General features: G+C 53.9%; 40 protein-coding genes (1 of these 40 running past the window's edge). 18 read left to right on the top strand and 22 right to left on the bottom strand.

Translation table 11 applies throughout. From position 1 onward, the window contains the following. Positions 1 to 723, top strand: a 723-nt coding sequence (locus F1529_RS17080; protein WP_196220427.1) for a type II toxin-antitoxin system HipA family toxin, incomplete at its 5' end; no start/stop codon positions are given. Between the two features lie 7 nt (positions 724 to 730). On the opposite strand, the gene F1529_RS17075 is transcribed toward F1529_RS17080, so the two are convergent. Next, positions 731 to 1429 (bottom strand): hypothetical protein, encoded by a 699-nt coding sequence (locus F1529_RS17075; RefSeq protein ID WP_155136765.1) that lies wholly within the window; start codon positions 1427 to 1429, stop codon positions 731 to 733. Positions 1430 to 1579: 150 nt separating this feature from the next. Between F1529_RS17075 and F1529_RS17070 the strand changes: the two genes are divergently transcribed. The 5 genes from F1529_RS17070 (at position 1580) to F1529_RS17050 (ending at position 5159) form a co-directional block, all read left to right on the top strand. Next, entirely contained in the window at positions 1580 to 2965 is a 1386-nt protein-coding gene (locus tag F1529_RS17070; protein WP_155136762.1) for a hypothetical protein, read from the top strand. A 320-nt stretch (positions 2966 to 3285) separates the two neighbouring features. Next, on the top strand, positions 3286 to 3972 hold the full coding sequence (locus F1529_RS17065) for an inovirus Gp2 family protein (RefSeq protein WP_063509009.1): 687 nt from the start codon (positions 3286 to 3288) through the stop codon (positions 3970 to 3972). Between the two features lie 60 nt (positions 3973 to 4032). Beyond that, a complete protein-coding gene (locus tag F1529_RS17060) occupies positions 4033 to 4221 on the top strand; it encodes an AlpA family transcriptional regulator (protein ID WP_035249891.1) in 189 nt (62 codons plus the stop codon). An 84-nt stretch (positions 4222 to 4305) separates the two neighbouring features. After that, entirely contained in the window at positions 4306 to 4632 is a 327-nt protein-coding gene (locus F1529_RS17055; protein WP_155136759.1) for a type II toxin-antitoxin system PrlF family antitoxin, read from the top strand. Then, a complete protein-coding gene (locus F1529_RS17050; protein WP_155136756.1) occupies positions 4629 to 5159 on the top strand; it encodes a type II toxin-antitoxin system YhaV family toxin in 531 nt (176 codons plus the stop codon). The genes F1529_RS17055 and F1529_RS17050 overlap by 4 nt, the downstream gene beginning before the upstream one ends. A gap of 65 nt (positions 5160 to 5224) precedes the next feature. On the opposite strand, the gene F1529_RS17045 is transcribed toward F1529_RS17050, so the two are convergent. Beyond that, entirely contained in the window at positions 5225 to 5560 is a 336-nt protein-coding gene (locus tag F1529_RS17045) for a helix-turn-helix domain-containing protein (protein WP_155136753.1), read from the bottom strand. Positions 5561 to 5876: 316 nt separating this feature from the next. Between F1529_RS17045 and F1529_RS17040 the strand changes: the two genes are divergently transcribed. The 5 genes from F1529_RS17040 to F1529_RS17020 all read left to right on the top strand — a co-directional run bounded on the left by F1529_RS17040 (position 5877) and on the right by F1529_RS17020 (position 15519). Further along, positions 5877 to 10517: a hypothetical protein gene (locus tag F1529_RS17040; RefSeq protein WP_230457829.1), complete on the top strand. Its 4641-nt coding sequence runs from the start codon at positions 5877 to 5879 to the stop codon at positions 10515 to 10517. 196 nt (positions 10518 to 10713) lie between these two features. Further along, positions 10714 to 11376, top strand: a complete 663-nt coding sequence (locus F1529_RS17035; protein ID WP_155136747.1) for a HEPN domain-containing protein — start codon at positions 10714 to 10716, stop codon at positions 11374 to 11376. 239 nt (positions 11377 to 11615) lie between these two features. Beyond that, positions 11616 to 12473, top strand: coding sequence for a YafY family protein (locus tag F1529_RS17030; RefSeq protein WP_155136744.1), 858 nt, complete (start codon positions 11616 to 11618; stop codon positions 12471 to 12473). Between the two features lie 242 nt (positions 12474 to 12715). Beyond that, positions 12716 to 13816 carry a chemotaxis protein gene (locus F1529_RS17025; RefSeq protein ID WP_155136741.1) on the top strand — a complete coding sequence of 367 codons (1101 nt, stop codon included), beginning with the start codon at positions 12716 to 12718 and terminating at the stop codon, positions 13814 to 13816. A 59-nt stretch (positions 13817 to 13875) separates the two neighbouring features. Continuing rightward, on the top strand, positions 13876 to 15519 hold the full coding sequence (locus F1529_RS17020; protein ID WP_155136739.1) for a hypothetical protein: 1644 nt from the start codon (positions 13876 to 13878) through the stop codon (positions 15517 to 15519). 439 nt (positions 15520 to 15958) lie between these two features. On the opposite strand, the gene F1529_RS17015 is transcribed toward F1529_RS17020, so the two are convergent. The 6 genes from F1529_RS17015 to F1529_RS16990 all read right to left on the bottom strand — a co-directional run bounded on the left by F1529_RS17015 (position 15959) and on the right by F1529_RS16990 (position 20511). After that, on the bottom strand, positions 15959 to 16846 hold the full coding sequence (locus F1529_RS17015) for a hydrolase or metal-binding protein (protein WP_155136736.1): 888 nt from the start codon (positions 16844 to 16846) through the stop codon (positions 15959 to 15961). 96 nt (positions 16847 to 16942) lie between these two features. Continuing rightward, on the bottom strand, positions 16943 to 17950 hold the full coding sequence (locus F1529_RS17010) for a YqaJ viral recombinase family protein (protein ID WP_155136733.1): 1008 nt from the start codon (positions 17948 to 17950) through the stop codon (positions 16943 to 16945). Then, the gene (locus tag F1529_RS17005) at positions 17947 to 18447 is read right to left on the bottom strand and encodes a hypothetical protein (protein ID WP_230457828.1); all 501 of its coding nucleotides are present in this window, start codon (positions 18445 to 18447) and stop codon (positions 17947 to 17949) included. The genes F1529_RS17010 and F1529_RS17005 overlap by 4 nt, the downstream gene beginning before the upstream one ends. Before the next feature lie 84 nt (positions 18448 to 18531). After that, complete coding sequence (locus F1529_RS17000; RefSeq protein ID WP_155136730.1) at positions 18532 to 19500, bottom strand: DUF932 domain-containing protein; 969 nt, start codon at positions 19498 to 19500, stop codon at positions 18532 to 18534. 102 nt (positions 19501 to 19602) lie between these two features. Further along, complete coding sequence (radC, locus tag F1529_RS16995; protein WP_155136727.1) at positions 19603 to 20097, bottom strand: DNA repair protein RadC; 495 nt, start codon at positions 20095 to 20097, stop codon at positions 19603 to 19605. An 81-nt stretch (positions 20098 to 20178) separates the two neighbouring features. Beyond that, complete coding sequence (locus tag F1529_RS16990) at positions 20179 to 20511, bottom strand: hypothetical protein (RefSeq protein WP_039926259.1); 333 nt, start codon at positions 20509 to 20511, stop codon at positions 20179 to 20181. A 277-nt stretch (positions 20512 to 20788) separates the two neighbouring features. Here F1529_RS16990 and F1529_RS16985 point away from each other — a divergent pair, with 277 nt between their 5' ends. Beyond that, on the top strand, positions 20789 to 22108 hold the full coding sequence (locus F1529_RS16985; protein WP_155136724.1) for an ATP-binding protein: 1320 nt from the start codon (positions 20789 to 20791) through the stop codon (positions 22106 to 22108). Between the two features lie 47 nt (positions 22109 to 22155). Here F1529_RS16985 and F1529_RS16980 read toward each other — a convergent pair whose 3' ends face one another. Together F1529_RS16980 and F1529_RS16975 are read right to left on the bottom strand one after the other, a co-directional pair. Further along, positions 22156 to 23091, bottom strand: coding sequence for a hypothetical protein (locus F1529_RS16980; protein ID WP_155136721.1), 936 nt, complete (start codon positions 23089 to 23091; stop codon positions 22156 to 22158). Positions 23092 to 23196: 105 nt separating this feature from the next. After that, positions 23197 to 27207 carry a helix-turn-helix domain-containing protein gene (locus F1529_RS16975; RefSeq protein WP_196220426.1) on the bottom strand — a complete coding sequence of 1337 codons (4011 nt, stop codon included), beginning with the start codon at positions 27205 to 27207 and terminating at the stop codon, positions 23197 to 23199. A gap of 355 nt (positions 27208 to 27562) precedes the next feature. Between F1529_RS16975 and F1529_RS16970 the strand changes: the two genes are divergently transcribed. Next, positions 27563 to 28709, top strand: a protein-coding gene (locus F1529_RS16970) for an IS3 family transposase (protein WP_155136715.1) whose coding sequence is annotated in 2 segments (ribosomal slippage) — positions 27563 to 27810 and positions 27809 to 28709 — 1149 coding nt in all. Because the reading frame shifts where the segments join, the coding sequence is not laid out codon by codon here. On the opposite strand, the gene F1529_RS16965 is transcribed toward F1529_RS16970, so the two are convergent. The 5 genes from F1529_RS16965 to F1529_RS16945 all read right to left on the bottom strand — a co-directional run bounded on the left by F1529_RS16965 (position 28706) and on the right by F1529_RS16945 (position 32740). After that, positions 28706 to 29074, bottom strand: coding sequence for a hypothetical protein (locus tag F1529_RS16965; protein ID WP_155136712.1), 369 nt, complete (start codon positions 29072 to 29074; stop codon positions 28706 to 28708). The two genes, F1529_RS16970 and F1529_RS16965, sit on opposite strands and share 4 nt — an antisense overlap. 83 nt (positions 29075 to 29157) lie before the next feature. Beyond that, positions 29158 to 29706, bottom strand: coding sequence for a hypothetical protein (locus F1529_RS16960; RefSeq protein ID WP_155136709.1), 549 nt, complete (start codon positions 29704 to 29706; stop codon positions 29158 to 29160). Between the two features lie 672 nt (positions 29707 to 30378). Beyond that, complete coding sequence (locus F1529_RS16955; RefSeq protein ID WP_155136706.1) at positions 30379 to 31596, bottom strand: site-specific integrase; 1218 nt, start codon at positions 31594 to 31596, stop codon at positions 30379 to 30381. Between the two features lie 83 nt (positions 31597 to 31679). After that, positions 31680 to 31835, bottom strand: a complete 156-nt coding sequence (locus F1529_RS16950) for a hypothetical protein (protein ID WP_155136703.1) — start codon at positions 31833 to 31835, stop codon at positions 31680 to 31682. Between the two features lie 53 nt (positions 31836 to 31888). After that, complete coding sequence (locus F1529_RS16945; protein ID WP_063521296.1) at positions 31889 to 32740, bottom strand: YicC/YloC family endoribonuclease; 852 nt, start codon at positions 32738 to 32740, stop codon at positions 31889 to 31891. 345 nt (positions 32741 to 33085) lie between these two features. On the opposite strand from F1529_RS16945, the gene rph reads away from it, so the two are divergent. From rph to F1529_RS16930, 3 genes are all read left to right on the top strand, one after another. Beyond that, positions 33086 to 33802 (top strand): ribonuclease PH, encoded by a 717-nt coding sequence (gene rph, locus F1529_RS16940; RefSeq protein WP_155136699.1) that lies wholly within the window; start codon positions 33086 to 33088, stop codon positions 33800 to 33802. An 89-nt stretch (positions 33803 to 33891) separates the two neighbouring features. Next, positions 33892 to 34554, top strand: coding sequence for an orotate phosphoribosyltransferase (pyrE, locus tag F1529_RS16935; RefSeq protein WP_007149443.1), 663 nt, complete (start codon positions 33892 to 33894; stop codon positions 34552 to 34554). Between the two features lie 2 nt (positions 34555 to 34556). After that, positions 34557 to 35183, top strand: a complete 627-nt coding sequence (locus F1529_RS16930; RefSeq protein ID WP_155136696.1) for a hypothetical protein — start codon at positions 34557 to 34559, stop codon at positions 35181 to 35183. A gap of 23 nt (positions 35184 to 35206) precedes the next feature. Here the strand turns inward: F1529_RS16930 and slmA are convergent, their stop codons facing one another. From slmA to coaBC, 6 genes are all read right to left on the bottom strand, one after another. Further along, the gene (slmA, locus tag F1529_RS16925) at positions 35207 to 35791 is read right to left on the bottom strand and encodes a nucleoid occlusion factor SlmA (protein ID WP_007149303.1); all 585 of its coding nucleotides are present in this window, start codon (positions 35789 to 35791) and stop codon (positions 35207 to 35209) included. A 66-nt stretch (positions 35792 to 35857) separates the two neighbouring features. Next, the gene (locus F1529_RS16920) at positions 35858 to 36109 is read right to left on the bottom strand and encodes a hypothetical protein (protein ID WP_155136693.1); all 252 of its coding nucleotides are present in this window, start codon (positions 36107 to 36109) and stop codon (positions 35858 to 35860) included. Next, a complete protein-coding gene (gene argB / locus F1529_RS16915; protein ID WP_007149034.1) occupies positions 36110 to 37009 on the bottom strand; it encodes an acetylglutamate kinase in 900 nt (299 codons plus the stop codon). Between the two features lie 204 nt (positions 37010 to 37213). Further along, positions 37214 to 39613 (bottom strand): phosphomannomutase/phosphoglucomutase, encoded by a 2400-nt coding sequence (locus F1529_RS17740; protein ID WP_155136690.1) that lies wholly within the window; start codon positions 39611 to 39613, stop codon positions 37214 to 37216. Positions 39614 to 39734: 121 nt separating this feature from the next. Beyond that, complete coding sequence (gene dut, locus F1529_RS16905; RefSeq protein WP_063519827.1) at positions 39735 to 40187, bottom strand: dUTP diphosphatase; 453 nt, start codon at positions 40185 to 40187, stop codon at positions 39735 to 39737. A 91-nt stretch (positions 40188 to 40278) separates the two neighbouring features. Beyond that, positions 40279 to 41478 carry a bifunctional phosphopantothenoylcysteine decarboxylase/phosphopantothenate--cysteine ligase CoaBC gene (coaBC, locus tag F1529_RS16900; protein ID WP_007149642.1) on the bottom strand — a complete coding sequence of 400 codons (1200 nt, stop codon included), beginning with the start codon at positions 41476 to 41478 and terminating at the stop codon, positions 40279 to 40281. Between the two features lie 224 nt (positions 41479 to 41702). On the opposite strand from coaBC, the gene F1529_RS16895 reads away from it, so the two are divergent. Both F1529_RS16895 and radC (F1529_RS16890) read left to right on the top strand, forming a co-directional pair. Next, positions 41703 to 41999 (top strand): four helix bundle protein, encoded by a 297-nt coding sequence (locus F1529_RS16895; RefSeq protein ID WP_370457065.1) that lies wholly within the window; start codon positions 41703 to 41705, stop codon positions 41997 to 41999. Positions 42000 to 42048: 49 nt separating this feature from the next. Beyond that, on the top strand, positions 42049 to 42723 hold the full coding sequence (gene radC, locus F1529_RS16890) for a DNA repair protein RadC (RefSeq protein WP_290500457.1): 675 nt from the start codon (positions 42049 to 42051) through the stop codon (positions 42721 to 42723). A gap of 22 nt (positions 42724 to 42745) precedes the next feature. On the opposite strand, the gene F1529_RS16885 is transcribed toward radC (F1529_RS16890), so the two are convergent. Beyond that, positions 42746 to 43238 carry the end of a metallophosphoesterase family protein gene (locus F1529_RS16885; protein ID WP_083787473.1) on the bottom strand. It continues 1076 nt past the right edge of the window, so only the last 493 of its 1569 coding nucleotides appear in the window; its start codon lies off the right edge, out of view; its stop codon occupies positions 42746 to 42748.

Raw genomic sequence — 43238 nt, 5'->3', positions numbered from 1 at the left:
GGGCTAGGCGATGAGGCTTGGCTGGTCAAGTTTACCTCCCGGAATCTGCCCCTCGGCCATGAAGAAGGGCTCTGTGAAGCGGTCTATCTGCACCTGGCCGGAAAGCTGGGGCTGGAGCCGCCTGAGTGGCGGCTGTTCGAGGCGCCAGAACAAAGTGGTGCCCGAGCCTGGCTCGGGGTAAAGCGGTTCGATTGGATAAGCCATCCCCAAAAGGCAGGTCGACTCCACATGCACAGTGCCTGTGGCTTGCTGGATGCGGATTTCCGGACGCCTAGCCTGGATTACGAGGATCTGATCAAGGCCAGCCGCCACCTATGTCGTTCGCCAGCAGTAGGCAAACTGCAGTTTCGCAGGGCCATGTTCAACCTGTTTGCCTGCAACCAGGACGACCACAGCAAGAACTGGGCTTTCCTGCAGGATGATGCGGGTGAATGGACGCCTGCCCCTTTCTACGATGTGACCTTTAGCCCTCACCCCTACCAGGAGCATGCCACCGCTTATGCCGGTTTCGGCAAGAATCCGCCGCTAAAAGCCATCCAAGGACTGGCGGCGCGGGCTGGGTACGCCAAGTGGGAGCTGGCCCGGAAAGATATTGATGGGATCGTGGATGCTCTCGCTGATTTCGCTGCCGTTGCCAGAGATTTCGGAGTAGATCGTGGTACTGCTGAGCTGATTGGTCGGCAGCTTGATGAGTTAAGGAAGGTGTATGGGGTAAGTCGCTAGTTTGAGGTCATGCCTGTGTATCTTGGTCTTGTCTGTCGTGGTCAGTCTCGGTCTGTTGCTGGGGGCGTTTTTCGAGCTCTAGACGGATTGACTGATCAGTTTTCTTGAAGTGTTGAGCTTTTAGAGTCTCATAATCTGGGCCAGGGGTTTCGTTGGAGAGCCCCCAGCTTTCTAGCTTTGCTTGTAGTTCGGATAGCATGTTTATCTGTTGGTTGATAATTCGATCCCTGGATTGAACAGCATTCACAAGACCTTCGATCTGACTTCCTAGGATTGCTTGTGAGTTGTCTGGCTGAAATAGAGTGGCTTTTCTGGTGTGGGCAGTTGCCATGGCTATTCGCTTTCCCTCCCTCTTCCCCCACTCAAAATCTTTGGCTGATTGATCGATCAGAAACTCGAGCAACTCAGGCACGGATTTTCGGTATTCGTTACGCAATTTTTCGAGTTGAGCGCTTGTTTTTTTGCTAAGAAAAAAGTTGTAGTTTTTCTCCCCTCTTTGCTTTGATTCTTGCCGCTTTCTGTGGCGTGCCAGTGCTGCCTCGAATAACCGCATTGCCTCTTTATCTAGGTGGTTAACCTGTTGTAGTTGCTGAAAGGTGCTGTCGTGTGGCGGGGCTGCTCGAGAGTAGCCTTTCTTCAGTAGGTAGCTCAGAGCCCATTCGTATTCAGCAGTATCGCCTTGATTCAAGAGTTCGACTATTGACATGGCTGTGGTGTCCAGAACGTTTAAAGCTAGTGGAGACTAGTTTTAAACTAGTTGTAGATTGATGCAATAGAAAATGTTGAGTTGTGGCACCATTGGCGCTGCAACTACTTTGATCGCTATAATTTCGGGGTGAAAATATGGGGATTAATTATGACTGGTGAAGATGTTATCTGCTGGATACTCAAGCTAAGGGATCGCCGGATATCCGCAATAGACAAGCACTTCCTCATTGCGGTTTGGGGGTGCTACGGGGCCAGTACCGTCACGGACAAAGTAAAGGACCTGGCACAAAAAATCCAGCTCAATGATCGATATGTGAGCAGTTCTCGGGAGGCTTGGATTGCGCTAGGTGTGGTTGAGCTCTGCCCTATGCCGGGAGCTGAGAGCAAAAGGGGTAGGAGACAGAAAAGCTTCAGAATCAATATTGAGAGGCTGGCTGCGTTAGTAGAGGGGGATAAGGCTTTTTCACTAAATCAAAATCTGATCAGGGGGCTCTTTTGCCAGACTGAAAGGTTGGGCCGTATCCGGGTGAAAAGGGAGGAGGGGAGCGATGCGCTGACGGTGAACAGTTTGCTTTTGCTCGGGGTGCTTGTGATGTCTGCTGATAAGACAGGGTACGTCAGTAGCTATGGGGAGAAAGCTTTGAGGGAGATGGCGGGGCTTAAAGAGTCACAGTTTGGCTATGCGCTCAATCAACTTGTTGAGATTGGGTTGCTCAGAAATTGGCTGCCAGGTATCAGTGGAACAGATCTATTTGGAAGGAGATCAGGGGTCTATTGGCTCGATTTGGGGCACTCCCTTTTTGGGGAGAACAGGGTCCATTGCATCTATGTATTCGATAGATTGGCGTGGAGACCATTTGATTGGATATGCAATTTCTATGGCCTTTTTGGGGCAAGAAGTCTGAGGAGGCTTGGTGAGGAAGAGCTGGCTAAGATTGAGCGGAGAGAGGGATTGCCGGCTGGTTGGAGCGAATATTTCCGGGATAGACCGTGGTTTAAGACTGCAGGGCATCTCGCCTGTCTATTGGCCCAGCATGCATGCCTTGTTCTTGAAAGGAGAGTTGTGGATGAGGATGGCCTTGGTGATGGGGAGGGTGAATCATTAAGTGAGGATTTGGGGCGAGAGCTGGGTACGGAGCATTGGTTTGAGCATATGGCCGAAGACAAGAGGGCGCTGTTGCCTACTGTGTTGGAGTATTTGGTCGATCATGGGGTGAAGAAATGGGCTGATGCGGCCATGAGCCTCTATAAGGAGGCTCTGAAGGGGGCTGATTTGGAGTGTTTTTTGTGTGAGAGCACCAAATTTAGGATTTATAGCTCGTATCAGCTGATCAATGCTGAGACCGGAAGGTTATGGACCCTGGCTATTTTCCCAGGGAGTGAGAAGCAGCTGGAAGAGAGCATATTCCTGTTTCGGGATTTTCAGGGAGGGAAAAAGCGCTGGGAGCGGTTGAATAAAGAGACGGAGATTAAAGATGCCTCTTTGGTTCATATGGGGCTACGAAAAGGTTTCGGCGGTGGATTGTCAGATTAGAGGTTGTCTAAATCCAGAGAGGGTCTTAGGTCTGGCGACTGTGAGTGTCGGGACTTTCAAATGGGGTAGGAAGAGAGGAAAACTGGTTTCAGTGCATCATATATTTCCAGAGTGAAATTTGGTTGCCCTTCAGGGTGAGCCCCTTGATGGCTGCGCTGCAGTGTGCCTTTCTCAAGCATCTCAGCTGTCTGTTATAGATATATAGGTTTTATCATTGAAGTACGCTTGGTAGCCAATGGCTATAGCGTGGTGGAGGCTAATCCGAGTAAGAAATTACGTGTGTGCCTGTTCTTGTGTTCAACAACGAATAGGACACAGACATGGCAACACGACATCCCCACAACCCCAACCTGACCTTAGTGGAAGGCACTGAATGGAACGGTCTTCCGCTGCTGCCCAAGCACTCTCCCTACATTGAGCAGTATCTTGAGAGAATCCTGGAAACCATGAAGAAGGCGGTGGACAGGTATCGACGAACCACGGCTATCCGCTTCGATCTCAGAATCCCTGTCGACTTCCCTGAGCCAGACTCCAGTGTGATATCGAGCTTCTTTGAATCTCTGCAGGCGAAAATCAACGCCCACCAATTGAGAAAGGCCAGGCAGGGACAGAGAGTGCACTCCTGCGAACTCCGATATGTTTGGGCGAGAGAGCAAAACATATCGCGCCATCGCCATTACCATTGTTGCATATTGTTGAACGGAGACGCTTACCGCTATCTCGGGGCATTCGGCTGTAATGGCCACCCGGAAGAAGAGGAAAGGATCGCAGCGGAAAATATGTCGGGAAGAATCCGTAGCGCCTGGTGCAGTGCGCTGAGGCTTCCTTGGGGTGCTGGCCAGTGGCTAGTGCATTTCCCTACCAATGGGACCTACTACATTGATGCGAACTCAGTGACGATATTCGACCGGTATGTGGATCTATTCAGGAGACTTAGCTACTTCGCCAAGGCCGAGACCAAGCGATATGGGGATGGCTCCAATAGCTTTGGATGCAGTCGTCGGTAGTGGTCAGGCTGGTTAGTTTTTACCGCCATGCCGCATCTCATGAGATGAAGGAGATTGCTCATGAGAATCATGCGATTGAAAGAAGTGATGGATACCACCGGCCTGGGACGGTCCTACATTTACAAGCTGATTGCGGACGGGGTCTTTCCAAAGCCGGTTCCGCTGGGTGCCCGTGCAACGGGGTGGGTCTCTGATGAGGTGGAATCCTGGATTCTGGAGAGAATTGGGGAAAGGGATCAGGCGGGCTGATGTTTTGGTAATGCGATTGCATTGACGTATGTAATGCGATTGCATTACCATCTGTCTGTCATCCCCATAGTGTAGGAGGCGGCCATGGCCACCCTCGAAGTCGAATCCAAGCTGACAGACCGGTATCAGACCACCGTGCCGGAAACGGTTCGCCGTGCTCTCAAACTCAACAAGCGAGACAAGATTCACTATGTTATCCGTCAGAATGGCGAAGTGGTTTTGACCCGTGCGACCTCCAGCGAAGGCGATGACCCGGCTCTGGGGTCGTTCCTGGATTTCCTGGCGCGTGATATTGCCGAGCATCCGGAGCACATCCAGGCGGTTGAAGGTGCGTTAATGCAACGCATCCAGTCGCTGACGGAGGGGGTCGAGGTAGATCTGGATGCACCTTTACAGGAAGACGATGAATGAGCGGAAGGCAATCGACCGCTCTGACAATCAATGGGTGGGCGGTTTACGCCCACCCATTATTTTTGGCGCAGCTTGAAGCCCTGGTAGGACAAGTCGAAAGCCTCAAAGAGAAAAACCCTGAGGGGTTCACCAAGAAAAATGCCACCAAGCGGTTAGCTGCGATTGCCAAGCTTGCTTTCGAGGTCATCCCGCAGGACCCGACAAAACCGGAGTTCCGACAGGGGAATACACTCGGTGCGGATTACAAGCACTGGTTCCGTGCGAAGTTCTTTCAGCAATACCGGTTGTTCTTTCGTTACCACGCCTCAAGCAAGGTTATTGTCTATGCTTGGGTCAATGATGAAGGCACCAAGCGGGCGTATGAGAGCTCCGATGATGCCTACCGGGTTTTCCGCAAGATGTTGAGAAATGGCCGCCCTCCCGATGATTGGGATCAGCTTTTGAGCGAAGTGAGGCGTGATAAGCAGAGCCAGGAAGCCATGCGCGCCCTGGCCGAGCAAGCCCAAAATCAGGATATGGGTTACTGATTTGCCTTGTCGTTGCTCATGGCGTGGGTGCTATTTCTGGTGCTATCGCGTTTTCTTGATGAGGGTCACTGCCTTTCTCGCACAGCTGCCTGGCTCCGTGCAAAAGACAGTAATCCCCGTAGTTCTGGCTCCGATGCCTGCCGCGCGATTTCAATAAGTGCATCCCGCATCTGGCTTTCTGTTTCCATCGTGGGGAACAGGAAGAATTCCTGTATTTCCACCTCCAGCACCGCCGCCATGCTGGCCAGTGTATCCAGCGAGGGGTAATGCTTGCCGGTCTCCAGTCGGGAGATGTGGCGGCCGTCCAGCTCGACTTTCTCTGCCAGCTCGTTCTGCGTCAGGCCGCGTGCCCGGCGTAGGGCATTGATGCGCTCGCCGACTTGTTTTCTAAGGTCTTCCATTCATTGCTCCCTGTCTGCCCGAAGTTCAGCAGATAGGGGGCGCTTCAAGAACGACGTGGAGTGATGATTGATTTAGATAATGTGAATGTGGCATTTGACATCATAAAACGGCGATGTCTGGCGGATGGCAATGTCATGGGATTGAACCCGTAGGCGAGGGGGCATGCTGTAGCTGGGCGACACAAGACGTCGCCCGGTGTGCCTGAGAGGGTTTAACCCGCTTCCTGAATCGGGAGAATTTCACTGCAAAGGCGTGTGCAGGCTGAAAGGCCAATTTTCATGTCCGGTCATGGCATCTGGCACGCAGATAAAAGCAATGAAAATGGAGATTCTTATGGCTGCTGCGAGCCTGCGTTTGGCGCTTGCCTTGGTGTTGACCGCGTTCCTGTCTGGCTGTGGAGGGGAAGACGGAAACAATGGTGTTGATGGTGTTAACGGTAGCAATGGACGGGATGCCACTCCGGTTCTTATCAATTCTTCTACCGAGCCGGCGGGGTCGAACTGCCCGGCGGGCGGATCGCGTATCGACTCAGGGCAAGATGTAAACCTTAACGGGACGCTGGACTCTGCTGAAATACAGGTCGCTTCTTACGTCTGCCATGGCTCAGATGGGGTAGATGGATTGCTTGCTCTGGCCTCGACGGAACCCGTTGAGCCGGGAGAAGAATGTTCCGCTGGGGGCTATCGAATAGATACCGGGATTGACCTGAACGGCAACGGTGTTCTCGAAACCGCTGAGATTCAGCATACGTCCTACGCGTGTAACGGCCTTGATGGGGCCGATGGAGAAGACGGCCAGGACGGCCAGGACGGCGAAGATGGTCAGGATGGTTTGTCCGCCTTGATCAAAACAGAGGTCGAGCTACCCGGAGCGGTCTGCCCGGCGGGCGGTGTTCGGGTGTTATCTGGCGTGGATACGAATCGCAATGGTTTGCTGGATGCCGGTGAGGAAGCGCAAGCCAGTTACCTGTGTCACGGTGAAGCCGGCTCCGATGGGCAAGATGGCGCCCAGGCCCTGTTGGCCTCCACGCAGATCCCTGCCGGTGAGCAATGTGTCGTGGGCGGCTATCGCATTGATACAGGGCTGGATAGCAATGCCAATGGCCTGCTTGAGGGCTCGGAGGTCACCGCCAACTTTTATGTGTGTAACGGAGCGGATGGCGAAAACGGTACGAATGGCCTGCAATCGCTGATCAACATTTCCTCGGAACCGGCGGGTGATAACTGTGCGGCGGGAGGAAAACAGATACAGGTCGGTGTGGATCTGGATGGAAACGCCACTCTTGAATCTGCAGAGGTCCAGAAATCCGCTTTCCTGTGTCATGGCGAGGATGGTCTGGATGGTGTTGATGGACAGGATGGCGCGGAAGGTCAACCTGGCAATGATGGGCTTGATGGAGCCGATGGTGAAGACGGCGCTCCCGGCAGAGATGGCGAAAATGCACTGCTCTCAACACAGGAAGAGCCGGCGGGGACAAACTGTGCGGCAGGCGGTGTAGCGCTCCTGGTGGGCCTGGATCAGAACGGCAACAATGTACTTGATAGCGCCGAAGTGCAGTCCACAACCTATCTGTGTCACGGTGCGGGTGGCCCGCAAGCTCAATCATTCATCTTGCAATACCGCGCCCAGGCTGGTGGTGAGATCGTTGGCTCCACGGTTCAGGAAGTCATGTTGGGCGACGTCGGTGAAACCGTCACCGCCGTGCCTGATAGTGGCTATTACTTCACCACCTGGAGTGATGGCAATACCTCGGCCAGCCGTACCGATAGCAGTGTGCAATCGGATATCAATGTACTGGCAGGCTTCGATATTTACGAATACACCTTGACCTATACAGCGGGCAGCCATGGCTCGCTGTCCGGGATCGTCGGGCAGACCGTGTTTCATGGCTCGGACGGCAGTGTGGTGCAAGCCGTGCCGGAAACCGGCTATAACTTTGTTTCCTGGAGCGATGGCAGCACGCAAAACCCACGTGTTGACCTTGCCGCCCAGCAAAATGTTTCGGTCAGTGCCAGCTTTGAAATAAACGAATACAGCTTGACGTATCTGGCGGGTGCTGGCGGATCTGTGACTGGAAATAGTACTCAGGTAGTAGCGCACGGCGGTGATGGTGCTGTGGTCGCTGCAGTGCCAGATTCCGGATATCGCTTTATTCAGTGGAGCGATGGTGTCACGACAACCAATCGTACTGATACCGATGTTCAGAGTGACCTGCAGGTAACGGCAGAGTTTCGAGAACAGCTTTCCCCGCCAGAAGAAGTGAACACGGGCGTAAACAACGGCTCTCTGGTATTGAGCTGGGATAGCAATCCGTACGCAGACAGCTACAACGTCTACTACGCTCTGGAGCCCGGTGTTACACCTGAAAATTACGATAGTCTACCTGGTGGCGGCATGCTGACAGGGGTATCTAGTCCGGTAACACTGGAAGAGTTTGATGGTGGTCAGCGTTACTACTTCGTAGTCACAACGGTCATCGATGGCACCGAAAGTGCCAGTGGTGATGAACTTTCCTTGCTGCTACCCAACACTCCCTGGTTGGTCAGTGCGCACCAAGGGCGCTTGCGAGTTGATCTGACCAGTGCCACCACGGCCAAGGTGGACTGGGATATAGGTCTCGATGAAACCGGTAGCAGCTTCAACCTCTATATCAGTAAAGACCCGAACGCGGATCTGAGCCAGTACGCCAGCTACGGTGTAGACCTTCGGCTTAACGTGACGCCCCCGATGTCCATTGAAAACCTGGAAATCAATGAACCAGTCTACATCGCGCTGGAAGTCGATGGCCGGATAGCGGACTGGACAAATACGGTGTCAACGACCTGGGGCGTGAATGGCACGGTAAACACCCAGGCCCTTAGTGATGATGGCACGCGTTATGTTGGTGGCAACTTCACCTTGGCCGGACAGAACGTCGGTGGCGTGGCAGCGTTTCCTGCTGGAAACAATGCGGTCAATCCCCACATCCTGGCCCTGCCGCAAGTTAACGGTGCAGTCCACGCGGTGATTTCTGATGGCCGAGGCGGTTGGTACATCGGTGGCGATTTCACCCGCGCGGGAGACTACGCGCGGATGGGGCTTGCACATATTGCTCCCAGTGGGCGTGTAACAGACTGGAACCCAGGCGCTAACGATACTGTTCGCGCGCTGGCGCGGTATGGCGACACGATCTATGCCGGTGGCGATTTTACCAGTGCGGGTAACGGCACAGCAGGTATTGCCAGAAACAAGCTTGCGGCATTTGATACCAATGGTGAGTTGCTGGCCTGGAATCCCTATGCCAATGGCCCGGTCAAGGCGCTCGCCGTGAGTGATGATGCTGTCTTTGTTGGTGGTGATTTCACACAAATAGGCGGTGGCAGTGCGGCGGTTAATCGAGCCTATGCGGCAAAGATTGATTTTGGTGGGGCCTTGTTGTCGTGGGCGTCTGTGCCAGGACGGGTCAATGTCTTGGTGATCAGTAACGATCAAGTGTTTGTTGGCGGTCGCTTTGTCATTGGATCGGAGCCCGTAAGGTTCATTGATGCGACTACAAGTCGAAGAATTGATTACCGAAAGAACTTCGCAGTGTTTTCGACATCATCGGGAAATTTGGTCGAAGAGTGGCCGGTAATCTCGGAAGATGAAGTGAACGCCATTACGATTTCTCCTGAAGCGGGTTCCGGAAAGGTTTATATCGGTAGTGACGGACGCGTTGGGCTTCAACGCTATGACCTGGAGATTGGCGACTATTACGAATATAAGAAATCACTCTGTAATTATGCCGCTGCACTGTCCGTTGATGTCGAGCTGAATTGCTTTAATAGAAGCAGCCCCGTTCAGGCCATTGTTGCCATGGATGAGGGGGCTGCCGTAGCCGAAGAGTCAGGCTCCATCTTTGGCGTAGATGGTGATTCCGTTAGCGCCATGGCTACAGATGGCAATGGAGTGGTTGTTGCCGGAGATTTCAATGTGTCGGGTGGCGGTGAACGCCTTCGCTTGGCAGCGTTTGATGACGAAGGGTTCCTCAAAGACTGGAACCCTGGAGCCGATGCAGCGGTATCTGCGTTGACGGTCGATGGAGACGTTATTTATGCAGGCGGGAGCTTCAGCTTGTCTGGTGATGGAATTGCCAGTACGGAGCGGAATCACCTCGCGGCTTACGATACGGCGGGCAATTTGCTGAGCTGGAACCCCGGAGTCGATAAAGCGGTGAGTGCATTAACCGTGAGCCATGGTGTGGTGTACGCCGGGGGTGGCTTCTCCACCGTTAGTGATAACTCAGGTTCCTTTACTCGTCATTGTCTAGCTGCGTTTGATAGTAGCGGGCGTCTGCTCCCTTGGAATCCTGAAGCTAATGGTTGGGTCTATGCCCTGGCCGCTTCAGATGACCGGATTTATGTGGGTGGAACATCCACGACCAACATCACGAGTTGTGGCACCGGCACAGACGCGTATAGCAATCTGGCGGCTTTTGATTTGGACGGTAACCTTACCGAGTGGTCAGGTGAAGCTAATGGTCAGGTAAGAGCCATTGCCATTGATGATGGCACTCTCTACGCAATGGGTGATTTCTCTGAGGCAGGTGGCAGCACTGGCAGCGCAACCCGTAATCGCCTGGCAGCCTTTGATGTCGATGGCAACCTGACTGGCTGGAATCCGGGATTGTCGGGAGGCTATGCAAGACGGCCGAGTTCGCTGTTGATGACCGATGGCCTGATTTATGCAGCTGGAAATTTCACCGGCGCAGGCGAGGGGACAGGAGATTCCCCGGTTAACGGCCTGGTGGCCTTTACCGAAGCAGGTGAGTTGTCCGCTTGGCAGCCAGAAACCGATGGACCGCTTTACTCAATCGTTTCCGATGGCTCCGACATCTATCTGGGTGGTTCGTTTTCGCGTGCCTCTAATGGTGCGGCGGTGTCCCGCCGTTCAGGGCTGGCCGTTTTTGATGCGAGCGGTGACTTAAAGAAGCGGTAAACGTAAGGAGCCTGTGGCGCTGCGTGATAGCGGCGCCACAGTTGGCACGCTAGTGATCAGCGGTATCATCGGGTGAATTCATGGCCGCTAGCCATTTCTTCGTATTGTGATACAGTTCCCAGCCAAAATGTGAATAGTCTTCAGGCGGACAGGGAATTCAGGGGCGGTAGGGATATCGTCACTCGTTAGGGAAAACATGGACAATCACTACCAGAAACTCAAGGCGCGGCAGCGCGCAGAGCGCGACAGCTACCCGGACAACCTAGGGCTGCGTGTTCACCGGGCCCTCAGCTGGCTCCACCGTGCCGAGCAGGAAGACGACCCGGACAGTCGTTTCATCTTCCTGTGGATCGCCTTCAACGCCGCCTACGCCACCGAAATCGACGACCGCCAGGGCCTCAGTGAGCAGGCCAGCTTCAACGCCTTTCTGAGAAAGCTCCACGACCTAGATCAGGGTAAACGCCTGGATCGGATTGTCTGGAGTGCCTACCCCGGTGCTATTCGCATCTTGCTGGATAACCCTTATGTCTTTGCCGGTTTCTGGGACTACCAGAAAGGCAACCAGACCGAAGAGCAGTGGCAACAAAGCTTCCAGGCCGCCAAAAAGGCGGCCAATTATGCCCTTTCGGCACAAGACACCCACAAGCTGCTGGCTATCGTGCTGGCTCGCATCTACACCTTGCGCAATCAGTTGATCCACGGTGGAGCAACGTGGGCCAGTAGCGTTAACCGAGAGCAGATCCGTGACTGTGTGACCATCATGGGTGAACTGGTGCCCGCAGTGATCGAGATCATGATGGATAGTCCCGGCACCCTATGGGGGGATGCCAGCTACCCGGTTATCTCGGTAGCGGGATAACTGCTTGCATGGGGCGACACAGTTTGTCGCGCCAAGCCTGGCCGAGGGTTTCATCGCCAGGATAGAAAACCATAATGCCTTTGGGAAGAAGGTAATAAGGGTAGAGAAAAGCCTCTGCGAAAGAAGAATCAGAAAAAACGGGATCGGATGCCTTGAGTAACAACACGACCAGTACCCTGCATCGGCAATGGTTACTGCTGCAATCCCTGAAGCGGGGAGCTTGGACAGGAACTGGTGCCTTGCAGCAGGCGCTGCGGCGTGAGGGCATTGAAATCAACTTGCGCACCATTCAACGCGACCTCAAGACTTTAGCGAAACAGTTTCCCCTGGAAGCGGATGGCCTTTCACCGCAAGGCTGGCGCTGGCGAGACGATGCCCCGGATATGAGCGCGCCTGGCATGACTAGTGGTCAAGCGCTTACCTTCATGATGGTGGAGCAGCACCTGCGGCTGCTCATGCCAGCCAGCATTCTTGATGAATTGCGCCCCTGGTTCGATAATGCCCGCCAACAGGCCAACCAAAACACCGCCCCCGCCCATCGATGGGCAGACAAAGTGCGCATCGTGCCTCCCAGCCAACCATTGATACCTCCAGCCATCAACAGTGAAGCGCTAGAGGCCATTCAAGACGCACTGCTACAAGAAAGACGGTTGGATGCTTGCTATGAGAACCGTAGCAAGAAAGAAACCCAAACCTTAGAGCTCGACCCGCTTGCGCTGATACAGCGCGGCCCGGTTATGTACCTCATTGCCACTCGGAAAGGCAGTGAAGAGCCACGTATCTTCGCCCTGCACCGCTTTCACTCTGCCGCCCTTAAAAAAGAAAAAGCACGCAGGCCAAAAACCTTCCACCTGGACGACTATCTGAAACAGGGAGCTTTGGGTTTCGGTAACGGCGGTACAAGGAAGCTCAACATCGTACTCAGCCGGGAAGCTGGTGAACACCTATATGAATCCCGCCTCAGCGAAGACCAGAAAATCACTGAGCACCCCAGCGGCACACTAAAAATCTGCGCCACCGTCGCCGATACCCCGCAGCTTGATTGGTGGTTACGAGCGATGGGGGCGATGCAGGCGGAAGGTGAAGAGCTCACATGAGAAAAGTAAAGACGCTATGTTCTCACGGTTTTTCACAGCTGAGTAGAAGGATCAAGAGATCCTGTTGAGAATGCTCGGAGTGAATAGTTAGATCAGTTTTGAGCCGCTACAAAAGAAATTTTGATAGAAAAAAATTATCGTGCCGTGTGTGCATCATGATTTTGTGCGAACCCATACTTCCTTGCTTCATGCGACGGTTGTTGCTGGTCGTAAATAATTAAACTAACTAAAGGAAACGAACTATGCCTCTGCCTCTCATCATCGGCGCAGCTGCACTAGCCTCCGCCGCTTACGGTGCAAAAAAAGGCTACGACGGTTACCAGAAGCATTCGGAGGCCGACGAAATTGTGAAAAGCGCCCAGCACCGATACGACCGAAAAAAAACCATCTTCGATGATCAGGAGAAGGAAACCACGCATGCCCTCGAAATGTTGGGAGGAAGGCAGCTCGACATCGGTAAGAGCCTAGGTGAATTCAAAACCCTTGCCGACGAGCTCCTCCAGCAACTGAACTCAGGTCGCCAGAACAAACTGGAAGTCCATATTCCCAAACATGAACTACAGCGTATTGAGAATTATAGTTACACAGCCATTGGTGTACTGGGTTCTGCTGCTGGTGCCGGCCTGGCAGGTGCAGCGGCGGGATTTGCTGTATACGGCGGCGTCATGGCTCTCGGCGCGGCTTCCACTGGTACAGCTATTTCCTCATTGGCTGGCGTTGCTGCCACCAATGCGACTTTGGCCGCCATTGGCGGCGGTTCCCTGGCAACCGGTGGCTTGGGCATCGTCGGTGGGTCAGCTATTCTCGGCACAGCAGTAGCTGCCCCGGTATTGGCTATTGCCGGTTGGGCCTACAATAGCCATGGGGAAGAAGCTCTCAGGAACGCGCGCAAGGCAGACCGGGAAGTTGATGCGGCAGTCGAGAAGCTGGCTAGAGCCATCAAAAATCTTTCTGCTACAGAGGCCTATGCACGCAAGATTAAACTGGCGCTGTTGTCCATCTACGATCAGTTCTCTCTGTACTTCGACAGCCTCAAGGGCATCAACAATTTCCTGGAGGATGTCAAAGGTCGCAACGTAGACATAGATGCAGCGCTGAGTAGCTATAACGACGAAATTATCAGAGTTATCGAAAATGGCTATGCCCTAGCGAGCATTATGGTCGACGTAATCACTACGCCCATTTTTAAAACCAAGAAAGAAGGCGAGGAAATCGAAAAAGATGAAAACGGTTTGCCTGTCATGGAAACGGATGTAGATGGCTCTATGATCCTCAATGACACTGAACTGGATAAAGCCTTAGTCGAGGCCGAGGCCAGTGCTGGCGAAATCGAAAGCGCTTAATGCTTTAAAGGGGGAGCTTGTCCCCCTTGTTTTCCTCTCACCGTTTGGTAGACCTCATCATGAAGACAGATGCCACCCAATATCCATGGACCGAAGAGCTCGAAAAAACTGTAGTCCACAGCCTGGCCACAAGCTTCGGCCTCGACTTTCTCCTTTTCAAGGATAAAGCTGGCGGCGAAGTAGATACGATCAACAACGCTCGCCAGGATATCTGGGCCAGTGACAAGGAGAAACAACGCTACGAAAATCGTGAGGCTTATGACTCTGATAAATACCACCACAAACATATCAAGAAAGAAGACAGCACCTACAAGAAAGTCGGCAAGCAAGACAAACAAACCCAGCAAAACGGTAGGTTGCATGACCCTTATCGAGATGCCGAAATGGCGCGTAATGACCCCCGCAACCTTGATCACGTTATCAGTGCCAAAGAAATACATGATGACCGCGGACGCGTTCTGAGCGAACTAGATGGTATAGAACTGGCCAACCAAAGCAGCAACCTGCAATCCACACACGAGAGTATCAATAAGTCAATGGGGGAAACGTCCATTGATGATTACTTGGCCAAGCTCCCAAGGCTGATTGATAACAATGAAAAGGTTTTGGCCAGACACCAGCAGCAACTTGCTGACATGCCCCGCGATACACCCGCGCAACGGCATGAGGCGCGTAAACTGGAAGACAAGATAAGAAAAAAAGAGGAAACAATAGAAACCCTCAAGTCCGTGAATCCCGAGACGATGAGAAAACGGGACAAAGAAGCCAGAGAGCCCTACAACCAACAGGTCAACCAGGAGTACTACACCAGCAGCAAATTCCTTGAGGCGGCAGGTGGTGCTGCAGCAATGTCCGGGGTCAGCATGGGGACACGTCAAATGCTCGGTCTGGTTTTGGCTGAAGTCTGGTTCGAGCTAAGAGAGCAACTTCCCAAGATACTGGAAGAGATGAGGGTCTACTTTAGTCTAGACGACTTCATGACAAGCATTAAGAAAACCCTGCAAGGAATATGGCTGCGTGTTCAGTCTCGCTTTAAGGATTTTTTGATCAGTTTCAAGGATGGAGCCTTTGCTGGCGTCCTCAGCAGTGCCACGACTACATTGATCAACATATTTGCCACTACCCAGAAAATGGCGATAAAGATTATCCGAGAGCTGTGGGGTAACCTGGTAAAAGCGATAAAGCTGCTTATCTTCAATCCTCAGCAGTTACCTTTCGTCGATCTCTGTAAGACTGTGACGACCATTCTCTCTGTCGGCGCTGCCACGGTAGTAGGTTCAATGATCTATACCCAGTTGCTTCCCCTATGTAGCTTTCCGTTCGGTAGTGAACTGGCTTCTTTCGTCAGCGCCTTGGCAGTAGGGTTGATTACCCTGGGGCTCAACTATTTCATGCTCTATAGTGGTCTGGCCAAGAAGCTTTGGGCATTTGTTGACAGTATTATGCCGCACGCCGCCAGCGTGCGGAAGTTTCAGGATATCAATGCGGAGCTGGATCGCTATCTGACCGAGCTGGGTCGAATCGAACTCAACATGGATGTCGATGAGCTCACTGAGTTCTCTCTACAGCTGGCAATCTGCAATGACGAGTTGCAGCGCGGCCTGTTGCTAAAGGAGGAAATCGAAAAACGTGATATTGAACTTCCTTTTGAGATGGGAAACAGAGCTAGCACCCGAAAATGGCTGGCATCAAAGGGAAAATGAAATGCGCATTTTCCCTTGCAGTCAATGCGGTCTCTGTTGTCAGTTCGTCAATTTGGCAGCGGAAACCCGCTTTCTTGACAGAGGTGATGGTATCTGCCGGCATTATGATGTTGGCAGCAGAGGCTGCGGTATCTATGCCGAACGCCCGGACATTTGCCGGGTGGATCGGCAATACGAATTGCACTATGCCCAGCAGTACACTTGGGAGGAATTTGTCACTATGAACCTTCAAGCTTGCGAGATTCTACAGAAAAGTACTTCCTCCATGCCGTCACCAGAAAATGTCACGTTGGGTTTCTACGTTAAGAGCCCAGATAAGCCTTCAACATAATCGTCATCGCTAACACAACGGCTGTAGCTTGATGCGCCAAGCTACTGAATAGCGTTTCTAGCTCCGCCACTATGTCCTTGAGCTATTTTGGCGGAGCTTTTCTATTTTTCAGACTGAAAAAGCTTTTTTATCGGCCAGTTTCTGACTGAGTCCTTGTGCAGACTGGGGTTGGGTACTGCCCGGTGAGGGTGCGTCTTCCGGCACGAACTCCTCCACGACCTGTAACCCTTCCTCTTCCGAGTATTCGAACTGAGCGTTGAGTAAGCCGGCATGGGCTATCTTATCCAGCTCTGCCTGGTTGATACCTTGGTTTCCCCTGGCCTTGGCCGTTTCTCTAGCGTAGCTGACGGCGTCCTCCATGGATTGCTCAGCGCGCAGCGTCAGATCCACGTAGTAGATTGGTGCTCGGTGGCTCTGGGTGGTGCTCTTCCCCCGCAGCTTCAATTCCAGGGGCAGTGTGGCCAGATTGCCGCCACTGATGGCGTGGAAGTAGCGCAGCCGAGCTGTCAGTGTGCGGATGCTGTTGTAGCCAGTGGTACGGAACACGAAACAGCCCAGCTCATCGTCATCTCCGATACAGACATAGAGACGACCATAGGGCTTGCACAGCCCATGGCTGCCGTAGTCACACATATCCGGCGATGGGCAGGGTAGGGATTCCAGGCCGTTCTCGGTATGACGCCGACAGGCTTCCCCATCACCTGCACATAGCGCTCTGCCGCTCTTGCGCTCGAAGAAGGTGTACTCCGCTCGCAGATTCAGGTCAGGATCATTGAAGGGCAGGGTGACGGGAATGCTGCGCAACTTCTTGCCTTGTACTTCCTGGCGCAGCGCCTCATCCAGTGGGTGCGGTAGCCAGCCCTCCCGGGTCTGGATCTGGGTAGTGATGGTGAATTGGTCGTCTTTCTCCGGCAGACGCTTGCCGTTCTTTTCCACCATGCGGCCAATACTAATGCGGCCAATCACGGGGGGAGTAATCGCGAGCCCTTTGATCATGGGAATCTCCTGTTATAAAAAACGCACTGCCGCCGGGCAGGGCCCGGCGTTTATGCGGTTAGGCGTGGGGTGTTGAGTGAGATGAGGCGAGAGTGATCAGGCGTTGGGCTTGACCAAGAACCTGCGACTGCCGGGCCGATGCTTGGGGAATTGCTGCAGTAGTGAGGGTTGAGCTTTGAGCAAGGCCTCGGTATCGAGCACGGTACTGTCCTTGCTGCGCTTCCAGCTCACCACGCCTTCTATGAAATAAGCCCGTGCTGCCTCGCCCATGAGTTGCTGGATGCGCTGCTTAAGCCGGGCTTCCCGTTCGGCCAGACGGGCTAGGCGTTCCCGGATATCCAGCATCTCACTGAAATCGCCGTTGAGTGCGGTGTCTTCAATGAGATCCAGGGTTTCGCCATCATCACGAGGGTAGAGCGCTCGCAGCGCCTGATCGGCGGAGTCGGAACCATCGGCGTCGGGTGGCGTATCGGTCCCCACCTGATGCCAGAAGGCCCGCTCCAGTTCGATCAGTTGCTTGATGACGGTGTCATCCCGCTCGATGCGATGCACCTGTAACTCCTGCCCACAGATCAGCACCGCCACGTCCGCCGCCTGTTTACCGGTGACGGCCAGCTGATGCTGTACCTGACACTGGATGTACTCCGGTACGCCATCGGCCCAGAGTCTGGCGCCATTGAGACCGGTGGTTTTGCACTCCAGGATCTGCACCTCTGGATTTCCCACTACCGAGTAATCCAGATTGGCCAGCATCCAGGGCTTGTCGGCATCCGGGTGCTGCAAGACCGCATTCACCCGCCGCACCTTGTTGCCGGTAGCTTTGGCATAGGCTTCCGCTACTTTGGGCTCAAGCAGGTTGCCCCAGTACAACGGGGTATGGATGTCGTCCGGATCGGGGGCCGGTAACAGCCCATCCCGACCGGTCTTGATCATCCACAGCTCCAGCGGAGACTGATACGGGTTAAGTCCCACCGCCGCAGCGGCATCGCTGGCCCCGATACCTTGCTTGCGGACCTTGAGCCACTGTTCCCGGTTCATGCCCTTGGTGGACACCAGGCGCAGGGCCGGACGGGATGAGGGTTTGATAGCGCGGGGTGTACTCATGAGTGACCTCCTTCCAGTTGGGTCAGCCGCTCGGTAAAGCGATCATGGAGATTGATCAGCCTATGGGTCTGGGGCGTCTGATCCGGGGGGATCTCATGACTGCCGCCTTGACTGAAGAAGGTGACCACCAGCTCGGTGATCATCTGCTGGATGTCGGCCTGGGGTGGCAAATTCCCATCATTGCCGAGCAGATAGGTGCCCAGCTGTTCGCCCAGGATGGACACCACTTCGTATTCGAAGACCCCAGGAAACCCTTGCGGTCCGTACCAGTAGGGTTGCACCTGTTTCCAGATATCGGGGATGAAGTCACACAGGGTGCTGATCAGCTCGATGCAACCGTTACCCCAGATCTCCAGAAGCCGGGTACTGCGCTCCTTGTTCAGCATCACCCCTTCATGGAGAAAGGCGCCCCAAATGGCGGCCAGATGCGGGGAGAGCGGTGGCGCAGAGAGCCTGGCTTCCGGGTTTACACGGCTATCGTGATTACGTTCTGTCATGGTCAGGCTCCAAACAATAAAAAGCCCGACCGGCACAGAGCGGGTCGGGCTTTAGTCGAGGGAAAAGAATGGGTAGGGAATCAGTCAGGCCACCAGTTCCAGAGTCTGACTCAGGGCCCGCTGCTTGATCTGCGCACCCTTGCCGAACCAGGCGGAATCTAACCGGTTGTCAGTGCTGCGGGCACGCCGTTCGTGATCCACGAACTCGGTGACGGCATTGAGCAGGCCGTAGGCCGTGTTCTTGGCAGACGGCAACTCCGACCCGCGACCGGCGCCGTCATACAAGGCCATGGCCTTCTTCATCGCCTGTTCGTTGGGCTTCACCAGCATGTCACCAGAGGAATAGTTCACATCGGTGAAGACCGAACGCATGACCTTCTCGGCGGTCTTGCGGGTGATGCGCCGTTCGCTGAGGGTTTTCAGGCGGTACATGAAATCATCCCATGCAGAGACCGAGATCCCCAGCTGCTTCTTGACGGCCTGGGCATCGAAGGTGGTGTTGTGGCGGACCTTCACCGCCTGGTCGGCGCCATTGAGAGCAACCGCCAAGGTGTTGTTGCACACCACCCGGATACTGGTGAACTGGGCAGTGGTGGCCAGGGTGCCGTCACAGGCGGTGGCCAGCAGCACATAGCCGTTGGTCTGGTCATTGCCTGCCAGAGAGCCTGTCTGCCCGGTACGGGCCAGGGCCCACAACTTGCGGCCACCTTTAAGGACACCAGCGGTTTCCAGCTCAAACCCGGATTGCTCGGTGAGATCCCGGTAAAACTCCAGGATCTGCCGGGGCTGAACCACCTTGAAGCGGTTACTCACCACGGACAGAGGCGCCTGATTGTCTGAGCGGAACAGAACCTTCTGATCCGGGAAGGATGAGATCTGCCCGAGGGCGCCAGCCTCGCTGCTGATGAAGCGGACAGGGGTTTCACGGATCTCCCAGTCCATGCCGGCTTCCTGCATCCAGACATTGAGGGGTTGTTGGGCGGCGAGCTGGTTACCCAGCCCGTGCCAGGGGGTACGGCCTGCATAGGCCATGCTTTCGACAAGATGTGCCATGGTAAATCTCCAAGAAATAGCAGTGCGCCCGAAGCGGGCGGGTTAACGAATGAGAAGAGGTGAGGAGAGTCAGGGGTAGAGCAAAAGCAGAAGAGGAAAAACTCAGAGCCAGCCACGCTGGGCTAAGCTGACCCACTCGGAGCGGGACACGACGAAGTGATCCAGAACCCGCACATCAATCAGAGCCAGAGCGTCCTTGAGTCGGGTGGTAATGGCGCGATCAGCTTGGGATGGCTCGCAACACCCAGAAGGGTGGTTGTGGGCAAAGATCACAGCAGCCGCATTGCAGTCTAGGGCTCGCTGCACCACCACACGGGGGTAAACCGCAGAGCTATCGATGGTGCCGTTGAACAACGTCTCGAACCTGAGCACCTTGTGTTTGTTGTTGAGGAAGATGGCGGAGAAGACTTCGTTCTTCTCTTGAGCCAAGGCCAACTGCAGGAATTGGGCGACATCGGTGGGTGAGGTCAGCGCTTCGCGGTTGGTGAGCTCATCCAGGAGGATGGTGGCAGCAGTGCTGACAATCTCCTCGGGTTTAACACAGCCCTGTACGTGGTACAGACCCTGCTCGTTCTTTACGAAAGTGGGGATATTCATTAAAAACTCCAAAACGGCATAAAAAAGCCCGCACAAGGCGGGCTCTGGTATGTAGTGAAAGGGGCAAGTGCGAAATACGGTTTAATCAGTGTCGAGTCGAAAGGCGTGGCCGCAATCCAGGCATTGCAGATTATCGAGGAAGGTTTGGTCGAGCTTGTCACCGAGAGCGGCACCGGCCTCACCGCCGGCAACACCTCCGATCAAACCACCAATCACGGCACCGGCGATGCCACCGAGAAGCGATCCTCCGGGGCCCGCGACATAGCCCAGGGTCATGCCCACACGGGCACCACTGGTGGCTGCAGCTACCCCACTAGCAGCACCTGCAGCAGTGCCGACGGAGCCGCATACCCTGCGTCCGTTGTGGAGTGCCGCTATCCGGATAGATTGGCAGCTGGGGCATTGAATGATCATTAAACCTCCATGAAGTGGGACCAGGAAGGCTATTCCTTCCTGGCTTCATGGAAGTGATATGTGTTTGAAAAAATCTGGATTAATGGCTCGGTAATGTGAAACCAGAACCCTGTCTATATGCATAGCCAGTACCCTTGAGCAGTGATTTTTACTGTTGTATCGTGAAAAATGATGTTTGCTTGGAAGGCTAGGAAATATGGAAAATGGACAACCAAGTTGAATAAAGAATGAATTTGTATTTCGAAATAAACAGTACTTTGGCTCTAGTGAGAAACCAGTGACTTTGACGAGAACAATTAACCTTAGACAGCCTGACATTGTTCAGCGGTCTAATCGCTACCTTTCTTCAGGTCAGCCCATTCGGGGTGTGTTTAAGGGGGTATTCACAAAAATTAATGGTAAATGGTCTCTGCTTGTTGGGAGTATTGAGTTGGGGGGAGACAGTGCAGTGGCTGGTCCAGTTCAGAGCTTAGAGTATCCAGAGTATCTTTTTATAACAGGGATTTTTAACAGGACAGATATAGCGACTATTATTTCTGACCTTGAGATGGAAGGTAAGCTCCCACTAGATGAAGCTCCCTTATTAGATGTTGCGGAGCATGGATTGAATTGGACGGAAACATTAATTCCAAGCCATGCAGCCGAAGGTGGAAAGCCTATTCGAAGGTTTCGCGCAGATGTTAATAGAAATGTTTATTGTCCAGATACAAAGCTAGTAGCCCACGGAATGAAATTCCATTTCTCTTCTTTTGAATATATTAAATCTTTTTTGGGGTTGAATAAATTTCATGGCTCTTTAGATGGGCTTAGAGGAGGCATTTTTATAGATGTGACTGATCACAGGGGGCGCTTGAATTTTTCAACAACTGGCGTTTCATATGTAAAATATACTGCTGAAAATATGTGTTTGGTAGGAAGTGTTGATGGTGTAGATGTAAATAAAGAAAATGAAAAAGATGAGTTTTTATACGGACAAGAATCTGTTTCTGATATCGAATTGTGGTTGGTAGACAAAAGTGACTCTGTTGTGGATTATTGCTCTTCATCGGAATGGGAGTTTCGTTATGGGAACGTAAATGAATCTGATGAAAAAGAGAAGTTTCTTAAGATTATATCTCGAGGTGAGAGTGAATTTTGCGAGTTTAAAGAATATATAGAATTGACGGAAAGCAAGAGTAAAAAAGTGTGTGAAATTGAGAAGGCTGTTTGCGCTTTGTCGAATCACGAAGGAGGTAGGTTGTTTATTGGTGTCAGTGATGATGCTGAAGTTCTGGGAATCAATGACGGCTGTTTCAGGTCGTATAAGCGGGAGCTTAAGGAGGCCATTGATGTATATAAGAGAGATGTTTCGAAACGACTCCAAGATACTCTGAAAAATAACCAGTGCTTTAGTGTTTCGATTTTTGAAATAGCAGGGCTTTTTATCGTGGTTGTCAATGTTCAGAAGGTTGACGGCCTTAATTATTTGAGGTTGAGGAATGAGGTCTATGTTCGCAGGGGAGCTTCCTCGGCAAAAATGACGCCTCCAGAGATACAGAGGGCCTCATCGGGGCGAGAGATTTTGGGCGGTAATCAGGAATGGCTATATCCGTTGTGATTCGAGGCTTTGAGATTGGTCATGTTTAACGTGATATATCCATCGATTCAAGATTGGCCGTCATGTTTATCTGAAAGTAAATGCCAGGCGTTGCTGTTGTCTTCATCATTCCAGTAATCAAAAAGTCTGGTGACGATGTCTCCATATTTCTCAAATTTTGCACTTGGGATCATGCTTGTATATTTTACCTCCGTTCCAAGGCCCTTGGTTCTAAAAACTACTCCCGCCAGTTGAGGGTGACGCTCCATTAGCCCTTCTTGGTTTAATCTTCCAGCCACGTTGGGTTTGCCTTCGAATTCAATGCTTTTCAGAATCATGTCGCCATGCTTTGCAAAAGCAATGTGCCACAGAATTCCAGAGGTGTAGCTGCCGTATGGATTGTGAAAATTATGAACGGCAGCGCTTTCCTCTCGTGGGTATGGAAAAAGACTCAATGAAGTAATATCGCAAAGTAGAAAGGTATCTCCGAGAGCAAGCTGGCCAGTTTTGACATTGTTAGCTAGTTTTTTTATTAATGTTTCTATGATGTATTGTTCGCCTTGCTCTTGAGCGTCTTTTCCGCCCCCAATTGGGTTGTATTCACTGATTCCGAAAGCAACATTTTTACCGGTCTGTATTTGTTTTTCTATGTCAATCTGGGCGTCGATGCCAGATTCTATAGCTTTATTGTGCTGGATAGAACCTCCGCTCCATCCAAGGATCTTCGCTTCTATGTAGATGGAATCTTCTCCATTGCTGACTCTAAAATCTGGTCTCTTCTCGCCTTGAGCCTCTGGGATACGATCAATTTTGTATCCGCTTTTTAGTAGCTCTAAATAAATGGCGTATTCCGAGTAGAGCTCATATGCTGATTTTAGTTTTTCGTCATAGCCAGCATGATATTCATGCAAAAGATGGAAAACTCTTTTAATTGTCTGCTTAGCTAGAGGGTCGTGCTCTGCTTCATTGTCTATTTGCCTGCAAATTACCAAGCTGAATGGCATTTAAAATGCCATTATTTCCATACTCTCGGTGGTCTTGTCTCAATCTCAGGATTCTGTCGTGCAGGCTCATTATTACCCCATTTAATATTTAGTGATTGATGAAATTTATTCTTCGTCTTCTTCGTCAAGAAATTTTCCCTCGTCCTTTTGACGTTCTATCTCATCCTGAGCATGTTCCAATAGAGCAGTGTATAGTTTGTATGCTGGGTGGAAAATTGGCGTTTCCTTGATAATAGCTTCAGAACGATGAGCTAAATCAATGTCTTGTTGAAATGGCTTGCCAACTGTCCCGGATCTGATTCCCGAGATCGCAGTCCCGTACATCGTACTGCTTAGATCAATAGTGAAATCTTCACCGTAGGATTGAGCGTGGCTGAGAGCCCATGCGACAAATTCTTTTTGTTCAAAGACAAAATCATTCTGCGCTTCTCTGATTGCAGCACTTAGAACATGTATCCGTTCATGATCTCCGTTTTCGGCCCATCTTCTTAAGGCACCGGCTAAGTTTTCATCAAATGGATGAAAGAGAGCTTCCATTAGTTCTCCGAATCTATACGAGAATGAGTAATCTTGTATTTGGGGTAATGCCCAGTCCAAAATTCGATCTAAAAGGTGATGGCCATCTTGGTGAGAGAGAAGATTAAATTCAGTAGATCTGTATGGGCCATGTGGGACAGGGTGGGTATGCCAATCCTCTGCTTCTACTGCAGACTCAATTCTTGAAGTGAATAGAGTAATAACTTTCTTTGGGTATTTCCCTATGGTTTTCTTCAAGAACTCTTGTACCCAGTAGTCATCGATGGCAGGGATCGGTTTGAGAAGTGAAATAAGGTGATCGATGAATTCTTCGCTCATTGTATCAATAGGGAATATTTCTGCGTCCGCTGCAATAAGGAAAAGTTCATGCACAGATTGATTTGGGTTCGACATCTTAACTTTCATTATAAGAGTCATTGCTAGATTTTTGTCGGTTTTGGCGACACGCCTTATTATGCTTGATTTAGTATATGTAAACCCTAAAGAATCATGTGAAAATATTTTGTTTATTTTGGCTATGTCTTCTTCGGAATATTCATCCCCGGGAGCGTATATGGCGTAGGCTTCCTCTATTGCGGATAATTTACTTTCTTCGCCAATGTGGAATATTGTGTCTATCCACTTATGTGCTTCGGTTGCATCTGTATATAGCAATGTAGATATAGATTTGCCCGCATGTGGAAGAAGTGTTTTGTCATTTTTTAAAATTGCACAATGAAGTATTTCTAGGGCTGATTTTGGGGATCGATCAAGCAAGGAATCAATCAATGGTGATGATGAATAACGATCAGGATTTGATTCTTCTATTTCAGCAATGCATTCTTTAATGAAATTCAAAGCTGATATTTCATCATTGAATGATTCTAATATTTTTATTGTAATATTTTCCTTTTCGGTCTTCATGCTCTCCCAAGATTTGTCGATATTGTGTCTGAAGGTCGAATGCCCCCATCCATCCATAATTAACCGAATGGTTTTGGTTTTTAGGTCTCTATCTAGGTTATTGAAAATTTCGAGTGCTAGGGTTGAGGTCGTCTCATCTGCATAGAATGCATGCCATGAAATAGACTTTACAACCCCCATGAGGACTGGGGCTGAAATGTTATTATTCATCAAATGATTGTTAATACTTCTCAAAGTCTCAATAAAATCGGTTGTCCAGTTTGATCTGGCCTTTTCCGGTAATTTCGCTCCAAAAAGACCCATCGGATACCTAAGGCCTTCATGCAGCTTAAGTGCTGCCTTATAGCCGATGGATTTGTCTTCATGGCTTAGTAGGCTGATAAGTGCATTTATAACTTTTCTTCTTGTTTCGGCCATTATTTCCTGGGGAACGCAGAATGGCGTCATGGTAAGTGAGCGTGCACTTGATACAGTTGTGTGGCCTTCGGTGCTTAATATCTCGCCAAGAAAATCAATTGGAGAGTAGGTGTGTTTCCAATTTTCTTTGTGGTTTAGTAGCGAAATCGCAAAATCTGCGATCATATCGCAATAGCAGACTGGCTTTCCTGGCTCTGGTCCGCCAAGCTCATTCAAAATCCTTATTCCGTGCCAAGGGTGTTGGTTAAGAGGCCTGTCGTCATCCCTTCCAATTTTCCAGAGAAGTTCGCAGACATCCGGAAGGTAGTCAAAGTTATATGCAGTGTATTTTAATATTTTTGCTATATGTTCTTTTCTTGAATCGCTTTCTATAAGTCGTTTGGCATATCTGAGCGATTTTTCTGGCTGGTAGAATGCTGTTTCTGAAACTGCGGTACAATATGGTTCGCTTGTATCAAGTTTTTCCCATATTGAATCAAGGAGTTTGCTTTGCCTTGTGTTCCCGTTAGAAAGCCGCCAGTCTAGTCTTCCTAGGTTAACTAAGAAATTTCCTATATACCCTGGAGGGAGTGACTCGAAAACTTTTTCTGCTACCCCTGTTGACCCGGAGTCAATTACGCATGAACTTTCGACAAGGAAATCACCTAGCAGGTCGGGCGATATCTTGCTTTTTCTTCCTCTTCGAAAAAGAACTCCAGCGTTGCGAAGTCTCTTAATAATCCTAATTACATTGCTTTTAGAGAGTGCTGATGTTTCCTCTATGGCTTGTATAATGGCGCTGTCATTCTCGTAAATTGGCTGCATTAAAGCGATAAACTCTAGCACTTGCCTGACGGAGTCTGGATCAAATCCGCTTCCTACTCCTTCGACAATTTTTTCCACTAACTGTAGCATTAGTGTGTCACGAAATATTTCTTCGCTATGGAGGAACTCAGGAAGGGCTTCCTTTTTGGCTGATAAGACTTGTGCCCCTATGATCGTAGCAAGTGGGCAATCTCCCGTATATTGAGCTAACTTTTTCCCATGCGCTGTCTTTGCGCCGAACTCACTTAATGCCTGGGTGGCAAGGTTTTCGGCATCCTTGGGTGATAATTTATTTAAAATAATAATTGGGGTTTTGTCAGTGATTAACTGTGGGGCCTGTTTTCTAATGAGCATTTCGCCATATTTTCTATACGCAAGAAGTAATCGTGTATTGTTGTCTGGATTGGCGGCATACTCGATAAGAAGCCGTAGCTCCTCTCTATCGTGAGCATCATCGCAAACTAGTATTTTTTTTTCTCTTCCTAGCTCTTCCAGTGATTTTAATGTAAGCCGGTCCTGGGTGAGGAGGAAGACGCTTGGAGCGTTTTGAGAAGAGGTGATTATGTCTATGGCGGCTTTGATCAGGCGTGTCTTTCCAGACCCCCCTGAGCCGGAAAGTAAGGTGATGGGGTGGTCATTCTGCTTAAGGTAATTTGTGAGTGCTTTAAGCTCTTTTTCTCGACCTACGAGGTTCCATAGATGAGAAAACCCTGAATGCTTTAGGGTCATGCTTGAAAAGAACTTGTTGGGCTCCTGCCAAGGGGATGGTTCTAATTCCCCTATTAGTGCTTTTCGCTGTCCTGGGAAATAGACATCTACGAGGATTCTTTGCTCTTCCTTGCTTAGAGATAGTCGAATGTGCCGAGAGATGTCTTCTCTGTCCCAGAGCTCCCAGTTGGCGTGGTTCTTTATCTCTTCTCTTGCTTGGGGGCTGGCAAGGCAGCTAACCAATATATATTTTCTCTCTGAGGCTCTGGTGTGAGCTTCGACGGCCCTCTTTATTTTTTGAGGTCCGAACTGAGCGTGGCGCTTGCACTGATATGTATGGCATGTGTCGTCTTCAAATATAACTTCGACGTCTAGCCCCTCTTGTGTATGCCCTTTGTCGCCGTATCTGTAAATTTTTGCTGCTCTGTGCAGGCGCTTTAGCAGGTCAGTACAGAAGCGCTCAAATGATTCCTCGCTTAGGGCATCAAGGGGCCATGGCTTGTCGAATGAGATCGTGACAGGAGATTTCTCTGTATAGCCGGCTAGCTCTAATATCCGTTTGGCATCACATTTAAGGACTGAGGCTAGAGTCGGGACCTGTTTGGATCGTGGTCGAGAAGTCCCTTTTTCCCATCTGCTGATGGTTTGTTGGCTTACTCCTACCCTTGCGGCAAGGTCTGATTGCTGGGCTATGCCTGCTTGGCTTCTTGCTTCTGACAGAAACCTGCCGAGCTGTGACCACTTCATATCGTTACTCGTTTTGTGTGTAATGAAATAACCGTAACACATGAAAAGTGTAACGAGCAACATTTATGCAGAGCTGGCCCTTGAAGTGGCTTTATGATCTCTGGCGTGATTTAAGATGCGGCCGCTTTGTATTTGGGGTTAAATCTTTGGTTATGCTTTATGGGGGCAACAATGGGAGTGCAAAAAATAATCGGAGAAAAGCATGTAAGAAAATTTGCTAAATTATTCTTTAAGCCTCTCCTGGTGATTTGAAAAGTGTAGCTTTCAGTGTAGAAGCTGTCCCTGCCCGAATTGAATCGCCACCAGTTTGCTAGACACCTTTCAGCCATCCAAAATGGCAATCAGAGAGGTATCCATGAGCAGCAAACGCTATCCCGAAGAATTCAAGATTGAGGCGGTTCGTCAGGTGACGGATCGTGGTCACAGTGTGGCCCAGGTGGCTGATCGACTTGGCGTCACCACCCACAGTCTGTACGCCTGGATCAGGAAGTTTGGTCCGGATTCCGAGCAGCATCAGGCCAATGCAGATGACCAATCCGAGATCCGCCGACTCCAGAAAGAGCTCAAGCGCGTTACCGAAGAGCGAGACATCCTAAAAAAGCCGCGGCGTACTTCGCCAGTCAGTCCGATTGAGGTACGCCTTCATTCAGGAGCACAGCGAGCGGTGGCCAATCCGCTCACTGTGTTCTCTGTTGGACGTTCACCCCAGTGGCTTTTACGCCTGGCAGAGACAGCCTCGTTCAGCTCGTACAATCGAGGACGAGCGCCTGTCCGGGCTGATCAAGCAGTTCTGGCTGGAATCCGGGGCCGTGTATGGCTACCGGAAGATCCATACTGATCTACGCGAGTATGGCGAGCGATGCGGGCCCAATCGGGTCCACCGCCTGATGCGCCACGCGGGAATGCGAGCGCAGGTTGGTTATCGTAAGCCACGCCATAGGGCTGGGGAGCTACACAAGGTGACACCGAATATCCTGCAGCGGCAGTTCAATCCGCAAGCTCCAAACGAGAGCTGGGTAACGGATATTACCTATATCCGCACACATGAAGGCTGGTTGTATCTGGCGGTTGTTCTGGATCTGTTCTCAAGACGGGTGATCGGTTGGTCAATGCAATCCAGGATAACCAAGGAGCTGGCGCTGGATGCGCTTTTGATGGCTGTCTGGCGTCGCAAGCCTGAGGGCAAGGTGATTGTGTACTCCGACCAAGGCAGCCAATACACCAGCCACGACTGGGACTCGTTTCTGAAGGCGCATGACCTGGAGGGGAGCATGAGTCGGCGCGGTAACTGCCACGACAATGCTGTTGCTGAGAGCTTCTTCCAGCTGTTGAAGCGAGAGAGGATAAAGCGAAAGATTTACAGCAGCCGGGACGCCGCCCGAGCAGATATTTTTGATTATATCGAGATATTCTATAACAACCGGAGACGCCATAGTTCTAATGAGCAGTTGTCACCAGTAGAGTATGAAAAGCGTCACCAAGAACGGCTGAGAAGTGTCTAGAGAACTGGTGGCGATTCATGGACAGAAATAATCACACCATCAAATTTCCACTCTTCTCCTTTTATTTGCTTCCATATTCCTGAAATATTGCACTTTTCCATGCTCTCACTAAGCGTGATTTTGTCAAATCGAATTGTGGCGAGCTCATTACAATTTTTCGCATCGTAATCTGGGTATATAAGCGGAACTCGAGAAGCAAGAAAGAAACCATATTCGGTTTTCGCAGCCAAGCCTTCGACTCGGAAAAAACCAAATTCATCTCTTCCTTTTAATACAAATGATAGATTGCTATCTCTCAGTATTATCGGCTGTGCTTCTAGCTCGAAGTCTCCACCCTCCACGTCGAGGTAACCTTCGTATCTCACAAGCGTTAACTCCTTTAACGGATAATCAAAAGTTATGATGAAAGTGTATGTTTGTTGGTTTTAGATGTAGGGAGCCTTAAGTTTTAATCTCCATTTTTGATGTTGCTGTTCAGTGCGATGCCAGAGATGTATGCCTCTCTTTCTACACGACCATTGTGGTCATGGTTTGTCATAACCGACAAGGTGAAAGCTTTATCACCTAATTCCCACGACTTCTTGGTGATGACCAGAGCTGCCATCGTTCCAGTGGATCCATTATTGAATTCTGAGATTTCAGGATCTCCGAATGTTTTCGAGCTAATGGCAGATAGTTTTATCAGCCCATCTTTATCAACAATGTAATTAGCGTATGAAAGTTTACTTTCTTCAAAACCATATTCAATCCTCTCACACCGAATTCCTTGAGGGCATTGACGAGCTACATCCGTCACGTCGATGCCGCATATGGCATGCCCTGATTTCTCAAAGGCGCGTAGTGCAATATCATTGCAAGATCCAGCATAAATCTTATTTAAGTTGTCTGGGGAGGTTACATGATAGAAGTGGATGCCATTTTCAAGAATCATTAATTGGTCATTGCTCGAACAGGAATAGGAGAGAATGGTAAAAAAGATCAAAAAAACAGGTTTCATACTTTTGTCCAATGATGTAAATGTCTTATTTTTTTGAGGTGGGTCGACTTGTTCTTGCGGGCATATGCTTGGAGAAATTGGTCATCCATCAAGACGTCGATTGTTCAACAAGATTACCATAATTTTCAGGTCTTTCCACTGTGTTGCCGAGTAACCGCTGAGTCAGCCATTCTTTATTGCCCTAAGTGAAATGTTGCAATAAGAATTTCAAAGCATGAGGGTAGTGTTTCTCAAGAAGCAGGATCAGCTACAGAGGGCTTTAGGGGCAAAATCACCCTGTTTACAAACTCTCAAGCTCAATTACTTTTAGTGCAAAATGGGGCGGCCAGATTTTGGAGAGGTGCGCCCGTGCTCTGGATCGTTTGTTCAGGGCGCATGTTGGATATGCCAATAAGCATGCGGTTACTGGTTACGAGGAAATCGTAATTCGGGCTTACGGTAGGTACCGTCGGATGGTGTAAGGGGGTAGTGCCTGTCCGGCACTACCCGAATTCGTCATTTTCCTCTCGGAGGGTTGTTGTCTCTGCGGTCCCCTGACTTTTCACCGGTTTTGCTGGGCCAGCCCGCCCCAGTGCGTGATTTACTCATAATTACCTCTACTTGCTGTGGTTGGCGACATTGCCAATCACAGAGTAGTGGTTTTGGCTCTGGCTGCTCAGGGGGATAGCTGTCTCAAAATTGGGTGATGGCCTCTATGCTGTCGGCCACTTGCTGGTGGGCCCGCTTCCTTTCATCAAAATAATCATACCGATCATAAATACCCTCAACTCCCTTCAGCTTGTGATTCAAACACCGTTCTGCCACATGACTCGGCACACCTTCCGCAGCCGCGAGGCTGCGGAAGGTGCGTCGCAGGTCGTGGATGGTGAAGTGCTCCAGGTCGCCCATTTTGTTGGGTGGCTGCACTTTCCGGCCAGCCTCTCGGCCAAATAGCTTGGAAATGGCGCGGTTCAGGGTGTCAGGGCCCATATGGGGGCGTTTGCTGGCGCGCCTGGCTGGGAACACATAGGGCGAGCCGCAGGCGTGGCCATGCAGCACCGTTAGCCACTCAACGGCCTGGGTTGGTAGAGGGATGGTGATCGCTGCGCCAGTCTTGCTGCGCTCCTTGGAGAGATCCCAGATTCCGGCCTCGAGGTCGAATTCTTCCCAGCGGGCTTCGCATAGCTCGCTTTTTCTCACGCCAAGCACCAGGAATAGGCCGCAGGCTAGGTAGTTGTCCCGGCCAAAGCTGTTGATGTGCTCCCGGAAGACCCTAAAGGCATGTTCGATTTCTTCCAGGGTTAGAGTGCGTTCCCGGCTGGCTTCGACGCCGCCAGCGTCGCTGACGGTGAATGGGCTGGCCGGGTTGTTCTGGCACAGGTCCAGTTTGATGCCATGACGAAACAACTGCTTCATGTACATCAGGGTGTCATTGGCGATGGTGGGGCGGTTGCTGCTCTGGACGCGCTGCAGGACGGCCCGGATATCCCTTGGGGTGACGTCGGCAATCGGGTAGAGGCCGATCACCGGGTGAATTTCTTTCTGGTAGATGCGCTTGGGGATGTTGGGATGTTGCAGGCGCCGGGACAGGTCGGTCTCATGCCAGTCCTGGAAGAGGTCTTTGACGGTGCGGATGTCGGGCTGGACAACTTTGGCCCTTTCCTGGATTGGGTCGGTGCCCGTTCGGATGCCTTGCTTGGTTAGCACAGCGGCTTCCCGGGCGTCACCCAGGGACATCTGTGGGTATTGGCCCAAGGTGATTTCGTGGCGCTTGCCCTGGGCGCTGTAGCGTAGCATCCAGTAGGGCATGCCGGACTTGCGTACACAGAAATAGAGGCCGCCGCCATCGGTGTGTTTCTTGGGGGCCTGCTTTGCCAGGGACTTGATCTGAGTGGCGGTGAGTTTGCTCATTTTGACCTTGTGGCGTTTGATCCTATAAAAACAGGCTGCCCACCACTTTTTGTTTGTTGATTGAAGAGAAAAATTCTCTGTCATCAATGGTTTGCAGGCAGCCCCTTGAGAGCTGCCCACCATTTCAGGTCAATATAGGTGCGGGGGAGGAAAAAGTCACGTTTTTGCCCACCATTTTGCCCACCACTTTTGTCTGGATAGGGGTGGATGGCAGTGGATTTCCATGGACTGATATTCATATTTAATTCTTTAAAAACAATGAATTAAATACGATTATGGACTTCCCTGGATTTTACTCGATATTCTGAATCTGCTCCCGCATCTGCTCAATCAACACCTTCAATTCTACCGCTGCCGCTGTGGTTTCGCTGTCCACGGACTTGCTGCCCAGGGTGTTGGCTTCGCGGTTGAGTTCCTGCATGAGGAAGTCCAGGCGCCGGCCGATGTGACCCCCTTTTTTCAGTATGCGGCGCACTTCTGTGACGTGGGTGAGCAGGCGGTCCAGTTCTTCGTCCACGTCCATTTTTTGCGCCAGCAAGACCAGTTCCTGTTCCAGGCGATCCGGGTCCGGGGAGTCGATCACGTCCTGGATGCGGCTGCGCAGGCGTTCGCGCTGGGCTTCCTTGATGCGCGGCACGGCGGTTTTGACGATCTCGACCTGGGTGATGATGCCGTCGAGGCGTTCTTCGATCAGTTTGCCCAGTTGTTCCCCTTCACGGCTGCGGGTGTCGATCAGGGCCTGCAGGGCTTCATCCAGCAGGGTGAGGGATTCGCGTTGCAGCAGGTCCACGTCCAGTTCGCGGGTGCTGAGCACGCCGGGATGGCGGAGGATTTCCATGGGGTTGACCTGGCCGGGGTGCTGCACCAGGTCGCCTACCCGGCGGGAGATCTCGGACAACTGTTTGACCAGGGGCTCGTTCAGTTCCAGGTCGGCGTCGCTGGCGTCCTGCTGGTAGCGCAGGGTGACTTCCACCTTGCCCCGGGCGAGGGCCTTGCGGCAGCGTTCGCGTACGGCGTTTTCCAGTGAGCGCAGGGCGTCGGGCAGGCGTGGGCTGATTTCCAGGTAACGGTGGTTCACGGCCTTGATTTCCCAGACCAGGCCGTAGCCTTCAAGCGGGCGGTCGGCGCGGGCAAAAGCGGTCATGCTGCAAATCATGGTGAACCTCTGTGTTGGCCAGGGAATGGGGCTGTCCCGGTTGGTGTGCTGAAGGAGCTTGCGTGCAGGCGAAAAGACAAGACCAGAAGCGAGTGACGAGTGTCCAGTTGCGAAACCCCGGGCTTCCCACCATCGGGGTTTGCCTTTCGAAACTCGCTTCTCGTCACTCGCGACGGCCTTTTCGCCTGCAGGCAGGCTCCTGCGGCATGAAAAACCGCGGGCGGTGCCGGGCTCCCTAGTCTAGTCGAGACGGGGTTGGGTGCAAGGCAGGCATCGGCGCCGGTGTTTGCTACAATGGTCGCCCTTTTGATTCCAAGACTACCAGGAGATTCCATGCGCCCATCCGGCCGAGCCCCCGACCAATTGCGTGAACTGAGCTTTACCCGCAACTACACCGTTCATGCCGAGGGCAGCGTATTGGTGGCGTTCGGGGGTACCAAGGTGCTGTGTACCGCGTCCGTGGAAGAGGGCGTGCCGCGCTTTCTCAAGGGCAAGGGCCAGGGCTGGCTGACCGCGGAGTACAGCATGCTGCCGCGTTCCACCCACACCCGCTCCGGCCGTGAGGCGACACGGGGCAAGCAGGGCGGGCGCACGCTGGAAATTCAGCGCCTGATCGGCCGCTCCCTGCGTGCCGCGGTGGACATGAAGGCACTGGGTGAGCGCACTATCTACCTGGACTGCGACGTACTGCAGGCCGACGGTGGCACGCGGACGGCCTCTATTTCCGGGGCCTGTGTGGCGCTGGTGGATGCCTTTACCCACCTGCTGGAAACCAAGAAGATCAAGAGTGACCCGCTCACCGGCCTGGTGGGCGCGGTGTCCGTGGGCATGTACGAGGATGCCCCGGTGCTGGATCTGGATTACGCCGAAGACTCCAATGCGGGCACCGATATGAACGTGGTGATGACCCAGCAGGGCGGCTTTATCGAGATTCAGGGTTCCGCAGAGGGTGCGCCGTTTACCCGTGAGCAGTCCGACAGCCTGTTGGGGCTGGCGGAGAAGGGCATTGGCGAGATCATCAAGGCCCAGCAGGTCGCGCTGGGCTGGTAATACGCTAAAGAGAGAAACGCGGGCCGTGTCGCTGTGGCGGCGCGGCTTCGCGCAGTTGCGAACAGACTGGCTAGCACACAGGCTTGAGTATGAAGAACTACAAGAAGCATTTTCTGCGCTTTGCTGAAGAGCGTGACGCGCTGAAATTCGGGGAATTTACCCTGAAGTCCGGACGCAAAAGCCCGTATTTCTTCAATGCGGGGACTTTCCACACCGGCGAGGCCCTGGCTCGGCTGGGTCGTTATTATGCGGATGCGATCATGGCATCCGGGCTGGAATTCGATATGTTGTTCGGGCCGGCCTATAAAGGCATCCCGCTGGTGGCAGCGGTGTCTGTGGCATTGGCTGAGCACCATGGCCGGGATTACCCCTGGGCGTTCAACCGCAAGGAAGCCAAGGATCATGGCGAGGGTGGCTGGCTGGTCGGCGCGCCATTGCAGGGCCGGGTGCTGGTGATAGATGATGTGATTACAGCGGGAACGGCGATTCGCGAAGTGGCGACGCTGTTCGAGAAGACTGACGCGACCATGGCGGGGGTGATGGTGGCGCTGGATCGGCAGGAATGCGCTAAAGAGCCTTCCGAAGCGGGCAAGGGCCTGTCGGCGATCCAGGAAGTGGAACAAGCATTGGGGGTGCCAGTGGGGTGTATCGTCACCATGAGCGATATCATCGACTGGCTGGAACAGCAACCGGACAGCCAGACAATGGTGGCGCCTATGCGTGAGTACCGGGAGCGTTATGGAGTGCAATAATAATGAAAATCGTCGTCTTGTTGATGGCGCTGATCCTGACTTCGTCAGTGTGGGCTCGCTCGGGGCAACGTGCCAATGAGCGCATGCCGGATGGCGCCTACTTTCGGCATGAAACTTCTGACGGCGTGGTGCACCTGAACCGAACCCTGACCATGGATGCCATCCGCAGTGGCTACCAGTTGCTGGATCAGTATGGCCGGGTGCTGGAAGACGTGGAGGGGGTGCAGCTGAATGACGCCGAGGCGAAAGCCCAGCGGATGCAGCAGGCTCGCCAGGCCCGTGAAGACCGGGAGATGCTGCGCCTGTATGCCGGCCCGGAAGATGCGGTGCGGGCGCGCGATCGCAAGGTCGAGGCGCTGGAGCTGAGTATCAGCTACGAAGAGAACAATCTTGCCCAGTTGCAGATGAAGCTGGATGACGAAATTGCCACGGCGGCGCGCAACGAAAGGGCGGGCCGGGACGTGCCGGAGGTGGTGAAAGAGGCCATCGACCGCCTGCAGCGCCAGATCCAGATGGCGGAGCAAAAGCTGCTGGAATTCGACAGGGAAATTGAACAGGCCAACCAGCAATACGCCCCGATTATCGAGCGGCTTGAGGCGATTGAGCAACAACAAAACGAAGGCGGCTGAGGCCGCCTTCGTCATGCAAGAGGCTAACGAAACAGGGTGGGCTGCAGCAGCGCCCATTGAGCTGGCCAGTCCTGGCTGGGCAGGGTTTTGAAACCGGAACGCACAAATTGCGCGATGCGCCCTTCGGCCACGGCCAGCAGCAGGTTGGCGGTGATGGTCGGGGTCGCCTGGGTGCGCAACCCTTCCTTGAATTCTGCATCACGCAGCACCTGCTTTACCTGGCTTTCCACCCGATCATAGAACTGCTGGATACGCTGGTGCAGACGGGCGTTTTCGCCGGTCAGGGCATCGCCGGTGAGCAGCCGGGTAATGCCCGGATTGCGCTCGGTGAACGCCAGCAGCAGGGTGAGAATCTGCTCTACCTGATCACTGGCCTTGCCGTCTTCCATAATGCGGTTGATGCGCGAAAAAATGGCTTCTTCAATAAAGCTGATCAGCCCTTCGAACATCTTCGCCTTGCTGGGAAAATGCCGGTACAGCGCCGCCTCGGACACCCCCACTTCCTTCGCCAGCCCGGCGGTGGTAATGCGCCCACCGGGTGCGGCTTCCAGCATGTGGGCGAGCGACTGCAGAATCTGCTCTTTGCGCGACGGTTTTTTATCGGTCATGAAGTATCGTTCCCAGTTCTAAGCAACAAGCTTCTGGCTGCAACGCGAGTGTGGCCCAGAGGTATATCACAGGCAAACACCGCGCCCAACGTTCCCGGGCTTGTTACTGCGGTTTTGTTTTTCGCTGCCGTAGCGTTTCGCGGCAATCCCCTTTGCCGGTGTTTGAGTTGAAAGTGAAAAGTTTAAAGTTGAAACGCGGTTTGAGTCTGTGGATTTTGCAGGGGCGTGCCCGCGATTGCCGGTAAGGGCGCGGGCTGCTGCCGTTAAAAACCAAAACACGTTTGGCGCGCTTTTCAACTTTGAACTTTCATCTTTCAACTAGTCCTTGCTGATTAGGGTGCCGATCCCCTTGTCGGTAAGGATTTCCAGCAGTACCGCGTGGGACACCCGGCCATCGATAATGTGGGCGGTGTGGACGCCGTTTTGTACCGCTTCCAGGGCGCAACCGATCTTGGGCAGCATGCCGCCGTAGATGGTGCCGTCCTTGATCAGGCTGTTGACCCGTTCGGTGGTGAGCCCGGTGAGGATCTGGCCCTGTTTGTCTTTCAGGCCGGCCACGTTGGTGAGCAGGATCAGTTTTTCTGCCCGCAACACTTCGGCCACCTTGCCAGCCACCAGGTCGGCATTGATATTGTAGCTGGTGCCGTTGTCGTCCACGCCGATGGGGGCGATAACGGGGATGAAGTCGCTGCCGGCGAGCAGGTCGATAATGCGGGTGTCGATGCCCTGCACTTCGCCCACGTGACCGATGTCGATGATTTCCGAGGCCTGCAGTTCCGGGCTGTCCGCGTCGCTGGCCTTGAGGACCATCTTGCGGGCCTTGATCAGGCGCCCGTCCTTGCCGGTGAGGCCGATGGCCTGGCCGCCGTTGTGCTGGATCAGGTTGACGATGTCTTTATTGACCAGGCCGCCGAGCACCATTTGCACCACGTCCATGGTTTCCCGGTCGGTAACACGCATGCCTTGAACAAATTTCGATTCCTTGCCCAGACGCTCCAGCAGGTCGCCGATCTGTGGGCCACCGCCGTGCACGATCACCGGGTGGATGCCGATTTGCTTCATCATCACCACGTCACGGGCGAAGCTGTTCTTCAGCTCCTCGTTCTCCATGGCGTTACCGCCGTATTTGATCACCACGGTGGTGCCGGAAAAACGCTGAATGTAGGGCAGCGCCTCAATCAGAATCCGGGCGGTGTCGTGGGCACTGTTGGTGTCCATTACTTCTCCTTGGGGATGGGGGCCTTGGAGCTGAACGTTTAAAGTTCAAAGTTCAAACGCGGTTTTAAGTCTGTAGGTTCCGCAAGGCTGTGCCCGCGGTCGCCGGTGAGGGCGCGGGCTGCGGCCGTTGTTGCCCCAAACACGTCTGGCGCGTTTTTCAACGTTGAACTTTAAACGTTCAACTCACTGCCCGGCAATTCTACCTCAAAACGGAAGCTCAAGGCTCTCGTCCACTGCCTTGAGGTGCTTGCGGAACTGGCCTTTGACCCGTTCCAGCGCTTCTTCATCACGGCCTTCGAAGCGGGCGACCAGTGATGGTGTGGTGTTCGAGGCGCGCACCAGCCCCCAGCCATCGGGGAAGTCCACGCGGAGTCCGTCGATGGTGGTGGGGCGGCCACCGGCGAACTGCTCGGCGCGGGCCATCAGGGCATCGATCAGCGCAAACTTGTTGTCATCGCTGGCATCAATATAGAGCGCCGGGGTGGTGACGCCGGTTTTAAACTGGTCGAATACCTGGCCGGCGGTGTCGTCCTGCAGGGAGAGAATTTCCAGCAGCCGGGCGCCGGCATAGGCGCCGTCGTCACAGCCGAACCAGCGGTCGGCAAAGAAGATATGCCCGCTGATTTCACCAGCCAGGGCGGCGCCGCTTTCCTTCATTTTGGCCTTGATCAGCGAGTGCCCGGTTTTGTACATCAGGGGCCGGCCGCCGTTCTTGCGAATAATGGCGGGCAGGGCGCGGCTGCATTTTACGTCGAACAGGATGTCGGCGCCGGGGCTGCGGCCGAGCAGGTCCTTGGCGAACAACATGAGCAGGCGGTCCGGCCAGATGATTTCGCCGCTGTTGGTGACCACGGCCACGCGGTCGCCGTCGCCGTCGAACGCCAGGCCCAGGTCCAGGTCTTCCTGCTGGACGATACGGATCAGGTCGGTCAGGTTGTCCGGGTTGCCGGTGTCCGGGGCATGATTGGGGAAGTTGCCATCGATCTCGGTGTACAGCGGCGTCACGTCGCAGCCCAGTTGGGTGAACAGCCGTGGGGCCAGTTCGCCGGTGACGCCGTTGCCGCAGTCGATGGCAATTTTCAGGGGCCGGGCCAGCACGATGTCGTTGGCGATATCGTTCAGGTAGCGGTCGCTGATATCGCGTTCTTCTTCGTGGCCGCTGCCTTCGCTGAAGGCCTTGTTGTGGATGCGTTGCTTGAAGGCCTGAATGCGGTCGCCGTGCAGGGTTTCGCCGTTCATGACGATTTTCAGGCCGTTATGTTGCGATGGATTGTGGCTGCCGGTGAGCATGATGCCGGTTTGGGTTTCCAGCACTTCGGTGCCGTAGTAGAGCACCGGGGTGGGCACCAGGCCCAGATTGACCACGTCGCGGCCGGATTCCAGCAGGCCCTTGATCAGTGAGCGGCTTAACTCCGGGCTGGACAGGCGGCCATCGCGGGCCACCAGCACGGTTTGCTGGCCCAGTTCGCCGGCTTCGGTGCCAATGGCGCGGCCCAACAGGTAAACGCCCTGGGCGGTGAGGGTGTCGCCGGCCACGCCGCGGATGTCGTAGGCGCGGAAAATACTGTCCGGCAGGGACTCGCCGCCGTTGTCGTCATCCATCAACAGAATGCTGTCGTCGTCGCTTTCTTCCACTATCAGGGCGTCGGGTTTGGCGGTGGCCTGGGGGCGTGCGGGGCCGGCGCGGTCGCGCAGTTTTTTGGCCAGGCGGGCGGAGGCATCGTTGACGCTGGTGAAGAGCGGGAAGTGGAAATGGTCGCGGGCGGTGACGCCGGGTTGGCGCGTCAGCTCATCGCTGTAGCGAATCAGTTCGGCGGCGTCCTGGCGCAGGGCCCGGGTCAGCAGCCGGTTCACCAGCAGGGTGCACAGCAGGATCACGACTACCCCCAGGGCGATGCCCAGGGTGGCGACGATCAGGCTGTTGCCGTGGGGGGCGCGCAGGGTCAGGGTGACCTGAACCGGGCCCTGGCTGACCTGGGCAGTGCCGCCGTTGGCGTGTTGTTTGTTGTCGAACAGGGGGCTGCCGCCGTAGGTGACGCTGAGTGCGCTGCCCTCCGGCATGGCGGTACGCAGGGTAGTGGCCAGCGGAGCCAGGGACTGGGTAAGCAGCAGGCTGCCGGTCTGGTTTTTGGTGGCGCGGGCCATGACCAGCTGGGGGGGGTTGCCGGCAATGATCACCGGGCCGGGTTCTTGGCCCAGGCGGACGTTCTTGAGAAGCTCCTGGGCGGTGTAGCTGAACTGGGCGGTGTCTGCGCCGCGGCGCGGGACGAGCTGCACGGTGGCATCAGGAAGCCACTGGTTCTGGTGTACGTTAAAGCTGGACAGGTTGCCGTCGGAGAGCGCCTTGTTCACATCGCTGCGGTCGCTGAGGATGTCCAGCTGCTGGCGTGAGGTCTGGATGGTGTTGCTCGCCTGGCTTGCCAGTGATTGGGCCAGCAGCCGGGCCTGGGCGTTCTGTTGCTCGGGCTGCAGCTGGCTGGCCTGGTAGGCGTAGAGGCAGCCGGTGGCGGCGATTACGGCTACGATGCCGGCGGCGACCAGAGGCAGTAGCTGCTTCATGGCGCTGGTGGACTTGCCTTGCTTGTTGTCGCTCTTGTTCCCCATATCCCCTCCGCTTGCCCGGCGCTGCCACGGTATTATTGTGGTTGGGTCGTGGTGCGCGCTGTGGTGCGTGCTTGTGCTGCTGTGGTTGTTGTTTTGTGTCCGGTGATTCTTGTGCCGGGCCTCAATGGCGCCCGCTGTGCCCGAAACCGCCTTCGCCCCGTTCGCTGGCGCTGAAGCTTTCCACCTGTTCCAGTTCCACCTGCATGACCGGCACGATCACCAGCTGGGCGATGCGCTCACCGGGCTCCAGGGTGAAGGGCTGTTGCCCCCGGTTCCAGCAGGACACCATCAGCTCGCCCTGGTAGTCGGAGTCGATCAGCCCCACCAGATTGCCCAGCACGATGCCGTGCTTATGGCCCAGACCGGAGCGTGGCAGGATCATGCCGGCGTAGCCCGGATCGTCAATGAAGATGGACATGCCGGTGGGTAGCAGCTCGGTATCCCCGGGTTGCAGTGTCATCGGTTCCTTGACCATGGCGCGCAGGTCCAGCCCGGCGGAGCCGTCGGTGGCGTAGTGAGGCAGTGGAATGCTGTCGCCAAGGCGGGCGTCGAGTACCCGGTATTGCAGTTTCATGCTTTTCCCTTCGGTCAGGCAGCAAGCTTCACGCTACACGCATCACGCGGGAAAGCCCGGCGTGTTGCATGCCGCGTGGCGCGTGCCAGCGTTAGTCTTTATACCGTATCGCGATCAATTCGATCAGCTGCTTGGCAATCTGGGCCTTGGAGGCCAGTGGCAGCACCTTGTGGCCGCTGGGCCAGATCACCGTGAGGGCGTTGTTGTCGCTGTTGAAGCCCACGTTGGTGCCGGAAACGTCGTTGGTGGCGATCATGTCGAGCTTCTTGTTCACCAGCTTACCCTGGGCGTAGGCCATCACGTCCTGGGTTTCCGCCGCAAAGCCCACGGTAAAGGGGCGCTTGGCGTGCTCGGCCACGGACGCCACGATGTCCGGGTTTTTCACCAGTGTCAGGTGAATTTCCTCGGTGGATTTCTTGATCTTGTGGTCAGCGGTCACGGTGGGGCGGTAATCCGCCACGGCGGCGGTGGCGATAAACACATCGCAGCCGTTTTCCACCACGTCCATGCAAGTCTCGTACATGTCCACGGCGCGCACCACATCCACGCGCTCCACCCGTGACGGGGTGGGCAGATTCACCGGCCCGGCAATCAGGGTGACCTTGGCGCCCGCTTCGGCGGCGGCTTCGGCCAGCGCAAAACCCATTTTCCCGGAGCTCTTGTTGGTGATGTAGCGCACCGGGTCGATGGATTCGCGGGTGGGGCCGGCGGTGATCACCACATGCTTGCCGGTGAGCAGCTGGTAGTCGAACACTTCTGCGGCCTGCTGGATGATTTCCAGCGGTTCGATCATGCGCCCGGCGCCCACTTCGCCGCAGGCCTGGCTGCCGCTGCCCGGCCCGAACACGGTGATGCCTTTTTCCTGCAGGATCAGCTGGTTCTTCTGGGTGCTGAGGTCTGCCCACATCTGCTGGTTCATGGCTGGGGCAATGGCGATGGGGGCGCCAGTGGCAAGGCACAGGGTGGTGAGCAGGTCGTTGCCGTGGCCATGGGCCAGGCGAGCCATGAAATTGGCGGACGCGGGTGCAATCAGCACCAGGTCTGCCCAGCGGGCCAGCTCGATATGGCCCATGGCCGCTTCGGCGGTGGGGTCCAGCAGGGTGGTGTGCACCGGGTGGCCGGAGAGGGCCTGCATGGTCAGCGGGGTGATGAATTCACAGGCGCCCTGGGTCATGACCACCCGCACTTGTGCGCCCACATCCTGCAGCCGGCGCACCAGATCAGCGGCTTTATAGGCGGCAATACCACCGGTGACGCCCAGCAGGACCCGTTTGTTCATCAGACGTTGCATGCAAAAACCCTTGTTTGGATGACGGCAGGCATGGCGAATCTCCACTGCCGCTGCAGCTGCAAGGCTGCTATCAAGTCAGGCTGCATAGAGTAGCACTGTATAAGAGACGCGGCACGCAGGACGCAACAGGCTGCACGCAAAACAAAATGTGGCATCGGAGGTGGTGAGTTTTGAGTCGGCGATATAAGGAATTGCGAGTGTGGCAGGCGGCGATGGAGCTGGCTGTGGCTACGTATGGACTGTCGCGTGGGTTTCCTCAAGGGGAGGTGTTCGGGTTGGCGTCGCAGATGCAGCGAGCGGGCCTGAGTGTGCCGTCCAATATTGCGGAAGGCTATGGGCGGGGTGGTGATGTGGAGTTCAGGCGTTTCCTGCGTATTGCGAGAGGGTCGCTCTTTGAGCTGGAGACTCAGCTTATGGTGGCGGAGCGTCTCGGGTATGGCGGGAAAGAGGACCTGAAACCCATGATCGAAAAAGTGTTTGCCCTTCTGTCGGGCATGTTGAGAAAGCTGGAGGCAAGGTGATAAGTGATTTTTCCGTGTTGCGTGTGGGCATGATGCGTGGAGCGTTCCTGTGGCCATAACAGACTGGCCGACGGATGAGCGGCCGCGGGAGAAGTTGCTGGCGAGGGGGGCCGGGGCGCTCAGTGATGCGGAGTTGTTGGCGATCTTTCTGCGTACTGGCCAGCAGGGCATGACGGCGGTGGATCTGGCGCGCCGGCAGTTGGCGGGCAGCGGTGGTTTGCGGGCCATGCTGGACCTCAGTCCGGAGCGAATGGCGCATTTGCCCGGTATGGGGACCGCCCGGCGGGCGTTGTTGCTGGCGGCGCTGGAGCTGGGGCGGCGCTATCTGGCGGAGCCCCTGGAGCGAGGGCAGCCACTGGATAACCCGGACAAGGCCGGGCAGCTGCTTACGGCCCAGTTGCGCGGGTTACCGTTTGAGGTGTTCGCTTGCCTGTTCCTGGATAATAAGCATCGCCTGATCGCCTTTGAGAAGTTGTTTCAGGGCACCATCGATGCGGCGGCGGTTTATCCGCGGGAAGTGGTGCGTAGGGCCATGGAGCACAACGCCGCGGCCGTGATCCTGGCCCACAATCACCCATCGGGCGTGGCCGAGCCCAGCCAGTCGGACCATGCCATCACCCGGCGATTGGTGGAGGCGCTAGGATTGGTGGAGGTCCGAGTGTTAGACCATCTGGTAATCGGTGATGGCGGCTGGGTGTCACTGGCTTCGCGAGGAGCGTTGTGAGCCTTGTCTGGGCCAGTTCGGATCAGCCATGGCTGTGGTGCTCCATGGCGCGTCGATTACGTTCCCGGGTGTGCGCAACCAGCGCTGGGAAGTCTTGTAGTAGTTCGCTGGCCGGGCGGGCAGGTAAGGCGCAGTTCTGGCAAGCCAGCCAGTCGCGCTGTTCCACCTCAAATTCATCATGCAGGGCAAAGGGGTCGGTGACCGTCTGGCGAACGTCGTCCCCCAGGCCTTGGGGGGCCGCGCCGTAGAAATAGCCCTTGATGCGGCCGGGTTCCACTTCGAAACGGGAGAAGCCGATGCCCACGAATTCGCTGGCAGACCAGCGCTGTATCCCGTTGTCGTCAAACAGCCGGACGGATTGACCGCCAGTGCCGGTAAGCACCTGCACATAACCCAGCCGCGAAGGGATGCCAAAGCCCATGGGGACGGAGCGTTGGTAAATGTGGTCATGGCCGACCAGCAGCAGATCGACGCCGTAGCGAAGCAGAATGTTTTCCTGCAGGGCAACCAGTGTC

Source organism: Alcanivorax sp. VBW004 (assembly GCF_009718865.1).
Taxonomy (GTDB): domain Bacteria; phylum Pseudomonadota; class Gammaproteobacteria; order Pseudomonadales; family Alcanivoracaceae; genus Alcanivorax.
This window is presented reverse-complemented; position numbering and strand designations above follow the sequence as displayed.

Excerpts from the sequence above, each read along its gene's own strand:
- F1529_RS16955 (WP_155136706.1), bottom strand. The coding sequence starts at position 31,596 with ATGAGCAAACTCACCGCCACTCAGATCAAGTCCCTGGCAAAGCAGGCC.
- F1529_RS16975 (WP_196220426.1), bottom strand. The coding sequence starts at position 27,207 with ATGAAGTGGTCACAGCTCGGCAGGTTTCTGTCAGAAGCAAGAAGCCAA.
- F1529_RS16980 (WP_155136721.1), bottom strand. The coding sequence starts at position 23,091 with ATGCCATTCAGCTTGGTAATTTGCAGGCAAATAGACAATGAAGCAGAG.
- F1529_RS16945 (WP_063521296.1), bottom strand. The coding sequence starts at position 32,740 with ATGACCGCTTTTGCCCGCGCCGACCGCCCGCTTGAAGGCTACGGCCTG.
- F1529_RS16930 (WP_155136696.1), top strand. The coding sequence starts at position 34,557 with ATGAAAATCGTCGTCTTGTTGATGGCGCTGATCCTGACTTCGTCAGTG.
- F1529_RS17740 (WP_155136690.1), bottom strand. The coding sequence starts at position 39,613 with ATGGGGAACAAGAGCGACAACAAGCAAGGCAAGTCCACCAGCGCCATG.
- slmA (WP_007149303.1), bottom strand. The coding sequence starts at position 35,791 with ATGACCGATAAAAAACCGTCGCGCAAAGAGCAGATTCTGCAGTCGCTC.
- F1529_RS17015 (WP_155136736.1), bottom strand. The coding sequence starts at position 16,846 with ATGATCAAAGGGCTCGCGATTACTCCCCCCGTGATTGGCCGCATTAGT.
- F1529_RS17040 (WP_230457829.1), top strand. The coding sequence starts at position 5,877 with ATGAAAATGGAGATTCTTATGGCTGCTGCGAGCCTGCGTTTGGCGCTT.
- F1529_RS17005 (WP_230457828.1), bottom strand. The coding sequence starts at position 18,447 with ATGACAGAACGTAATCACGATAGCCGTGTAAACCCGGAAGCCAGGCTC.
- F1529_RS17060 (WP_035249891.1), top strand. The coding sequence starts at position 4,033 with ATGAGAATCATGCGATTGAAAGAAGTGATGGATACCACCGGCCTGGGA.
- F1529_RS17065 (WP_063509009.1), top strand. The coding sequence starts at position 3,286 with ATGGCAACACGACATCCCCACAACCCCAACCTGACCTTAGTGGAAGGC.
- F1529_RS17010 (WP_155136733.1), bottom strand. The coding sequence starts at position 17,950 with ATGAGTACACCCCGCGCTATCAAACCCTCATCCCGTCCGGCCCTGCGC.
- pyrE (WP_007149443.1), top strand. The coding sequence starts at position 33,892 with ATGAAGAACTACAAGAAGCATTTTCTGCGCTTTGCTGAAGAGCGTGAC.
- F1529_RS17000 (WP_155136730.1), bottom strand. The coding sequence starts at position 19,500 with ATGGCACATCTTGTCGAAAGCATGGCCTATGCAGGCCGTACCCCCTGG.
- F1529_RS16990 (WP_039926259.1), bottom strand. The coding sequence starts at position 20,511 with ATGATCATTCAATGCCCCAGCTGCCAATCTATCCGGATAGCGGCACTC.
- F1529_RS17075 (WP_155136765.1), bottom strand. The coding sequence starts at position 1,429 with ATGTCAATAGTCGAACTCTTGAATCAAGGCGATACTGCTGAATACGAA.
- F1529_RS17020 (WP_155136739.1), top strand. The coding sequence starts at position 13,876 with ATGAAGACAGATGCCACCCAATATCCATGGACCGAAGAGCTCGAAAAA.
- coaBC (WP_007149642.1), bottom strand. The coding sequence starts at position 41,478 with ATGCAACGTCTGATGAACAAACGGGTCCTGCTGGGCGTCACCGGTGGT.
- rph (WP_155136699.1), top strand. The coding sequence starts at position 33,086 with ATGCGCCCATCCGGCCGAGCCCCCGACCAATTGCGTGAACTGAGCTTT.
- F1529_RS16950 (WP_155136703.1), bottom strand. The coding sequence starts at position 31,835 with ATGAATATCAGTCCATGGAAATCCACTGCCATCCACCCCTATCCAGAC.
- F1529_RS17050 (WP_155136756.1), top strand. The coding sequence starts at position 4,629 with ATGAGCGGAAGGCAATCGACCGCTCTGACAATCAATGGGTGGGCGGTT.
- F1529_RS16960 (WP_155136709.1), bottom strand. The coding sequence starts at position 29,706 with ATGAAACCTGTTTTTTTGATCTTTTTTACCATTCTCTCCTATTCCTGT.
- dut (WP_063519827.1), bottom strand. The coding sequence starts at position 40,187 with ATGAAACTGCAATACCGGGTACTCGACGCCCGCCTTGGCGACAGCATT.
- F1529_RS17070 (WP_155136762.1), top strand. The coding sequence starts at position 1,580 with ATGACTGGTGAAGATGTTATCTGCTGGATACTCAAGCTAAGGGATCGC.
- F1529_RS17045 (WP_155136753.1), bottom strand. The coding sequence starts at position 5,560 with ATGGAAGACCTTAGAAAACAAGTCGGCGAGCGCATCAATGCCCTACGC.
- F1529_RS17035 (WP_155136747.1), top strand. The coding sequence starts at position 10,714 with ATGGACAATCACTACCAGAAACTCAAGGCGCGGCAGCGCGCAGAGCGC.
- F1529_RS17025 (WP_155136741.1), top strand. The coding sequence starts at position 12,716 with ATGCCTCTGCCTCTCATCATCGGCGCAGCTGCACTAGCCTCCGCCGCT.
- radC (WP_155136727.1), bottom strand. The coding sequence starts at position 20,097 with ATGAATATCCCCACTTTCGTAAAGAACGAGCAGGGTCTGTACCACGTA.
- argB (WP_007149034.1), bottom strand. The coding sequence starts at position 37,009 with ATGGACACCAACAGTGCCCACGACACCGCCCGGATTCTGATTGAGGCG.
- F1529_RS17055 (WP_155136759.1), top strand. The coding sequence starts at position 4,306 with ATGGCCACCCTCGAAGTCGAATCCAAGCTGACAGACCGGTATCAGACC.